This is a genomic window from Pseudobutyrivibrio ruminis, from assembly GCF_015057245.1.
In the GTDB taxonomy this organism is placed as follows: domain Bacteria; phylum Bacillota; class Clostridia; order Lachnospirales; family Lachnospiraceae; genus Pseudobutyrivibrio; species Pseudobutyrivibrio ruminis_E.
In genome coordinates, this window is record NZ_SVET01000004.1 from 173015 (window position 1) to 222874 (window position 49860).

Annotated in this window: 49 protein-coding genes (1 of these 49 running past the window's edge); 41 read left to right on the forward strand and 8 right to left on the reverse strand. The window is 38.5% G+C overall.

Going from position 1 to position 49860, the window contains the following annotated elements:
• Positions 1 to 604: the 5' portion of a patatin-like phospholipase family protein gene (locus E7274_RS05490; RefSeq protein ID WP_304174384.1), read on the reverse strand. It extends 257 nt beyond the left edge of the window; only the first 604 of its 861 coding nucleotides appear in the window; its start codon is at positions 602 to 604; its stop codon lies off the left edge, out of view.
• Positions 605 to 780: 176 nt separating this feature from the next.
• Here E7274_RS05490 and E7274_RS05495 point away from each other — a divergent pair, with 176 nt between their 5' ends.
• From E7274_RS05495 to E7274_RS05570, 16 genes are all read left to right on the forward strand, one after another.
• Complete coding sequence (locus tag E7274_RS05495) at positions 781 to 3594, forward strand: glycoside hydrolase family 3 protein (protein WP_304174385.1); 2814 nt, start codon at positions 781 to 783, stop codon at positions 3592 to 3594.
• Between the two features lie 17 nt (positions 3595 to 3611).
• On the forward strand, positions 3612 to 4694 hold the full coding sequence (locus E7274_RS05500; protein WP_304174386.1) for a PTS transporter subunit IIC: 1083 nt from the start codon (positions 3612 to 3614) through the stop codon (positions 4692 to 4694).
• A gap of 112 nt (positions 4695 to 4806) precedes the next feature.
• Positions 4807 to 5148 carry a hydrogenase maturation nickel metallochaperone HypA/HybF gene (locus E7274_RS05505; protein WP_304174387.1) on the forward strand — a complete coding sequence of 114 codons (342 nt, stop codon included), beginning with the start codon at positions 4807 to 4809 and terminating at the stop codon, positions 5146 to 5148.
• 21 nt (positions 5149 to 5169) lie between these two features.
• Positions 5170 to 6003, forward strand: a complete 834-nt coding sequence (locus E7274_RS05510; protein WP_304174388.1) for a formate/nitrite transporter family protein — start codon at positions 5170 to 5172, stop codon at positions 6001 to 6003.
• 33 nt (positions 6004 to 6036) lie between these two features.
• The gene (locus E7274_RS05515) at positions 6037 to 6732 is read left to right on the forward strand and encodes an MgtC/SapB family protein (protein WP_074788804.1); all 696 of its coding nucleotides are present in this window, start codon (positions 6037 to 6039) and stop codon (positions 6730 to 6732) included.
• A gap of 21 nt (positions 6733 to 6753) precedes the next feature.
• Positions 6754 to 8331 carry a helicase HerA-like domain-containing protein gene (locus E7274_RS05520; protein ID WP_304174389.1) on the forward strand — a complete coding sequence of 526 codons (1578 nt, stop codon included), beginning with the start codon at positions 6754 to 6756 and terminating at the stop codon, positions 8329 to 8331.
• Between the two features lie 79 nt (positions 8332 to 8410).
• Positions 8411 to 9673, forward strand: a complete 1263-nt coding sequence (locus E7274_RS05525) for a transglutaminase domain-containing protein (protein WP_304174390.1) — start codon at positions 8411 to 8413, stop codon at positions 9671 to 9673.
• A 6-nt stretch (positions 9674 to 9679) separates the two neighbouring features.
• Positions 9680 to 10399 (forward strand): aspartate/glutamate racemase family protein, encoded by a 720-nt coding sequence (locus tag E7274_RS05530; RefSeq protein ID WP_304174391.1) that lies wholly within the window; start codon positions 9680 to 9682, stop codon positions 10397 to 10399.
• Between the two features lies 1 nt (position 10400).
• The gene (locus E7274_RS05535; protein WP_304174392.1) at positions 10401 to 11912 is read left to right on the forward strand and encodes an amino acid adenylation domain-containing protein; all 1512 of its coding nucleotides are present in this window, start codon (positions 10401 to 10403) and stop codon (positions 11910 to 11912) included.
• Positions 11913 to 12064: 152 nt separating this feature from the next.
• On the forward strand, positions 12065 to 12298 hold the full coding sequence (locus E7274_RS05540) for a phosphopantetheine-binding protein (protein ID WP_304174393.1): 234 nt from the start codon (positions 12065 to 12067) through the stop codon (positions 12296 to 12298).
• Between the two features lie 3 nt (positions 12299 to 12301).
• Positions 12302 to 13894: an MBOAT family O-acyltransferase gene (locus E7274_RS05545; RefSeq protein WP_304174394.1), complete on the forward strand. Its 1593-nt coding sequence runs from the start codon at positions 12302 to 12304 to the stop codon at positions 13892 to 13894.
• 12 nt (positions 13895 to 13906) lie between these two features.
• A complete protein-coding gene (locus tag E7274_RS05550; protein WP_304174395.1) occupies positions 13907 to 14965 on the forward strand; it encodes an SGNH/GDSL hydrolase family protein in 1059 nt (352 codons plus the stop codon).
• A gap of 114 nt (positions 14966 to 15079) precedes the next feature.
• A complete protein-coding gene (locus tag E7274_RS05555) occupies positions 15080 to 15892 on the forward strand; it encodes a flagellin (RefSeq protein ID WP_304174397.1) in 813 nt (270 codons plus the stop codon).
• A gap of 156 nt (positions 15893 to 16048) precedes the next feature.
• Positions 16049 to 16921, forward strand: a complete 873-nt coding sequence (locus E7274_RS05560; RefSeq protein ID WP_044933668.1) for an NAD(P)/FAD-dependent oxidoreductase — start codon at positions 16049 to 16051, stop codon at positions 16919 to 16921.
• Positions 16922 to 16951: 30 nt separating this feature from the next.
• Complete coding sequence (gene trxA / locus E7274_RS05565) at positions 16952 to 17263, forward strand: thioredoxin (RefSeq protein WP_074788814.1); 312 nt, start codon at positions 16952 to 16954, stop codon at positions 17261 to 17263.
• Positions 17264 to 17284: 21 nt separating this feature from the next.
• Positions 17285 to 17731, forward strand: coding sequence for a MarR family winged helix-turn-helix transcriptional regulator (locus tag E7274_RS05570; RefSeq protein WP_304174398.1), 447 nt, complete (start codon positions 17285 to 17287; stop codon positions 17729 to 17731).
• Here the strand turns inward: E7274_RS05570 and E7274_RS05575 are convergent.
• Together E7274_RS05575 and E7274_RS05580 are read right to left on the reverse strand one after the other, a co-directional pair.
• The gene (locus tag E7274_RS05575) at positions 17724 to 18908 is read right to left on the reverse strand and encodes a hypothetical protein (RefSeq protein ID WP_304174400.1); all 1185 of its coding nucleotides are present in this window, start codon (positions 18906 to 18908) and stop codon (positions 17724 to 17726) included. The genes E7274_RS05570 and E7274_RS05575 overlap by 8 nt on opposite strands.
• Positions 18909 to 18917: 9 nt before the next feature.
• Positions 18918 to 19865, reverse strand: a complete 948-nt coding sequence (locus E7274_RS05580) for a tetratricopeptide repeat protein (protein ID WP_304174402.1) — start codon at positions 19863 to 19865, stop codon at positions 18918 to 18920.
• A 163-nt stretch (positions 19866 to 20028) separates the two neighbouring features.
• On the opposite strand from E7274_RS05580, the gene E7274_RS05585 reads away from it, so the two are divergent.
• Both E7274_RS05585 and E7274_RS05590 read left to right on the forward strand, forming a co-directional pair.
• Positions 20029 to 22359, forward strand: coding sequence for a hybrid sensor histidine kinase/response regulator (locus E7274_RS05585; protein WP_304174404.1), 2331 nt, complete (start codon positions 20029 to 20031; stop codon positions 22357 to 22359).
• A gap of 10 nt (positions 22360 to 22369) precedes the next feature.
• The gene (locus tag E7274_RS05590; RefSeq protein WP_044933673.1) at positions 22370 to 22612 is read left to right on the forward strand and encodes a hypothetical protein; all 243 of its coding nucleotides are present in this window, start codon (positions 22370 to 22372) and stop codon (positions 22610 to 22612) included.
• Positions 22613 to 22656: 44 nt separating this feature from the next.
• Here the strand turns inward: E7274_RS05590 and E7274_RS05595 are convergent, their stop codons facing one another.
• Positions 22657 to 23112 (reverse strand): acyl-CoA thioesterase, encoded by a 456-nt coding sequence (locus tag E7274_RS05595; RefSeq protein ID WP_304174406.1) that lies wholly within the window; start codon positions 23110 to 23112, stop codon positions 22657 to 22659.
• Between the two features lie 118 nt (positions 23113 to 23230).
• On the opposite strand from E7274_RS05595, the gene E7274_RS05600 reads away from it, so the two are divergent.
• Both E7274_RS05600 and E7274_RS05605 read left to right on the forward strand, forming a co-directional pair.
• Positions 23231 to 24571: a butyryl-CoA:acetate CoA-transferase gene (locus E7274_RS05600; RefSeq protein WP_304174408.1), complete on the forward strand. Its 1341-nt coding sequence runs from the start codon at positions 23231 to 23233 to the stop codon at positions 24569 to 24571.
• A 153-nt stretch (positions 24572 to 24724) separates the two neighbouring features.
• Positions 24725 to 26281 carry a family 43 glycosylhydrolase gene (locus E7274_RS05605; RefSeq protein ID WP_304174410.1) on the forward strand — a complete coding sequence of 519 codons (1557 nt, stop codon included), beginning with the start codon at positions 24725 to 24727 and terminating at the stop codon, positions 26279 to 26281.
• A gap of 3 nt (positions 26282 to 26284) precedes the next feature.
• Here the strand turns inward: E7274_RS05605 and E7274_RS05610 are convergent, their stop codons facing one another.
• A complete protein-coding gene (locus E7274_RS05610) occupies positions 26285 to 27073 on the reverse strand; it encodes a biotin--[acetyl-CoA-carboxylase] ligase (protein WP_304174412.1) in 789 nt (262 codons plus the stop codon).
• A gap of 196 nt (positions 27074 to 27269) precedes the next feature.
• Here E7274_RS05610 and leuB point away from each other — a divergent pair, with 196 nt between their 5' ends.
• The 7 genes from leuB to E7274_RS05645 all read left to right on the forward strand — a co-directional run bounded on the left by leuB (position 27270) and on the right by E7274_RS05645 (position 35889).
• A complete protein-coding gene (gene leuB, locus E7274_RS05615) occupies positions 27270 to 28361 on the forward strand; it encodes a 3-isopropylmalate dehydrogenase (protein ID WP_304174414.1) in 1092 nt (363 codons plus the stop codon).
• Between the two features lie 2 nt (positions 28362 to 28363).
• Positions 28364 to 30034 carry a dihydroxy-acid dehydratase gene (gene ilvD, locus E7274_RS05620; protein WP_304174416.1) on the forward strand — a complete coding sequence of 557 codons (1671 nt, stop codon included), beginning with the start codon at positions 28364 to 28366 and terminating at the stop codon, positions 30032 to 30034.
• 1 nt (position 30035) lies between these two features.
• The gene (ilvB, locus tag E7274_RS05625) at positions 30036 to 31706 is read left to right on the forward strand and encodes a biosynthetic-type acetolactate synthase large subunit (RefSeq protein WP_304174418.1); all 1671 of its coding nucleotides are present in this window, start codon (positions 30036 to 30038) and stop codon (positions 31704 to 31706) included.
• Positions 31707 to 31710: 4 nt separating this feature from the next.
• Positions 31711 to 32793: a 3-phosphoserine/phosphohydroxythreonine transaminase gene (gene serC, locus E7274_RS05630; protein ID WP_304174420.1), complete on the forward strand. Its 1083-nt coding sequence runs from the start codon at positions 31711 to 31713 to the stop codon at positions 32791 to 32793.
• Entirely contained in the window at positions 32793 to 33956 is a 1164-nt protein-coding gene (locus E7274_RS05635; protein ID WP_304174422.1) for a phosphoglycerate dehydrogenase, read from the forward strand. The genes serC and E7274_RS05635 overlap by 1 nt, the downstream gene beginning before the upstream one ends.
• A complete protein-coding gene (locus tag E7274_RS05640) occupies positions 33956 to 35191 on the forward strand; it encodes a DUF1015 domain-containing protein (protein ID WP_304174424.1) in 1236 nt (411 codons plus the stop codon). Before E7274_RS05635 ends, E7274_RS05640 begins: the two co-directional genes overlap by 1 nt.
• A gap of 206 nt (positions 35192 to 35397) precedes the next feature.
• Positions 35398 to 35889 (forward strand): hypothetical protein, encoded by a 492-nt coding sequence (locus tag E7274_RS05645; protein ID WP_304174425.1) that lies wholly within the window; start codon positions 35398 to 35400, stop codon positions 35887 to 35889.
• 38 nt (positions 35890 to 35927) lie between these two features.
• Here E7274_RS05645 and E7274_RS05650 read toward each other — a convergent pair whose 3' ends face one another.
• The gene (locus tag E7274_RS05650; RefSeq protein WP_304174427.1) at positions 35928 to 36230 is read right to left on the reverse strand and encodes a helix-turn-helix domain-containing protein; all 303 of its coding nucleotides are present in this window, start codon (positions 36228 to 36230) and stop codon (positions 35928 to 35930) included.
• A 149-nt stretch (positions 36231 to 36379) separates the two neighbouring features.
• Between E7274_RS05650 and E7274_RS05655 the strand changes: the two genes are divergently transcribed.
• From E7274_RS05655 to E7274_RS05720, 14 genes are all read left to right on the forward strand, one after another.
• Positions 36380 to 37513: a DegT/DnrJ/EryC1/StrS family aminotransferase gene (locus E7274_RS05655; RefSeq protein WP_304174429.1), complete on the forward strand. Its 1134-nt coding sequence runs from the start codon at positions 36380 to 36382 to the stop codon at positions 37511 to 37513.
• Positions 37514 to 37515: 2 nt separating this feature from the next.
• Complete coding sequence (locus E7274_RS05660) at positions 37516 to 38658, forward strand: hypothetical protein (protein ID WP_304174431.1); 1143 nt, start codon at positions 37516 to 37518, stop codon at positions 38656 to 38658.
• A gap of 3 nt (positions 38659 to 38661) precedes the next feature.
• Entirely contained in the window at positions 38662 to 39162 is a 501-nt protein-coding gene (locus E7274_RS05665) for a GNAT family N-acetyltransferase (RefSeq protein ID WP_304174433.1), read from the forward strand.
• Entirely contained in the window at positions 39159 to 39950 is a 792-nt protein-coding gene (locus tag E7274_RS05670) for an ABC transporter permease (RefSeq protein ID WP_304174434.1), read from the forward strand. The genes E7274_RS05665 and E7274_RS05670 overlap by 4 nt, the downstream gene beginning before the upstream one ends.
• Before the next feature lie 8 nt (positions 39951 to 39958).
• Positions 39959 to 40693 carry an ABC transporter ATP-binding protein gene (locus E7274_RS05675; RefSeq protein ID WP_304174436.1) on the forward strand — a complete coding sequence of 245 codons (735 nt, stop codon included), beginning with the start codon at positions 39959 to 39961 and terminating at the stop codon, positions 40691 to 40693.
• Between the two features lie 30 nt (positions 40694 to 40723).
• The gene (locus tag E7274_RS05680; protein WP_304174437.1) at positions 40724 to 43171 is read left to right on the forward strand and encodes a glycosyltransferase family 2 protein; all 2448 of its coding nucleotides are present in this window, start codon (positions 40724 to 40726) and stop codon (positions 43169 to 43171) included.
• 8 nt (positions 43172 to 43179) lie between these two features.
• Positions 43180 to 44469, forward strand: coding sequence for a class I SAM-dependent methyltransferase (locus E7274_RS05685; RefSeq protein WP_304174439.1), 1290 nt, complete (start codon positions 43180 to 43182; stop codon positions 44467 to 44469).
• 20 nt (positions 44470 to 44489) lie between these two features.
• Positions 44490 to 45008, forward strand: coding sequence for a GNAT family N-acetyltransferase (locus tag E7274_RS05690; RefSeq protein ID WP_304174441.1), 519 nt, complete (start codon positions 44490 to 44492; stop codon positions 45006 to 45008).
• A 20-nt stretch (positions 45009 to 45028) separates the two neighbouring features.
• A complete protein-coding gene (gene rfbA, locus E7274_RS05695) occupies positions 45029 to 45907 on the forward strand; it encodes a glucose-1-phosphate thymidylyltransferase RfbA (protein ID WP_304174442.1) in 879 nt (292 codons plus the stop codon).
• A 120-nt stretch (positions 45908 to 46027) separates the two neighbouring features.
• Entirely contained in the window at positions 46028 to 46606 is a 579-nt protein-coding gene (rfbC, locus tag E7274_RS05700) for a dTDP-4-dehydrorhamnose 3,5-epimerase (protein WP_304174444.1), read from the forward strand.
• A gap of 1 nt (position 46607) precedes the next feature.
• Positions 46608 to 47741 carry a hypothetical protein gene (locus tag E7274_RS05705; RefSeq protein WP_304174446.1) on the forward strand — a complete coding sequence of 378 codons (1134 nt, stop codon included), beginning with the start codon at positions 46608 to 46610 and terminating at the stop codon, positions 47739 to 47741.
• 46 nt (positions 47742 to 47787) lie between these two features.
• Positions 47788 to 48003 (forward strand): hypothetical protein, encoded by a 216-nt coding sequence (locus E7274_RS05710; RefSeq protein ID WP_304174448.1) that lies wholly within the window; start codon positions 47788 to 47790, stop codon positions 48001 to 48003.
• A gap of 634 nt (positions 48004 to 48637) precedes the next feature.
• A complete protein-coding gene (locus E7274_RS05715) occupies positions 48638 to 48817 on the forward strand; it encodes a hypothetical protein (protein WP_304174450.1) in 180 nt (59 codons plus the stop codon).
• On the forward strand, positions 48792 to 49139 hold the full coding sequence (locus E7274_RS05720) for a type II toxin-antitoxin system RelE/ParE family toxin (protein ID WP_304174452.1): 348 nt from the start codon (positions 48792 to 48794) through the stop codon (positions 49137 to 49139). The genes E7274_RS05715 and E7274_RS05720 overlap by 26 nt, the downstream gene beginning before the upstream one ends.
• 31 nt (positions 49140 to 49170) lie before the next feature.
• Here E7274_RS05720 and E7274_RS05725 read toward each other — a convergent pair whose 3' ends face one another.
• Positions 49171 to 49575, reverse strand: coding sequence for an HI0074 family nucleotidyltransferase substrate-binding subunit (locus tag E7274_RS05725; protein WP_304174454.1), 405 nt, complete (start codon positions 49573 to 49575; stop codon positions 49171 to 49173).
• Complete coding sequence (locus E7274_RS05730) at positions 49556 to 49846, reverse strand: nucleotidyltransferase family protein (protein ID WP_294216215.1); 291 nt, start codon at positions 49844 to 49846, stop codon at positions 49556 to 49558. The genes E7274_RS05725 and E7274_RS05730 overlap by 20 nt, the downstream gene beginning before the upstream one ends.
• Between the last annotated feature and the right edge of the window lie 14 nt (positions 49847 to 49860).

The following is a 49860-nucleotide window of genomic DNA, read 5'->3' on the forward strand; positions in this document are numbered from 1 at the left end:
TCATGTATTTCTGAGGCTTTTTAATATAGTCAGCAGGCTGGGTCTCGATAACAAGGATTTTGTCACAGCCTTGCTTTTCCATAAAACGAAGTGGAATGGAATCTGACATTCCACCATCTAAATACAAATCATCGTTAATAGGAACAGGCTTTGACACTGCAGGCATTGAAGCCGATGCACGTATCCAGCGAATGTCTATTCCATCTGGAGTGCCGTCATAGTTATCGCATTTATGATATACCGCATTTCCGGTAGATAATTCTGTGGCTACACAGTAGAAATCCATAGGATTCTTGTAAAAGGTATCGTAATCCCATTTATCAAGCTCGTATGGGAGAGTGCCATAGCAGAATGGCACATTATAAATGTCCCCTGTTTTAATCAGGGAGCTGAAGCTAGCATAGCGCTTGTCGTTGCAATATTTTTTATTGTAGCGAATTCCGCGTCCTATCTGTTTTGATTTAATATTAAGTCCAAATGTGGCACCAGCTGAAACACCAACAGCGCTGTCGAAATCAATATTGTTTTCCATGAGAACATCGATTACGCCGCAGGTAAACATGCCTCTCATGGCTCCACCTTCCATTACTAATCCTTTTTTCATAATAATTCCCTCAATTCTCTATAAATAAAAATCTATCATTGTGCACAATTAATTGCAAGTTTTATTGATAAAAAAGCCCAAAAATGAAGATGAATTTTGTATAAATAAATGATGCAAGCCATGAATCTGTAATGTATACTCTTGAAAGAATGTTTTGGAGAAAGGATATTGGAGGAATGTCGGGAAAGTTATTTGACGAGAATAAATTTGCAGCTGTGGCCAGACGCGCAGTTGCAGAAGGTGTGGTACTTTTGAAGAATGATGGTGATGTTTTACCACTTCAGAAAGGTACCACTATTTCATTGTTTGGCCGTAGTCAGTACAACTACTATAAAAGCGGTACAGGCTCAGGCGGTATGGTAAATACCAAGTATGTTATTGGAGTAAAAGAAGCACTTGAGGCTGATGATAGATATAATCTGAACCAGGATTTAAAAGCAATCTATGATGAATGGATAAAGGAAAATCCATTTGATGCCGGAATCGGATGGGCCAGTGAACCATGGTTCCAAAAGGAAATGGTAATCACACCAGAAATAGCAAAGGCTGCAGCAGCAAAGTCTGATGTTGCAATTGTGCTAATTGGTCGTACAGCAGGTGAGGACCAGGATAATAGTGCAACAGAAGGAAGCTATCTTTTAACAGAAGATGAGCATACAATGCTGAAAAATGTTACTGAGGCGTTTGAAAAGACAATCGTTCTTTTGAATGTGGGCAACATTATTGATATGAAGTGGGTTAAAAAGTACAACCCTAGCGCTGTGGCATACATTTGGCAGGGAGGCCAGGAAGGCGGAAATGGTGTTCTTGATGTTTTAGCAGGTGATGTAAATCCAGCAGGTCGTCTTTCTGATACTATTGCCTACGATATTGATGATTACCCATCTACGGCTAATTTTGGTAAAAAGAAGAGAAATATCCAGCAGGAAGATATCTATGTTGGATACAGATATTTTGAAACATTTGCTAAAGACAAAGTTTTATATCCATTTGGATTTGGTTTATCCTACACAAGCTTTGACATCAAGTGTAAGAGCTTAGAGTTTGATATTACAAATGGAGCGACAGTTGTGGCAACTGTTACTAACACGGGCTCACGTAAGGGCCAGCAGGTTGTTCAGCTTTACTTAGAAAAGCCACAGGGCAAGCTAGGAAATCCATCAAGAGTATTGGTTGGATTTGATAAGACTAAGGAAATCGAGCCTGGTGAAACAGTGGAATGTGAAATTCATGTGCCAGCATACTATATGTCTTGCTACGATGACTCTGGCGTTACAGGCCACAAAAGTGCCTATGTGCTAGAGCAGGGAACATATACATTCTACGTGGGCGGTGATGTGCGAGCTGAGGAATCTGCATCAGCAGATATTTCTGAAACTGTTGTGGTGGATCAGAAGTCAGAGCTTATGGCGCCTACCATTGACTTCACAAGATTTAAGCCTGAGGCAAATGCAGATGGAACATTCTCAGTTGTTTACGAAGCTGTTCCAACAGCAACAAAAACTACAGTTGAGCATCGCCTAGAGGAGCTTCCAATTGAAATTCCTCAGACTAAGGACATGGGATACAAGCTTGTGGATGTTGCCAAAGGCAGAGTATCAATGGATGATTTCATTGCTCAGCTTTCTGATGATGATTTGGTAGCCATCGTTAGAGGCGAGGGTATGAGCTCACCAAAGGTTACACCAGGAACAGGTGGCGCATTTGGTGGTGTTACAGATTCACTTTTAGGTTACGGTATTCCTGTTGCCTGCTGTACAGATGGCCCTTCTGGAATCAGAATGGACTCAGGAAAGAAAGCATTTGCTATGCCAAATGGAACACTTCTTGCAAGCACTTGGAACCTTGAGTTAATGGAAGAGCTTTATCAATGGGAAGGTTTGGAGCTTCGTAAAAACAAAGTAGATGTTTTACTTGGACCAGGTATGAATCTTCACAGAAATCCTTTGAATGGTAGAAACTTCGAGTATTTTTCAGAGGACCCATTCTTAACAGGTAAGTGCGCTGCATATCAGCTTAAGGGTATGCATAAATATAATATCACTGGAACAATAAAGCATTTTGCTTTGAATACGCAGGAGACCTCACGTCACTATGCTGAGCATGTGGCATCTGAGCGTGCAATCCGAGAGCTCTATTTAAAGGGATATGAGATTGCTGTTAAAGAAGCTGGCGCTCACGCTGTTATGACAACTTACGGCCCAGTAAACGGAAGATATACATCTTCAAACTTCGATTTGGTTACAAAAATCCTTAGGGATGAATGGGGCTTTGAAGGTATCGTAATGACGGACTGGTGGGCAAAAGGCGGAAATGCTGGAGCAGGAGACGGAGCCGATATGGCAGATATCGTAGCAGCTCAAAACGACCTTTACATGGTTACTACAAGTGCCGCTGACAACACAAACAATGACAACTCATTGGAGGGACTTGCAAATGGTACAGTAACTAGAGCTGACTATCAGCGTTGCGCTGCAAACATTTGCAGATTCATTATTTCAAAGCCAGTGTTCTTTAGACTTATAAATGAAAACAATGAGATAGATAATCAGCTTTTAGACGAGGCAGATGAGGAAGAGCTTTCATATGACAATATGATTGAATGCAACTTCAAAGAAAGTGATGTTTTTGCTGTTGATCCAGCTGAAATTAGAACTGGTCGTGACAGTGCCAATATGCTTTCCGTTGCAATCAAAGAACGCGGCGACTACAGACTTACAATGACTGTACGTGCAAAAAATCTTAGCTCACTTGCACAGATTCCTTTGACAGTTTTCAGAGATAGAGATATCGTAAAGACGATAACCCTCACCGGAGAGGACAGAGAGTGGCAGACAGTTTCCGTTGATTTCGCAGACTGTTTTGCAAGCTTCTATATTAAGCTTTACTTTGCCCAGGACGGTATGGAGATAAAGGATGTTAACGTAGAATTTGTATGCTCAAAGGAGCAGGAGATTCACGATATGTTAGCAAGACTTGGAGAAGATTAATTAAGGAGAATTGATAAATGAGAGAATTTTTGAAAAGAAAAAACATCGAGATTTCTGTTAAAAGATATCTTGTAGATGCTCTTGGGGCAATGGCTCAAGGATTGTTCTGTTCACTTCTTATTGGAACAATCATCAATACCAGTGGTACACAGTTTGGAATTGGATTTTTAACTGTGCCGGTAGCTACCGTTGCCGGTGTGGAATACACAGTTGGTGGTCTTGCCACAGCAATGAGTGGCCCTGCCATGGCAGTTGCAATTGGATATGCTCTCCAGGCACCTCCTCTTGTACTGTTTTCACTTATCACTGTAGGTTTTGCTTCAAATGCTCTTGGTGGAGCAGGTGGTCCACTTGCAGTTTTATTTGTAGCAATCATCTCAGCAGAAATTGGTAAAGCAGTTTCAAAGGAAACAAAAATCGACATATTGGTTACACCTCTTGTAACAATCGGTGTAGGTATTGCCCTTTCAGCATGGTGGGCTCCAGCACTTGGAAAGGCTGCCAGCTCAGTAGGAACACTTATTATGTGGGCAACAACAAAGCAGCCATTTATTATGGGAATCCTTGTATCAGTAATCGTAGGTATTGCACTTACACTTCCTATTTCATCTGCAGCAATTTGTGCAGCACTTTCACTTACAGGACTTGCAGGTGGTGCAGCAGTAGCAGGATGCTGTGCTCAGATGGTAGGTTTTGCATTCATGAGCTTTAAGGAAAACAAGTGGGGCGGTCTTATTTCTCAGGGCATTGGTACATCAATGCTCCAAATGGGAAATATTATCAAGAACCCTCGTATTTGGATTGCACCTATTTTGTGCTCTGCTATCACAGGACCACTTGCAACATGTCTTTTCAAGCTTGAAATGAACGGTCCTGCCGTTTCATCTGGTATGGGTACATGTGGACTTGTAGGTCAGATTGGTGTGTACACAGGATGGGTAAATGATGTGGCAGCTGGCTCAAAAGCTGCAATCACAGCATTTGACTGGATTGGTCTAATTCTTATTTGCTTTATCCTTCCAGCAGTTCTTTGCCCAGTCTTCAACAAGATTGCAATGAAGCTTGGATGGGTAAAAGAAGGGGATATGAAGCTTCAATAATATTTTGGCAGCAGATTTCTGCTGCCTTTTTTATTGTCAAAAAATATTTGTTTATAACATCAATATGAAATAAAATAATAAGAAAAGTAAGGTTTTTACATGAGAGGTTGAAATGCACGAACTAGCAGTGACACAATATGTTTTTGAATTAGTCAATAAACAGGCCGAAAAAAACAATCTTTCAAAAGTAAATAGTATTCATTTACTGATTGGGGATCAGTGTGATTATGTACCTGAGATTATTGAGGAATATCTGCAGGTCATGAGTGAGGGAACACCTCTTGATGGAGTAAAGGTGGATGCCACAGTTAAGGAATCGAAGGTTGTATGCAAGGACTGTGGAGCAGAGTTTACCAGACACGAATTCAAGGATGTTTGCTTAAAATGTGGAAGTGACAATTTAAAACTTAATCGATGCACAGATTTTATAGTGGAAAGAATCGAGGCAGAGTAAAGTTTTAGAAGGGGAGGTCATATGGACAAAGTTTTCAATTCACCAGAAGAGGTGATAGAGGCAAATATTTGTGGAGGGGAGAAGAAGATTAGCCTTCCACTTCCAAAGATGATATTGCTTGGAATTATGGCAGGAGCATTTATTGCTCTTGGAGCTGCCACCAGTTCAACAGCTGCTCATGCAGTAACAAATGTGGGGCTTTCTCGTTTTGTGGCGGGAGCTATTTTCCCAGTAGGACTTATGCTTATCACATTTATTGGTGGAGAGCTTTTCACAGGCAACTGTCTTACATCAATGGGGGCAATGGACCACAGATTTTCTTGGGGAAAGGTGGTCAGAGATCTTTGTATCATTTGGTTATCTAATTTAGTAGGAGCCTTAATCATAGTGGCTCTCACTTATTTCTCAGGAAATCTTGACTATTCAGCAGGTTTGCTAGGTGCATACTCAATAAAGGTTGCTCTTGGCAAAGCTACAATCACTCCTATAAAAGGTATTGCATCGGGAATACTTTGTAATATTCTGGTTTGTGCCGCCATCTTAATGGGAGCAGCATCAAAGGATATTTCTGGTAAGGTTTGGGCTATTTTCTTTCCTATCATGGCATTTGTGGTAGGTGGATTTGAGCACTGTGTGGCAAATATGTTTTATATTCCAATGGGCATGCTTGCCGCTACCAATGATACATACGTTGCAAAGGCAGCAGAGGCATACGGTATCACCGCAGATCAGCTTGCTAATCTTTCTGTGGCTGGATTTTTTGCAAATCAAATTCCAGTTACAATCGGAAATATCTTAGGCGGAATGATTTTTGTTGGTTTGCCATGCTATTTGGCTCACTGCAAAAAGAATTAGCATAATACAGACTAAATAATTGAGGTGTTATATATGGTAAATACGATAATAGATTACTTGCAGGGCATGGATGATTTGGCAGTAGCAATTAGATTGGTGATAGCAACAGCTTGTGGCAGTCTTATTGGCTGGGAGCGTGTAGTTAGAAGACACAGTGCAGGTATTCGTACCTTTGCACTTGTTAGCTTAGGTTCAGCAGTTGCTACAGTTTTAAATATCTATCTGGCACTCATTCCAGAGCTTAATGCCGATGTAAGCCGTATTCCAGCAGGTGTTGTAAGTGGAATTGGCTTCCTTGGTGCAGGAACTATTCTTGTTACAGGTAGAAATCAAATAAAAGGTCTTACAACAGCAGCAACACTTTGGGTTGCTTCATGTATGGGCATGGCCTTTGGTGCAGGATATTTATCAGTGGGGTTTGTATGTTTTGGTCTTGTGCTTATTGCAAATCTGCTGCTCATGCACCTTAGCACACGTGTTGAGGAAAACAGCCGTTATGTAAGCTTGTACATCGAAGTAGAAGAGACAAACGGTATTAAGAAGCTTCGTAAAAGCTTCATGGAAATGGGCTATCAAATCACTAGCATGAACAAGACAAAGGATAAGACCTTATCTGGTACTGATACAGCACTTATGATTGATTTGGACTTCAAGAAGAGACATTCACACTTAAAGCTTATAGATGATCTTAACAATCTTGATTTTGTAAGTTATGTTGAAGAGGTTTAAATAAATATTGGGAGGGCGATTATGATTAGAGAAGGTAAGATTTGGGTTGCAAATACGGAAAAGTCAGAACCGGTATATTTATTACCACAGATGTCAAATAGACATGGGCTTATCGCTGGTGCCACAGGTACAGGAAAGACCATTACGCTGAAGGTTTTGGCAGAATCATTTTCCGACATGGGAGTGCCTGTCTTTCTTGCAGATGTAAAAGGGGACATTGCAGGAATGATTAATCCAGGCCAGGATAGTGCAGATATGCAGGAGCGCATTAAAAGGTTTGGACTTGATAAGGCCGGCTTTGAGTACCATGGATATCCTGTTACTCTTTGGGATATCTACGGCAAAAATGGTATTCAGGCACGTACTACAATTACGGAAATGGGCCCACTTTTACTTTCTAGAATTCTTGGCTTAACTGATAATCAAAGTAGCATACTTTCCATCGTGTTTAAAATTGCAGATGAAAGCAATCTTGCCTTAATAGATACAAAAGATTTAAAGTCCATGCTTAACTATGTGGCTGATAATAACAAGGAATTTGAAGCTGACTATGGAACTCTTAATAAGCAAAGCATCGGTGTTATTCAGAGAGCTGTAGTTTCTCTTGAAATGGCCGGAGGAGATAAGTTCTTTGGTGAGCCTGCTCTTGATATCAGAGATTTCCTTACACTGGGGGAGCAGGGCAGAGGCATGATACATATTTTGGATAGTCAAAGCCTTGTAAACGATGGCAGATTATATTCTACATTCCTTCTTTGGCTTCTTTCAGAACTCTTTGAAACCATGCCAGAGGTAGGTGATTTGGACAAGCCAAAGATGGTATTCTTCTTTGATGAAGCTCATCTTTTATTCAACGATACACCGAAGCCACTGCTTGATAAGATTGAGCAGGTGGTAAAGCTTATTCGTTCAAAGGGAGTAGGAGTATTTTTCGTAACACAGAATCCACGTGATATTCCAGATGGAGTATTGGCTCAGCTGGGCAATAAGGTGCAGCATGCGCTTCACGCATACACTCCAGCAGAGCAAAAGGCTGTAAAGGCAGCGGCAGATTCCTTCAGAGAAAATCCTGCATTCAAGACAGCAGATGTAATCGAAGCCCTTGGAACAGGAGAGGCAGTTGTTTCATTTTTGCAGGAGGATGGCACTCCATCAATTGTAGAAAAGGTTGCTATTTTGCCACCTCAGTCCCAGATGGGTGGAATTGATGATGCTTCTAGAGATAAGGCCATAAAGTCTAGTATGCTCTATTCTAAATATGCAAATGGTGTAGATGCTGAGTCAGCCTACGAACTACTTCTTCGTATGGGTGTAGAAAAGGAACAGGCAGAAGCTCTTGCAAAAGAAGAGGAAGAAGCTGCAAAAGCCAAGGCAAAAGAGGAGGCTGCAGCAGCAAAAGCAGCAGAGCGTGAGAAGGAAAAGGAAGCCAATCGCAAGAAGCGCGCAGCAAAATCAGTAGGTACAACTGTGGCAGGCACTGTAGGACGTGAGCTTGGCAAAAAGGTCGGCAAGCAAATCGGAGGTAAGTTTGGCCAGACACTTGGTGGCAACACTGGCGCTCAGTTGTTTAGAGGTATCCTTAATACCTTAATCAAGTAAAAATCTAGCTAAATTTGACTATAATATCCATGATTGCTAAAATTATCCTTGAGTGTAAACGCTCGGGAGAATATGTATCATGGGAATGACAAAATCGTCAAAAAATAATAAGAAAAAAACTAGAAAGATATATAGGCTTTTCATACCATTAGCAGCTGTTATTGCAGTCTGCTTAGGTGTGGGAGCCTATTTTTATTATGATTACTCAAACAGGGTATATTCCAGCTGTGTTGTAGAGCTTGGTGGGGAAGTTTCTGCAGCAGATTTTCTGAAGAATCCGGATCAGACAGCGGAGTTTACAAGTGACACAGTTATCACCACTGATTTCCCTGGTACCTATGATGTAGGGATTGTATCTGGTAAATATACCTATCAGTGCACTTTGGAAGTGCAGGATACTGTTGCTCCAGAGCTTACTGTAAAGCAGTTGACTCGCACAAAGGAAGAAATTCCAGCAGCCCAGGATTTTGTTGAATCTGTAAGTGATTTATCTGGGGATGTTTCAGTATATTTTGGTGAGGCCATAAGCTTTGATAATTATGGTCAGATTCCTATCACTATTGTTGCTGAGGATGGCTCAGGCAACAAGACAGAAGCAGATACAGTTCTAAATCTCGTTCAGGAATACGATATCGAGCCGCCAGTTATTGAGGGCCAGCTTGATAAAACTGTCTACGCAGGTACATCTGTAAGCTTCAAAACGGACGTGGTTGTTACTGACAATGTGGACACCGATATTGAGGTTCAGGTGGACAGCAGCAAGGTTGATTTGGATACCCCTGGTGAGTACACCGTAGTTTATACCGCCACAGATTCCATGGGCAACATGGATTTAAAGGAAGGCACAGTCACCGTCATTCAGCAGGAATACACAGAGGAAGAAGTATTCGCTTTAGCAGATGAGGTTCTTGCAGAGATAATCACTGATGATATGTCTGCTTATGACAAGGCTCATGCTATTTATGTGTGGGTGCAGGGTAATATCGGTTACAGCGAAAGTGATGATAGCGGAGATTGGTTAAAGGGGGCCTACGATGGCCTTAAAAACAGGCATGGCGACTGCTACAATTATTTCGCAGTTAGCAAGGCTTTGCTTACAAGGGCAGGCATTCCAAATGAGGATATCGAAATCATTCCAACCGCCACAAGACATCATTATTGGAATGTAATTGATTGTGGTGAAGGCTGGCGCCATTTTGACACTACACCACGATTGGACAAAAGCTTCAAAGGCTTCTATCTGACAGACGAGGAATTAATGACATACTCAGATGCTCATTATCATTCCCACAACTACGATAGAGAAATTTACACATATTTTAACGACAGTCAGGAGCAATAAGGGAGAATGAAAAAGTTAGGGATAATAGGTGGCCTAGGACCTATGGCTACAGCATATTTTATGCGCCGCATTATAGAGATGACAGATGCAGCCACCGACCAGGATAATATTGAAATGGTGATTTATAATTCGCCATCTATTCCAGACCGCACAGGCTACATTTTGGACAATACAAAGGAAAGTCCACTGCCAAAGATTATAGATTTGGCAAATCGCCTGGAGTTGCAGGACGTTGATTACATAGCAATTCCATGTATCACTGCACACTATTTCCATCAGCAGATAGCAAAGAGTGTGGATGTGCCAGTTTCCAATGGAATTAGAGAAGCAGCAGATTATTTATCAGAGCATGGTATAAAAAAGGTTGGCATTATGGCCACCGATGGAACAGTTTCAACCAGGCTTTTTGACTCCGTATTTATGGATTATGGCATTCAGTGTGTTTACCCGGATGGGGAATATCAAAAGCTTGTAATGAGCATCATTTATGATGAGGTAAAGGCAGGCAAGCCTGTTTCCATGAAGGAGTTTGAGCTGGTTAAAAATCAGCTTTTAGCTTCCGGTGCAGAAGTAGTTATTTTAGGATGTACAGAGCTTTCTATAGCAAAAAGAGATAATCATATAGAAGGTGTTCTTGACATAATAGATGTTTTGGCAAGGGATTGCGTAATGAAGTGCGCAAAGCTTAGACCAGAATACAAAGAACTAATAAAAGAAGGAAAGTAAGATGCAAAACAATGTTTTAGACTACATAGACGAGAGTCTAGTGAGAGTCCCAGAAAAGGTGGCTTATGCCGATGATGAGGTTCAGCTTACATTTTCCGATGTTAAAAACATCATGGATTCTGTAGGAACAAACCTCCTTGAGATGGGATGCAGCAGAGAGCCAGTAATTGTATTTATGAAGAAGAGCCCAAATACAATTGCTACTTTCTTTGGAGTAATCAATGCAGGATGCTACTACGTACCAATCGATAGCGAAATGCCTGCTACACGTATTCAGCTTATTCTTGAAAACTGCAAGCCAAGGGTTATCATCTGCGATGATTCCACAGTGGATATTGCAGAAGGTTTTGAGTATAAAGCTAAGGTTTTATTGTTCAAAGATATGGTAAATACCAAGCCAGATGTGGATAAGCTTGCTTTAGTTAGAAAGAAGGCCATCGATACAGATCCAATCTATATCGTATTTACATCAGGCTCCACAGGAGTTCCAAAGGGTGTATGTGCTTGCCACCGTTCAGTAATCGATTATATCGAGCAGCTTTCAGAGACTCTTGGATTTAATGAGGATACAGTTTTTGGAAACCAGACACCACTTTATTTTGATGCCTGTCTCAAGGAGCTTTATCCAACGCTGAAGTTTGGGGCAACCACTTATCTGATTCCACATTCATACTTCATGTTCCCAATCAAGCTTGTGGAATACATTAATGAGCATAACATCAATACAGTTTGCTGGGTTGTATCAGCCCTTACAATGATTAGTGCTTTCAAGACCTTTGATACTGTCGTACCACACACATTGAAAACAATCGCTTTCGGTAGCGAGGTTTTCCCAATCAAACAATTTAGATTGTGGAGAGCAGCAGTGCCAGAAGCAAAGTTCTTCAATCTCTACGGACCAACAGAGGGGACCGGAATGTGCTGCTACTATCCAGTGGAAAGGGAGTTTGCTGACGATGAGGTTATTCCTGTAGGCTTCCCATTTAAAAACACAGAAATCATGCTTTTAAAGGAAGACAATACACTGGCTGCTGATGGAGAGCAGGGTGAAATCTGCATCAGAGGAACATCAGTAACCCTTGGATATTACAACAATCCAGAGAAGACTTCTGAGGCTTATGTTCAGAACCCATTGAACACAGCGTACCCAGAAATCATATATAGAACTGGTGACATAGGTCACATCAACGAATACGGTGAGCTTGTGTTCCATTCAAGAAAAGATTTCCAAATCAAGCACATGGGACATCGTATCGAGCTTGGGGAAATCGAAGCAAATGTAAACCTTGTGCCAGAGATAAAGCTTTCGGGCTGCATCTACGCCAAGGAACAAGGCAAAATAGTGCTTTACTATGTGGGAGACATCACAGAAGGTGACCTTATCAAAGCCCTGAAGACCAAGCTTCCACGTTACATGCTACCAAACAAAGTGAATCGCTTAGAAAACATGCCATTCACCGCCAATGGTAAAATAGACCGTGTAAGCTTAACCAAAATGTATCAAAAAGCCTAGTCCGCTGGTTACGCCTACAAGCCTGAGTATTTCTCCGCTCAACGCATGTTTCGCTTGAGAAATCTCAGAGCTTGTTATCTACCAGCTCATAGAAATAATTTATATTTGCAGCCACACAGTCTAGGCATGCACGAGAAAGGAGTACGAAAAAGATGGAAGAGTTATTAGAGATTTTGGAGGATTTACATCCTGAGGTTGATTTTGAGACAGCCACAGATTTAGTTGACGGAGGTATCCTTGATTCATTTGATATTGTTTCTTTGATTTCAGAGATCAACGAGACATTTGATGTTACTATCGGAGCTGCAGAGCTTACACCAGAAAACTTCAATTCCGCAGAAGCAATCTATGCTTTGATTAAGGAAAAGCTAGACGACGAGGACTAAAGAATGCTTTTTACTTCATATGGATTTATAGGATTTTTGCTGGCAGTATTTGTGCTGTATTATCTGATTCCTAAAAAGATGCAGTGGCCATTTTTACTTATTGCCAGCTACATTTTTTATTTTATAGCAGATCCTAGATATTTAATTTTTATTGCTATCACAACTGTTTCTACCTTTTATGGTGCAAAGGTTATTTCAGATAAAAAGGTGGCCTTTGATGGATGGTTTAAGGAGCATAAAAAGGAATATGAAAAGGAAGAACGTAAGGCACTAAAGGCAAAGGAGCATAGTGCTGAAAAGAAAATCTTTTTGGCATGCCTTCTATTTAATTTAGGTATTCTTGCAGTTACAAAATATACCAACTTTACCATTGCCAATATCAATTCATTGTTGGCAGCATTTGGTAGAGCAGACGGGATTTCTTTTGTAGATTTAATCATTCCAATGGGAATTTCTTTCTACACATTCCAGTCTATGGGCTATCTCATTGATGTTTACAATGGCAAGCATGAAGCACAGGACAACCTTTTCAAGTTTGCTTTATTCGTATCATTTTTCCCACAGTTAGTTCAGGGACCTATTAGCAGATACCATGATTTGAGCCAGACTCTTTATGAGGAGCACAGCTTTAATTGGAAGACAGTAAGCTTTGGATTAGAGCGTATTCTATGGGGCTTTTTCAAAAAGCTTGTTATCGCAGATAGAATACTTGTGGCTGTTCAGGCAATCATTGCAGACACAGATACCTACAACGGTTTCTATGCATTTGCTGGCGCAATGTTTTATGCACTTGAGCTTTATGCAGATTTCACAGGTGGAATTGATATTACCATTGGTGTGGCAGAGACTATGGGAATCAAGGTTACAGAAAACTTTATTCGCCCATACTTTTCAAAGAATATCAAGGAATACTGGAATAGATGGCATATCACCATGGGTACATGGTTTACCGATTACATTTTCTATCCAATCAGTGCCAGCCAGTTTATGATGAAGCTTTCAAAAAAGAGTAGAGCTCGCCTTGGAAACAACCTTGGTAAAAGAGTGCCAGTTTATCTTTCAAGCTTTATCGTTTGGTTTACAACCGGTATTTGGCATGGAGCAAGCTGGAACTTTATTGTATGGGGACTTGGCAACTTTGTAGTTATCATGATTTCACAGGAACTTGAGCCATTTTATCGCTGGTTCCACTCAAAGGTGCATGTGCAGGGTACATTTGGCTGGAGACTATTCCAGGTAATCAGAACAGTTCTTATTATGTCCAGCCTTCGTATGTTTGATTGCTACAGAGATGTGCCACTTACATTTAAAATGTTCGGAAGCATTTTCAGCAAGTCAAGCCTTAGCCAGCTAAATGCCCAGGCGTTCATTGGCATGGGGCTTACAGGATTTGATTATCTTGTAGTGTTTGTGGGAATGCTTATCCTTGTAACAGTCAGTCTTATTGGAAGAAGTGGATGTGTGCGTGAAAAGATTTATGGTCTGGCTGCACCATTTCGTTTCATTATTTGGTATGGACTTTTTATGGCTACTTTAGTATTTGGTGCATATGGCATCGGCTATTCAGCTAGCCAATTTATTTACAATCAGTTTTAGTCGGAGGGTATGATGAAAAAGTTTATAGCGATTATATTATCTTTAGTCATTGCTCTCACCGGCATCTTTCTTACCTCCAAGTTGCTTGAGCCTAAATATATGTCAGGCATTTTGGAAGGAGCAATGATTCAGGAATACTACGATGATCCTACAGATCACAATGTTGTATTTATAGGCGATTGTGAATTATACGAAAATATTTCTCCAGTTTACCTTTGGGAAAACTATGGTATCAATTCATATATAAGAGGAAGCGCCCAGCAGCTAATATGGCAGTCATATTATCTTGCTGAGGAGACAGTTAAGATGGAACATCCAGATGTGATTGTTTTCAACGTGCTTTCTATGAAATATAACGAGCCACAGAATGAGGCATACAACAGAATGACTTTGGATGGCATGAAATGGTCATCAAGCAAAGTTAATTCCATTAAGGCCTCAATGACAGATGAGGAAAACTTTATTGACTATGTTTTCCCTATTCTTAGATATCACTCTAGATGGAGTGATTTATCAGCAGAAGATTTTAAATATATGTTCCACAGAGATAAGGTTTCCTTCAACGGATACTACATGCGAGTGGATGTAAAGGCTGCAGAGGATGTGCCAGAGGGAAGACCTCTTGCTGATTATCAGTTTGGCGACAATTCCTACTATTATCTTGATAAGCTTACAAAGCTTTGCAAGGATAATGATGTTAAGCTTGTTCTTGTGAAGGCTCCTACACTTTATCCTTATTGGTACGATGAGTGGGATCAGCAGATTAAGGACTATGCTTCAGCTAACAATCTGGACTATATCAACTTCCTTGAGCTTCAGGACGAGCTGGGTCTTGATTGGAGCCAGGATACATATGATGGAGGTCTTCATCTAAATTTGGCAGGAGCAGAAAAGCTTTCTGATTATGTTGGAAATATGCTTACCACCGAGTACGGCATTCCAGACAGACGAGATGAGAGTGATCTTAATGCATACTGGGATAAGGTAATTGAAAGATACAATGCTGAGATAGAGAGACAAACTACCAACCTTCAGCTTTATGGCACTGTCCATGACCCAGAGGAACAGTAGTACAGAATCATCACATAAAATTCACATGACTTTATGAAAGCGCGGTGTTATAATACGGTTACAAATTGGAATTATATGTAATTATGTAACGTTTTAAGATTGAGGTGAGTTATTATGAAGATTCAATCTAATGTAAACACAGCACAGTATCAGAACACAATTAATAAAAGAAAGGAAACTGAGGAGCAGCAGAAGAAGGCTTCGAAGGAACTTTCTACAGGCAAAAAAGTAAATACAGCGGCAGATGATGCAGTTGCATTATCCATTTCACAGCAAATCATGAAGGAGGCTAAGTCTCTTACAACAGGCAGCAGTAACATTTCTTATGGAATAGATGCTGCAAATATTGCAGACGGAGCTCTTTCTAATATTACTGATACTCTTGGAGATATTGAGCAGAATACAGTTCGTGCAATGAACGGTCTTTATTCAGAAAGCGATAGAGCTATTCTTCAGGAGGCAAATGAACAGTCTGTAGCTACAATCAATCAGACTATTAATCAGGCGCAGTACAATGAAAAGAATCTACTTGATGGTTCAACAGGAGATATTAATATCTACACTGGTACATCAAGCACTACAATCCAGGAAGCAGATGCAAAAGCTGCAATTGCTGATTTAGAAAACTTTGATGTTTCTGGAAATGGAAATAATATCAGCACTGATGCTTTGGATAAAGCATATTCGTCAATTAGTGATATGCGTAGCCAGATAGGTGCCGAGACCAATGGCTTATCAGCTGCATATAATGTAAATAACAATACAGCTGAGAACCTTACAAGTGCACAGGCTCAGAAAGAAGATGCTGATTTTTACAAGTCAGTTACTAAAATGAAGTCAAGTGGAGTGGTTGGAGCTGCTCAGAATATGGCTTTGAAGAACCAGATGGAAAGCCAGGAAAATCTTGTATCAAAGATGTTCCAGTAAACTATGTATTTTAATTGCCCTAGACAATAAAATGTCTAGGGTATTATTTTAAAAAAAATGAGTTGACAAATGCAATTCAATTGAGTACAATTTAATTAACTTAAAAGATTGCACGCAACTATTATAGTTTTAAAAGAGCTACGGAGGTTTTAAAACATGGAAAGATATGATATTGCAGTTATAGGTACAGGCCCTGCTGGATTAGAGGCTGCTATTACAGCAAAGGTTAGAAATAAATCAGTACTTCTTATTGGTGGTAAAGGTTCTTCTGATAAGGTTTCAAAGGCACACACTATTCAGAATTATTTAGGTTTACCTGATGTAGCTGGTGCAGATATGGCAAAGGCATTTCTTGATCATGCAACAGGAATGGGCATTGAAATCACAGAAGATAAAGTAAATGCCGTATATTCAATGGGTCAGTATTTTGCAATTCAGTGCCACAATGGTGATTACGAAGCAAGCTCAGTAATCATTGCAGCTGGTATGACTACAATGAAGCCATTCCCTGGTGAGATGGAAAATCTTGGAAGAGGCGTAAGCTACTGTGCAACATGTGATGCAGCTTTATATAAAGGAAAGACAGCGATCATCCTTGCATACAGCGAAGAGGATGAGCCAGAGGCTGAATTCTTAGCAGAAAGAGCTGACACAGTTTATTATTTGCCACAATACGAGTATAATGGAAATCTAAGTGGTAATATTAAAGTAACTTGCGATGTAAAGCCAGGCACAATCGAGATGAAAGATGGTGCAGCTGTTCTTACAACAGACGGCGATACATTCTCAGCAGATGGAATCTTTATTTTAAGACAGCAGATTGCTCCATCACAGCTTGTCCCAGGATTAAAGATGGATGGAAATCACGTTGAAGTAGACCGTCAGATGAATACAAACATCAAAGGTTTATTTGCATGTGGCGATATTACTGGTACACCATATCAGTACATTAAGGCCGCTGGTGAAGGAAATGTAGCAGCACTTTCAGCTGTTTCATATTTAAATGAATTAAAAAAAGCGCAAAATTAGTTATTGATTTAGAACGAAAGGAGATATACTATGGTAAAGAAAATTAATCAGGATGAATTTAAGTCAATGGACAAGTCAGGTGTTTCTGTTTTAGACTTCAATGCTACATGGTGTGGTCCATGTAAGATGCTTGCTCCAGTTTTGGAGGAGGTTTCTGAAGAGCTTTCTGGTAAGGCTAACTTCTACAGTGTCGATACTGATGAAAATCCAGATTTAGCAAGAGAATATGGTATTATGAATATTCCTGCAATCGTTGTCTTAAAGGATGGCGAAAAGGTAGACATGAACGTTGGTTTCGTTCCAAAGGAAGCACTTTCTGATTTTGTGTCTAAGAACTTATAATTAATAAGAGGTGAGTATTAAATGAGTGATAAATTTGATTGCTTGAAAATTTCAAATCAGCTTTGTTTTCCGCTGTATGCTTGTTCGAAGGAGATTGTAAAGAGATATAAGCCATATCTTGATCCAATCGATCTTACATACACACAGTACATTACAATGATGGTAGTTTGGGAAGAAAAGGAGATTACAGTTAAGGCTCTTGGAGACAAATTGTTCCTTGATTCTGGCACACTTACTCCAGTTCTCAAGAAGCTTGAGCAGAAGGGTTATGTTAAGAGAAGCCGTTCAAAGGATGATGAAAGAAATCTTATCATTACACTTACTGACGAAGGATTGGAATTAAAAAAGCAGGCATGTCAAATACCTGCTAAGATGGGCAAATGTGTAAGTTTATCACAAGAAGAATGTTCACAGCTTTACAGTTTGCTATACAAGATTCTTGGATCTTTCCAAGAAGAAGCTAATTAAAAAGATTAAATAGATCCACATTTTCACGAGCTTTAGAAATGACATCGTCTACGAAAGAGGCGGTGTCATTTTTTATTGTATCCCAGTCGATTACTTCAACATTGGATAAATCAGCGCCAGCATTATCAAAGACATCTCCCATATTTTCTACAGTTTGGAGAGTGCCTTTCATGTATCCTTCTCCTAATACTTCCTCATTTTTTGCGACCTCGATATTGGTAACTTCTGTTTTCATACCAGAATCAATAAAGTTTAATAAAACTCCACAATCGATGGTATATACATCTCCGTTTGATGCATAGTATGTGAGATTATCTGTAAATGAGTTTGTGTATGTAGTGCTTCCGTCTCGTTTGATGGTGACAACAGCAAGCTCATCATCTGGAAGAGGAGCATAAAACTCCATGGTGCTAAGGTTCTTACCATAGATAGCAAGATACTCACCATCGTTCTTATAAGATAAATCAAACACGATTTTCCTAGTGTGATTCCACTTATCTAAATAAAGAGAACATGTTATATCATGGTCAGGAGTTTTCATTCCAAGCAAATCCCAAATGAAATCACCCTCACCGGCAGGAATAATGATTTTGAACTCAGAGGCTTCTGTACCATCTTCATCAGTGTACACCTCACCGGTTTTTTCTATTTCAATGCTGTGAACAAAGTTCCAGATATTTCGTTTATTGTTGTGGAACCATTCACGGGAAATATCGTTGTTTAGATTTGGAGCTTTAAGGAATAAATCTTCTCCGGTATCAAATCCGTAGGAGATGTCTCCTAAAAGAGGTGCAACAAGATAAACGGTATCATCCTGGGCATAGATATCCAATTCACCTACGTTTAAAACTAATACATTAAGATTAGAGTTGCAGGAAAATTTCTTTTGCTCATATGAGCGCTCACCCTTTATGCTACCGCTAATTGAATAAGGAAAACCCTTTACTTTTTTGATGTAGGCATTACCTGAATAGCGAATGTCGGAATTTGTGTAATTTCTGAATAAATCCTTCAGGTCGATATTGTAGGCCAAGTAATCTGGACTGTTGAGTGTTGATTCTGAAAAATTAATAACTGAAGCTAACACTCTTACAGTAGGATTAAAGTCCAATTCTGCCTTAATTAATATAGCTATTGCAAATACGATAATAAATGTTATTCCAATTTTTTTCTTCATAATAAGAAATTATAAAAGTTCTATTGGAGTATCTGCAATAGACAAAGCGATGGCTGTGTCCATCTCAAGTAGATGTTGTGTGGCTTCTGTATTTTCTACTTCAATTGTATCTTCTGCAAAGCGCACACATGCATCATGATATTTTTCAGTGTTGCCACTGTTTTTATAAACAATCATGTAAAGCTTTGATGCCTCCAGCTTCATGTGTATGTTATTGGCGATAGTGGCAGAGGAATCTAAGCTAAGTGCAACTGCTTCAGCACGGTCAAATTCATTCATTCCACAGAAAGTTTCTATAAGAAGCTTTAGGTCCTCAATATAGTCTTGAATAGTGATTTTCGAATTTTTTATAAAGGTTACTAATTCATCGATATGGTCATAGACGTATTGATTATCTCCCATGCGATGATGAAGGTTTGCTTCCAATACTGACAGGCTAAGGTCATGATGATGCATGTCATTTTTGGAGGCAATCTCAGAACCACGTTTTAAAAAGGTTTCAGCCTCAGCATATCTGTGAATATGCAAATAGCAGTAGGCAAGGTTGAGACATGCTACTAAATATGAATGAGGCTCATTTGGAAAATCATCCCCGTGGTCTTCCAAATCCTGAAGAGCCATTTTTCCATAGTTAACAGCACTATCGTAATCGCCTAGTATCATGTAACGATTACAAATAGTTGTATAGAAAAAGTGCTTTGCACCAAGTATATGATGCTTATCAATAATATCAAGAGCGTTTAGACACTTATGAAGCATCTTACTATCATAGCCCATAATTCCATAAGCAATAGCAAGACCTCTGAGAGTAAGAATGTATTGCTTATAATCTTGTAATTCTTCATAGATGCTTGCAGCCATATTTAGATTGTCGATGCCTGGCTCCAAGTTGTTGGAATGAACCAAATACATACCCTTGTCATAATACTCTTTTGCAATTTGTTCTGAACTGGCCATAGTAACCTCCTATGCAAGACCCACAAATACATCAACTTTAGTATATCATTTAATAATAGTACTAATATTTAAAATTCTGTGACGTTTTTCGTAATTTGTTGTTTTGAAAGAAATTAAATATTACAATTACTGTAGTGTTTGAAAGAATTACGGGGATTGAATTATGAAAAGGACTAGTCTATTTATCTATGAAATTGTGCTCGTAGCCGGAGTACTAATATATTTATTTATCATTGGCCTTTTGGTTTGGGGCGAAAATGCTTTAAAAGAGGAGCGAACCTACACCTCATTTGAGCTTGAAAGCTATAATGAGGGATGGTATAGAATCTACTCTGATGGCACCAAAGAAGCCATAGAAATTCCAGGACAATATCAACCTGAATCTTCACATGAGTTTGTAATTGAAAAAGAAATCAATGTAGATGAGCCTTTGTTTGTCAGCTTTGATTCTGCAAAGCAGGATATTAACGCCTTCGTGAATGGTGAATTGAGATACAGCTATTCAACCAAGGATTCACGATTATTTGGTGACAACAGTCCAGGTGCATTAATGTTTATTCCTGTTTATCCAGAGGATAATGGTCAAAACTTGCAAATAGTTTTTATAGGTGACAATAACTATTCGGGAGTTATTGGCGATATTTGCATAGGAACTCAGCTTGGTATTACTAAGAATCTTTTTACTCAAGAGAAGTATGCTCTGATATTGACTTTGATGCTATTAATACTTGGCTTTATTGCTTTTGTAATAGGACTTGTGGTACGGGCTACCTACGGACGAACCATGCCTTTGTTCTACGCAGGCTGGGTAGTTATGTGCGCGGGAATGTGGTCACTTGCCGAGTCTAACATAAGACAGTTCATAGCGCCGAACTTTTCACTTTTATCCTATATGACATACCTAAGTCTTATGATGCTTCCATTTGCCATGGCATTTTATTTTGACAGGCTTCAGGAGGGACGTTATCGCATTTTCTATTTGATTGTTTCTGTGCTGGATGTTTTCTGTGGTTACATAGCAATAATGCTGCAGTTCTTTAATAACACTGATTTAATAAATGTGTTGATATACGCTTTCGTTGCAATAGTTCTTTCGATGTTGATATTCATTATCTCCATGGTGATAGATTTTATCCAAGGTCGTTTAAAAAACAATTGGACAGAATTGGTTGGCGTAGCCGGCGCATTGATAGCTGGATTTGCACAGATTCTTTCCTATAACAGTAGACCAACTACTGTGGATAGAGGAATACTTTTATCCGGTTTACTGTTTTTGATCGTCATGTCGTATATTCGTGCTCTGACAGATGTGCGAACTATGGAAAGAGACATGTATGCAGCAGTTAAGGCTCAGGATGCCAGCACGGCATTCTTAACAAGAATGAGCCATGAAATGCGAACACCTATCAACGCAATCCTTGGAATGAATAAAATGATTCTTAGGGAAAGCAGAGAAGACAATATTTTGGATTACGCCCGTGATGTAAACAGCGCTGGCAACTATCTTCTTGGCATTGTAAATGAGGTTCTAGATCTTGCAAAGGTTAATGCAGGCAAGATTGTGATAGAAGAAGAAGAGTACGAATTAATGGATATGGTCCGCGAATGCTACGCGCTTGTTCGGCCTAGAGCAAAGGCAAGCAGATTATCCTTTGAAGTGGATATGAGCGATGTGCTTCCAGAAAAGCTAAAGGGCGACAAGGAGCATATCATACAGGTCGTAACAAATCTTCTTACTAATGCAGTAAAATATACACCGGAGGGAAGAATAACACTTTCTGTGCAAGGAAAGATATCAGAAGGGAAACTGCTTTTGATAATTACGGTAAGTGACACGGGAATTGGTGTGGCAGAAGAGAGCATTCCATATTTGTTTGATTCATTCAAGCGAGTAGGAGAGTTTGCGCAAAGCAAAATTGAGGGAACCGGTCTTGGTCTTACAATTACTAAGCAGCTTGTAGATTTGATGCATGGACAGATAGCTGTAGAATCAGAATTAGGTAAGGGCACGTCATTTACAGTTGTAATCCCACAGGAGATATGCTCAGTGGAACCATGTGGCACATTCTCTATGGGACCTAATGGCGACAGACGTGTGGCTGACAGACATGAAGTATTTGATGTGATTGGCGCAATACTTGTAGTTGATGATGTGGCTATAAATCTTAGGGTATTCACCATGCTTTTGAACGATACTGATGTCACTGTGGATACAGCAATCAGTGGAGCAGAAGCAATAGAGAAGATAAAAAGAACAAAATATGATATTATATTCATTGATCATTTGATGCCTGGCATGGATGGCCTCCAGCTAAAGGAAATCATGGATACCATAGAGAACAATCCAAACAAGGATACACCTCTTATCATGCAGACAGCAAATGCAGTTGTAGGCGCTAGAGAAGAATACGAAAGCTTTGGCTTCAGCGACTACATCGAAAAACCAATCAAAGAAGAGGAGCTAAAAAAGCTTCTCAGAAAATACATGATATAAGGAGAGTACCATGGCATTTAATCCAGCAGATTTATTTAGAGTTAGAAGTGCAGCAGCCACTTTCAATGCAAATCATCCAAAGCTTCTTCCATTTTTCGGAGCAGCTAAAAACAAAGCAATGACACCAGGTTCAGTTATTGAAATTGCAATCACTGATCCAGCTGGTGAAAAAATCGAAACAAACCTTAGAGTTCAGGAATCAGACATTGAGCTTATCAATCTTTTAATGGAAATTGGTTCTAAGGGAATGTAAAAAATAAACCTTCCTGCATTTGCAGGAAGGTTTTTCATTATCTGTTATTTGAATTCAAAGAACTTTGTATCTAGTTCAGGATAAGCCCTCTTCATGGAAATAGGGATTCCTGATTTATTCATAAAGCAGTGTCTAGTCTTTGCTACGGCACGGTCTTCTCCAGTAGCCTTATCGTAAATACGATAAGCCACTTCCATTTCATGGCCATCGTAGGAAACCAACTTAGTATCTACAACGATTGTTTCATCAAACTTTACCTGACTTCTATATTCAATAGAATGAGAGATTACAGGGGAGGTGATTTCCATATCAAGCATCTGCTTAAAAGAAAGTCCCATCTGCTCCATTAGATTCATTCTGGCATCCTCAATCCAATTCAGATAATTAGATGTATGGATGATTCCCTGCTGATCTGTCTCATGATATTTTGTGTGATGCTCAAAAGGGGTAATCTTTATCTGCCTTTTAGCACCAGCAACTTCAATTTCTTGTTTTGCCATAGTGTTACCTCCTGATGAAATTCTTAACTCAATTATATCACAAAAATTAGATTGATTGTGTAGGATGATAGTGGTAAAATGACCTTAATTGATAAAAATTTAACGAGCGGAGGTTATTATGGATTTTCAGGCTGAGTATAAGAAGAAGCTGACTACAGCAGCTGAGGCTGTAAAGGTAGTAAAAAGTGGGGATTGGGTTGATTATGGCTGGTGTACTGGCACACCAGATGCTTTGGATAAAGCTCTTGCTGCACGTACTGATGAGCTTAGAGATGTAAAGGTACGTGGTGGTATTCTGATGAAGTTGCCTGCAATTTTTGAGCGCGAGGATGCAGGAGAACATTTCTGCTGGAACTCATGGCATATGGGTGGTATCGAGAGAAAGCTTATTGCAAGAGGTTGCTCTTACTATGCACCAATCAGATACTCTGAGCTTCCTAGATACTACAGAGAGCATATTGAGCCAAATGATGTTCTTATGATTCAGACTACTACAATGGATAACCATGGCTATTTCAATTTTGGTCCTAATGCATCACATCTTATGGCTGCAGTTGAAAAGTCAAAGCACATCATCGTAGAGGTTAACAAGAACATGCCACGTTGCCTTGGTGGATTTGAAGAGGGAGTTCATATTTCAAAGGTAGACGCTATCGTAGAGGGAGATAATCCAGCTATCCTTGAAATGGGTGGCGGCGCTGCTCCTACAGATGTAGATAAGGCTGTTGCTAAGCTTATCGTTGAGGAAATTCCAAACGGTGCATGCTTACAGCTTGGCATTGGCGGTATGCCAAATACAGTAGGTGCCATGATTGCTGATTCAGACTTGAAAGACTTGGGTGTTCATACTGAAATGTATGTTGATGCATTTGTTGATATTGCAAAGGCTGGAAAGATTAACGGTTCAAAGAAGAATATTGATAGATTCCGTCAGACTTATGCATTCGGTGCAGGTACAAAGAAGATGTACGATTACATGGATGAGAATCCAGAGCTTATGAGTGCTCCTGTTGATTATACAAATGATATTCGCCAGATTTCAGCACTTGATAACTTCATCTCTATCAACAATGCTGTTGATGTAGATTTATTTGGTCAGATCAATGCTGAGTCAGCTGGAACAAAGCACATTTCAGGTGCGGGCGGACAGCTTGATTTTGTACTTGGTGCTTATCTTTCAAATGGTGGAAAGAGCTTTGTATGTCTTTCATCTACATTTACAACAAAGGATGGTACAGTAAAGAGCCGTATTCGTCCTACACTTGCTGAAGGCTCAATTGTTACAGATACTCGTGCAAACACACACTATCTTGTTACAGAGTATGGCAAGGTTTGCTTGAAGGGACTTTCAGCCTGGGAGCGTGCAGAAAAGATTATCGGCATCGCACATCCTGATTTCAGAGATGAGCTTATTGCTGAGGCTGAGAAGATGCACATCTGGAGACGTTCAAATAAATAATCTCAGATTTTCAGGGACTTCGCTAATTGCGGAGTCCTTTTTTTGTTGAATATTTCACATCTATTCCTATTGAAAGTGGTTTACATTAATGTTATACATAATTATAAAATAGTTTAACGAAAACTAAACGAAAATAACTAGGGGGATAATTACATGAAGAAAAAAGCGATGGCTGCAGTACTAATTGCAGCGACAGCTGTGGGTTTGGTAGCCTGTGGCTCACCCAAGGAAATTGTGCTTGAGAAAGAGGATGGGGGCAATCCTTTAGTATCTTCTAATGAGGATTATGTATACGGCGGTGACCCTTCGGTGCTTGTTGATGGGGATACTGTGTATCTTTACACAGGCCATGATGCTTCTACAGATGAAGAAGTCGGAAAATCTATTTACAATATTCCGGAGTACCTGTGCTATTCATCCACAGATATGGTGAATTGGACCAGCGAAGGAGTTGTAATGTCCATGGAAGATGTTAGCTGGACTAGCAATGACACTTCTGCCTGGGCATCTCAGGTAATGAAGCATACAGACCCTGCAGATGGAAAAGACAAATATTACCTATACTATTGCAGCTGGGACAAGACAGGAAAGCAGTGTATTGGCGTTGCAGTTTCAGATTCGCCAACTGGTACCTTTGTTGATATAGGTGCGCCACTTGTGAAGAGCACTGTTACAAAGCCAAACACTAGCACCTTCAATGATATCGACCCAACAGCTTGGATTGAGACAGATGAGGATGGTGTAGAGCATCGCTATCTTGCATGGGGAAATGGCATGTTTTTTGTGTGCGAGCTTAACGAGGATATGACTTCTGTGACGGATGTAAATGGTGATGGAAAGATTACTAGCGGCAAGGTAGCAGGAGAGGATGATGTGGTAATTCGCACTGATGGCTTGGAGAGCTACACAGAAGCACCTTGGATTTATCGAAGATCTGATGAAAATGGCAACTACTATGGCGATTACTATCTGTTCTTTGCACATCAGTGGAGAGAGTGCATGGCCTACGCAACCACTGATGATTTGCTAAGCGGTGAGTGGAGCGAGACTAAGAAAATTATGAATCCTACTGCTACTTCTAACACAAATCACATGGCGGTATTTGACTTTAAGGGCAAGACTTACTTTGTTTATCACAATGGTTCACTTCCAGCAGGAAGCGGCTTCAGAAGAACTGCCTGTGTTGTGGAGCTTCAGTTTAATGACGATGGAAGTATAGATTTGTTTGAGGAAAGCGCAGCAGGTATTTCAGGTAAAACATCAACCATTTCTACTATGGATGGAGTTTTGATTGCTCATAATCCATTTGTTTGCTCTTCAGCAGATAGCGATTATCCATACAAGGATGTTGCCATTGGAATTAATCTTGTAGAAGGAGACTCTAAGGATTTTGATTGGGTGATTAGAAGTGGAAAAGCAGATTTTACCAATGAATCATATGTTTCAATCGAATCTGAAAATAAGCCAGGTCTTTACATTACAGCAAATTCTGATGGAACTGTAACACTATGTCAGGATACTAAAGCATCAGAGGGTTCAGCAGCTAATCAGACTTTCAAAACAGTTGAAGGACTTGCAGATAAAAATGGAGTAAGTCTGGAGAGTGTGGCACAGCCAGGAAAGTATATAACATTAGTAGATGACGTACTAACACTTACTGATGGTTCAGATAAAGAAAGTGCAACTTTCATGATAGAAGTTGCACAGTAAATGTTATTTAAGTATTCGATTTAATATTTCGGCTACTAGCTGATTTCTTGTGATGGTAATGTTGCTATCAGAGAATAGGCTAGTAGCTTTGTTTTTGATGTCCTCTGGGAAGGCGTTGATATCGGAATTAAAATTGATGCCTATTCCAATAACAATCCACTGGAGAAGGCCTGTTTCAAATTCTGTTCCAGCCTCAGTCAGAATTCCGCAGATTTTTTTATCCCCTACAAAAAGATCATTGATTGGCTTAAGTGTAGGTTTTGTATCGGTGAGAGATGAGATAGCGTCGCAAACAGCATTTCCAATGAAAGCGGTGATTTCATCTGAATCAGTACTTGGCAAATGATCTGGAGTCATTACTACACTCATGTACAAGCCGCCTTTTGGGGAATAAAAGCTGTGGTCTGCTCGACCTCGTCCCTCGCTTTGTTCGTTTGCAATGACAAGTGTGCCATATTTTAAATCGGTGATGGCAAGTTCCTTAGCCTTTCGATTGGTGGATGGAATGGAGTCGTAGATGTGGATCAGACTGTCATTTCCTTTGTAAATGTCAGCTACAACTTCCTTAAGGTATGAGCTAATGCCGGCCGCTGATAAAATATCATTTTGACCGGCAAGGCGATATCCCTTGTTGCTTACAGCTTCTATTTCATATCCATTTTTTCTAAGGTCATTGATGGCTTTCCATATGGCATTTCTTGAAATACCAAGGGATGAAGCCATAGCTTCTCCTGAAAGAAATGTTGATTTATTGGCCTCTAGCAAGGCTAGAATTTTATCTTTTGAACTCATAAAAATCTCCTAAAAGAATTTTATAGTAGAATGTCGTGCTTTAAAGTGGTAAAGTTTACTAAACACTTCATATGTATTTTAGAAGTATTTGGGCTATTTTGTCAAAGATATCAAAATGAGGTTTAATTTAATTGAATTTCACACTTTAGTGTACTAAAATGTAACTATTAATTAGAATGGTAATTAGGAGAAAGCTATGAAATGTAACATTGGCGTTATTAGGGGAGACGGAATTGGTCCAGAGATAGTAACCGAGGCAATAAAGGTTCTTGATGCTATCGGTGCTAAATATGGACACACATTTAACTACACTGAAATCCTCATGGGAGGCTGCTCAATCGATGCAACAGGAGAGCCACTTACAGATGAGGCAGTAGAAAAAGCTCTTGCAAGTGATGCAGTGTTAATGGGTTCAATAGGTGGCAACACATCTACCAGTCCTTGGTACAAGCTACCTGCCGACAAACGTCCAGAGGCCGGCCTTTTAAAGCTTCGTAAAAGTCTTAATCTTTTTGCAAATCTTAGACCAGCATATTTATATGATGAATTGAAAGAGGCATGCCCACTTAGAGACGATATCATCGGCGATGGTTTTGACATGATGATTATGCGTGAGCTTACAGGTGGTCTTTACTTTGGCAAGCGCGAAACAAAGGAAGAAAACGGTCAGCTTGTTGCCAGAGATTCTCTTACTTATTCGGAAAATGAAATTCGCAGAATTGCAAAGCGTGGATTTGATATAGCAATGAAGCGTAGAAAGAAAGTTACATCAGTTGATAAGGCTAATGTACTTGATAGCTCCAGATTATGGAGAAAGATAGTAGAAGAGGTTGCAGCAGATTATCCTGAGGTTTCATACGAGCATATGCTTGTAGATAATTGCGCAATGCAGCTTGTGAAAGACCCAGGTCAGTTTGATGTAATCCTTACAGAGAATATGTTTGGGGATATTCTTTCGGATGAGGCATCCATGGTTACCGGTTCAATTGGAATGCTTTCATCTGCTTCCCTTAACGATACAAAATTTGGATTGTACGAGCCTTCCGGCGGAAGTGCACCTGATATTGCAGGCCAGGGTATCGCAAATCCGATAGCCACAATCCTTTCGGCAGCAATGATGCTTCGCTACAGCTTCGACTTAGATGCAGAGGCAGATGCAATCGAAGCCGCCGTAAAGAAGGTGCTTAAGGCTGGTTACCGAACAATCGACATTATGCCTCGCGACGGCAGCGCCGTAACTCGCGTCGGCACAGTGGAGATGGGTGATTTAATTGTAAAGGAGTTATAAATATGAGAAGTGATAACGCAAGAGCTGGTATGCAGCAGGCGCCAGCCAGATCATTATTTAATGCATTGGGATTTACTCCAGAAGAAATGAAAAAGCCAATGGTTGGTATCGTATCTTCGTATAATGAAATTGTGCCAGGCCATATGAATATCGATAAGATTGTGGACGCCGTAAAGCTCGGAGTTGCTGAGGCAGGCGGTGTTCCAGTTGTTTTCCCTGCTATCGCAGTATGCGATGGTATCGCAATGGGACATATAGGAATGAAATATTCCCTTGTAACTCGTGATTTGATTGCCGACTCAACAGAGTGTATGGCACTTGCTCATCAGTTTGATGCACTTGTTATGGTGCCAAACTGTGATAAAAACGTTCCTGGACTTTTGATGGCAGCAGCTCGTCTTGATTTACCAACTGTATTTGTATCAGGTGGTCCAATGCTTGCAGGACATGTGGGTGGTCAGAAGCGTTCCCTTTCTTCTATGTTTGAGGCAGTTGGCGCACATGCCGCTGGCAACATGACAGAGGAAGAGGTTGAAAACTTCGTTGAGAATGTTTGCCCAACATGCGGAAGCTGCTCTGGTATGTACACAGCCAATTCCATGAACTGCCTTACTGAGGCACTTGGAATGGGACTTAGAGGAAACGGTACAATCCCAGCAGTATATTCAGAGAGAATTCGTCTTGCAAAGCATGCTGGTTACGCTGTTATGGATATGTATAACAAGGGCATTACAGCTCGTCAGATTATGACAAAGGATGCAATCCTTAATGCCCTTACAGTCGATATGGCGCTTGGATGCTCTACAAACTCTATGCTTCATTTGCCAGCAATCGCTCATGAAATCGGATTTGATTTTGATATTGAGTTTGCAAATCCTATTTCTGAAAAGACTCCAAACCTTTGTCACCTTGCACCAGCAGGTCCTACATACATGGAAGACCTTAACGAAGCTGGTGGCGTATGGGCAGTCATGAAGGAGCTTGCAGACATAGGACTTCTCAATACAGATTGCATGACTGTTACAGGAAAGACAGTTGGTGAGAATATCGCAAATGCGGTAAACAGAAATCCAGAGGTTATCAGACCTGTAGACAATCCATATACAAAGACTGGTGGTCTGGCAGTCCTCAAGGGCAATCTTGCACCAGACGGTTCAGTTGTAAAACGAAGTGCAGTAGTGCCAGAGATGCTTGTGCATGAAGGACCAGCCAGAGTATTTGATTCAGAGGAAGATGCTATCGCAGCTATCAAGGGTGGCAAAATCGTAGAGGGAGATGTTGTAGTCATTCGCTACGAAGGACCTAAGGGTGGCCCTGGTATGAGAGAAATGCTTAATCCTACATCAGCTATTGCAGGTATGGGACTTGGCTCATCAGTTGCTCTCATTACAGATGGACGTTTTTCAGGTGCCAGCCGTGGTGCTTCCATCGGACATGTTTCACCAGAGGCAGCTGTTGGCGGACCAATTGCACTTGTAGAAGAAGGCGATATCATCGCCATCGATATACCAAACTACACTATGACTTTAAAGGTTAGCGACGAGGAGCTTGCAGCTCGTAAAGCTAAGTGGCAGCCACGTGAGCCTAAGGTTACTACAGGTTATTTGAGAAGATATGCTGCGCAGGTAACTAGCGGAAATAGAGGGGCAATTTTAAAAACACCGGAGGTTTAAGATGTTATTAAATGGTTCAGAGATTATAATTGAATGTTTGAAAGAGCAGGGAGTTGATACTGTTTTCGGCTATCCGGGCGGAGCAATTCTTAACTTATATGATGAGCTTTATAAGCATAGTGATGAGATTCATCATGTGCTTACAAGCCATGAGCAGGGGGCTGCTCACGCTGCAGATGGCTACGCTCGTTCTACTGGAAAGGTTGGTGTGTGCTTTGCAACAAGCGGTCCTGGAGCAACAAATCTTGTGACAGGTATTGCAACAGCTCATATGGATTCGGTTCCTATTGTTGCAATCACATGTAATGTAAATGTATCTTTGCTTGGTAAAGATTCTTTCCAGGAGATTGATATCACTGGTATCACAATGCCTATCACAAAGCACAATTTCATCGTTAAGGATATCAAGGATTTGGCAGAGACAATCCGCCGTGCATTTACTATTGCAAAGAGCGGTCGCCCAGGTCCAGTTCTTATTGATGTGCCAAAGGATGTTACAGCTCCAAATAATAAATATGAATACATGCCAATGAAACCAATTCCAGTTGGTCGTGTTAAAAAGAGCATCACTGAGGATGCCATCAAAGAGGCTGTAAAGCTTATCAAAAAGTCTAAAAAGCCAGTTATCTTTGTTGGTGGTGGAGCAGTTCTTGCAAATGCTTCAAAGGAATTAAAGAAGTTTGTAGAGCTTGTTGATGCGCCAGTTTGCGATACTCTAATGGGTAAGGGCGCATTCGATGGCAGAGACGAAAGATACACAGGAATGCTTGGTATGCATGGCTGCAAGGCATCAAACCTTAGCGTATCAGAGTGTGACTTACTTATTGCAATTGGTACTAGATTCTCTGATAGAGTTCTTGGTAATCCAGATAAATTTGCTAGCAATGCAAAGATTCTACAGTTTGATGTAGATCCTGCTGAAATTAATAAAAATATTCTTACTGACCATGCTGTTGTTGGAGATGTGAAGGAAATTTTATCTAGATTAAATAAAGTTCTTGAGCAGTTAAGCCATGAAGCTTGGATGAAACATGTAAAAGAGCTATCTGAAAAATATCCTCTTACAATTCCTACAGAAGGCTTGTCAGGTCAGTATATTGTTGCTGAAACTTACAGACAGACAAAGGGCGATGCAATTATCGCTACAGAGGTTGGTCAGCATCAGATGTGGGCTGCACAGTTCTACAAGTTCAAGAAGCCTCATCAGTTGTTGACATCAGGTGGCCTTGGAACAATGGGTTATGGTCTTGGTGCTGCAATCGGTGCAAAGACAGGTAATCCTGATAAAAAGGTTATCAATATTGCCGGCGATGGTTGTTTCCGCATGAACATGAACGAGGTTGCAACAGCTGTAAGAGAAAAGCTTCCAATCATCGAAATTGTTATCAACAATCACGTTCTTGGAATGGTTAGACAGTGGCAGACAATTTTCTATGAGAAGCGCTATTCAGCAACAGTCCTTGATGACGTAGTAGATTACGTTAAGTTAGCTGAGGCAATGGGTGCAACAGGCTACAGAGTTACTTCTCAAGAAGAGTTCCAAAGTGCCTTGAAGGAGGCTCTTGTCTCCGAGAAGCCTGTGCTTATTGACTGTATCCTCGATTCAGATGACAAGGTATGGCCAATGGTAGCACCAGGAGCACCTATTAACGAGTTTTTCAAGGAGGATTAGTGTAATGAGTAGAGTTTACAATTTTAGTGCTGGACCAGCTGTTTTACCAGAGGAGGTTTTGAGAGAAGCCGCTGATGAAATGCTTGATTATAAGGGATGTGGAATGTCTGTTATGGAGATGAGTCATCGTTCAAAGGTATTCGATGATATCATCAAAGAGGCAGAGGCTGATATCCGAACACTTATGAATATACCAGATAACTATAAGGTTCTTTTCCTTCAGGGTGGTGCAAGCCAGCAGTTTGCAGCAATCCCTATGAACCTTATGAAGAACAAAAAGGCTGGATATATCATCACAGGTCAGTGGGCTAAGAAAGCTTATCAGGAAGCTAAGATTTACGGTGAAGCAGTAGAGCTTGCTAGCTCAGCAGATAAGACATTTAGCTACATTCCAGATTGCTCGGATTTACCAATCACAGATGATATGGATTACGTATACATCTGCGAAAACAATACAATCTATGGCACAAAATTTAAGACTCTTCCAAATACAAAGGGGAAGGATTTGGTAGCAGACGTAAGTTCTTGCTTCCTTTCAGAGCCAGTAGATGTTAGCAAGTACGCTATTATCTACGGCGGTGTTCAGAAAAACGTTGGACCTGCAGGTATGGTCATTGTTATCATCCGTGAGGATTTAATCCGTGACGACGTTCTTCCTGGCACACCAACAATGCTTAAGTACAAAACACAGGCAGACAACGACAGCCTTTACAATACACCACCTTGCTACGATATCTACATCTGCGGAAAGGTGTTCAAGTGGCTTCTTAAGAATGGTGGCCTTTCAGCTATGAAGGAGCTCAACGAAAAGAAGGCAAAGATTCTTTATGATTACCTTGACTCTTCAAAGCTTTTCAAGGGAACTGTTAGAAAGGAAGATCGTTCACTTATGAATGTACCTTTCGTTACAGGAAACGAGGAGCTTGATGCGAAGTTTGTAAAGGAAGCAACAGCAGCAGGATTTGTAAACCTTAAGGGCCACAGAACTGTTGGTGGTATGCGCGCTTCTATCTACAACGCTATGCCAATCGAAGGTGTAGAAAAGCTTGTAGAGTTTATGAAGAAGTTTGAGGAGGAGAATGCCTAATGTTTACTTATAATTGTTTAAATCCAATTTCTGATAAGGGGTTAGTTAACTTCTCAACTGACTACAAGAAGGTTGAAAATATTTCTGAGGCTGACGCAGCTTTGGTTCGTTCAGCAGCAATGCATGATTTGGAGCTTGGGGATAAGCTTAAGTGCATCGCTAGAGCAGGAGCAGGTGTAAACAACATTCCTCTTGATAAATGTGCAGAGGAAGGAATCGTTGTTTTTAACACACCAGGTGCAAATGCAAATGGTGTAAAGGAGCTTGTTTTCGCAGGAATGCTTTTAGCTTCACGTGATATCGTAGGCGGTATCGATTGGGTTCTTGAAAACAAGGACGACGAGAATATTGGAAAGACAGCAGAGAAGGCAAAGAAGGCTTTTGCAGGAACTGAGATTGCAGGAAAGAAGCTTGGTGTTATCGGACTTGGCGCTATCGGTGTAAAGGTTGCCAATGACGCTAATCGCCTTGGAATGGAAGTTTTGGGATATGACCCATACATCTCTGTAAACGCTGCATGGAATCTTTCTAGAAATGTAAAGCATGTGACAAACGTAGAGGATATTTATAAGGAATGTGATTTCATCACAGTTCACGTGCCTCTTCTTGATTCTACAAAGGGCATGATTAACAAGGAAGCAGTCCAGATGATGAAGAAGGGAGTTGTTATTCTCAACTTCGCTAGAGACCTTCTTGTTGATGAGAATGCAGTATTAAATGGCATTGAATCAGGTAAGGTTCGTCACTATGTTACAGACTTTGCAAATCCAACTGTTGCTGGAAAAAAGGGTGTTATTTGCACTCCTCATCTTGGAGCTTCAACAGAGGAGGCAGAGGACAACTGTGCAGTTATGGCAGTTAAAGAAGTAATGGACTATATGGAGAATGGTAACATTACTCATTCTGTAAACTATCCAGACTGCGACATGGGAGTTTGTACAGCAGAAAGCCGCGTGGCTATTCTTCACAAGAACAAAGCTGGTCTTATCGCTTCATTTACAACAATCCTTAGTAAGGACAATGTCAATGTAGAGGATATGACAAACAAGAGCCGTGGGGATTTCGCTTACACATTGCTTGATCTTGGCAGCAAGCTTACAGATCAGGTTATTTCAGAAATAGAGAAGGTTGATGGTGTTATAAAAGTTAGGGTGGTAAAATAATGGCGCTAATTGTACCTTTTAAGGCAATCAGACCAAGTAAAGAGGAGGCTGCTACAATAGCAGCCCTTCCTTATGATGTATACAATAGAAGTGAGGCATACCAAAAAGTAAAGGAGCAGCCCGGTTCGTTTTTGGCAATCGATAGGCCAGAAACTCAGTTTGAGCCAGATGTGGACATGTATTCCCACAAGGTTTATAACAAGGCTGCAGAAATGCTTAATGAGTGGATAGCAAAGGGCAGATTCATTCAGGATGATATGCCTTTTTATTATGTCTACGAGCTTACAATGGATGGACGTTCTCAGACAGGAATAGTGGCTTGCGCATCAATAGATGACTATGCAAATGGCATCATTAAAAAGCATGAGAATACTAGGGCAGAAAAGGAGCAGGATAGAATTCGCCATGTGGACACCTGCAGCGCACAGACAGGTCCTATTTTCCTTGCATACAGGGCAGACGCTACGATTGCCAGCATTGTTGCAAAGGCAAAAAGCCGCAAGCCTGTATATGATTTCGTGGCAGATGATGGCATATCACATCGCTGTTGGGTAATTGATGATATGATGACTTGTGCGCTGATAGCTACCACATTCGATAAAATGGATTCAATTTACATTGCAGATGGCCACCACAGAGCTGCATCTGCTGTAAAGGTGGGATTCAAACGCCGTGAGGAGAATCCGGATTATACAGGAAAGGAAGATTTCAATTTCTTCCTGTCAGTTCTATTCCCAGACGATGAGCTGAAAATCTATGATTACAATAGAGTAGTTAAGGATTTGAATGGCATGGCGCCAGAAGAGTTTCTGGAGGAACTGGATAATGTGGCTGATTTGCTATCTACATCAGAAAAAGCCATCAGACCCGAAAAGAAGAGCCAGTGGAGCATGTACTTGGATGGCGTCTGGTATTTGTACCAGGTTAGAGAGGAGCTTTTATCTGACGACCCGGTAGAGGGCCTTGATGTTTCATTGCTACAGAATTTAGTGCTAGAACCATTACTTGGAATCGATGATCCTAAGACTAGCGATAGAATTGATTTCGTAGGAGGCATCAGAGGTTTAGGTGAATTGGAGCGCAGATGTGCTACAGATTGCAGAGTGGCATTTGCCATGTACCCAACCAGTATCTCAGAGCTTTTTGATGTGGCAGACGCAGGACTTTTAATGCCACCAAAATCCACTTGGTTTGAGCCAAAGCTAAGAAGTGGGTTGTTTATACATAGAATATAATCGAACAAATAATAGAACAAAAAACGATTGTTTGTTTGGGTTGGCAGTGATATAATTTAAGTTGTATTAAATAGGAAGAGAGCAGGGGACTGCTCTCTTTAATTGTGTGATACTAGAAGGGGAATACTTAAATGAATAATACGGATGGTTTAATAGCAGCCCAATTGGCTACCGTAAGGATGCTCCAATCTGAAAAGAAGACCGTCATGAGTGGAGGTTCCAGTAGGATTAATATTGATGAATGGGCTAAGTGGCATGATTTAGATGTTGAAGATGTAGTGCAACTTCAGGATTACTGTTATGATCTTGAAGAACATGAACTTATTCTTAAGACTGTAGATAGTGTGGAGCTCAACGTTACATATCGTAAATGCGTATTGAAATACCTTAATCTTTACGGTTCAGTTCTGTGTAAAATCGCTTCTGAGGGAGATTTGAATAAACTCAAAACATTTCTGGGATATTCTTCAGAGGCCTATATCAATAGGTATATGCAGAGTGAACATATAGAATTAAATGCATCCGATATAATAGATATTATACAAAACACTTCGATGAAGTATTTATCGTTGATTGCCGATGAGGTTAATCAATTGTTAAAAACAGGTTATGTATGGGATATTGTTCCAGAAATATGTGCATTCTTTAATAACATCAATCAGTACAAATCTTTTAGAAGTATTGCTTGTGTAGCATAAAAATGGCAGTGGATTTTCCACTGCCATTTTTGTATTTATTATTCTTTTGGTTGATTTCTAAAGTTTTGAATAGTCATTTTGACTATGGTGATTTGCTCTTCTGTAAGACCCGAAAGGGAAATTGTATTTTCATCTTTTGATTCGCAGCCTAGCAAGTAATCTGTAGTCACATTTAGAGTCGTTGCCAGTCTTGTAAGGGCATATAGTGAAGGTTGTCTTGCACCTGATTCATACATGCCAATTGCTGCTTCGGATACACCTATTAAGTCGGCAACTTCTTTTCTACTGAGTCCAGCATTTATACGTGAGTTCTTAAGTCGTTTTGCTAATCCTGAAATCATACAATAGTCTCCTTTTGTTTTATTGTAAATTTCAATACTCTACCTATAAACATGAATACAACTGATAGTTGCAAAACATAACTTAGAGATGTAAAATTTAACTTAGCGTTGCATAGAAATCATTAAAGTTTTTTTGAGGTGAATGAGATATGGATATTCAATTGTTTAAAGCTAAGTACGAAGTGGATGAATGCTTGAATGAAATTCGAGAGTGTCTTGAAGTTGGCTGGACAGGAATGGGCTTTAAGACTGTAAAATTTGAGGAAGCGTGGAAAAAGTATACAGGACTTCCATATGCGCATTATTTGAATTCTTCAACTATGGGCTTATATATGGCCGTAGATATTTTGAAGGAAGAGTATGGATGGGAAGATGGAGATGAGATTATTACTACTCCTATTACATTTATATCTACAAATCATGCTATTGCTAAGTCAAATATGAAAGCAGTATTTGCTGATATCGATGAGACAATGTGTCTCAATCCTAAGTCTGTAAGAGAGCATATTACTAATAAGACTAAAGCTATTATGTATGTAGGTTTAGGCGGTAATGTTGGAAACTATTCTGAAATCGTTGAGATATGCAAAGAGCATAATCTTAAGTTTATTTTGGATGCAGCTCATATGACTGGTACAAGATATAATGGAAAAATTCCTGGTAAGGAAGCTGATGTTGTAGTCTATTCATTCCAGGCGGTAAAGAATCTTCCAACTGCTGATAGTGGAATGATTTGCTTTAAAGAAGGCAAGTTAGATGAAATTGTTCGTAAGAAGGCATGGTTAGGAATTAACAAAGATACTTATGCCCGTACTCAGAACATGGGAAATTATAAATGGAGATATGATGTTGAATATTTGGGAGAAAAAGGACATGGCAATTCTGTAATGGCATCTATTGGTCTTGTTCAGCTCAAGTATGTTGATAGAGATAATTCATATAGAAGAACTATTTGTAATTGGTATCGCGAGAGATTAGAACCATATGCAGATAAGATTAAGTTTGTAAGAATCGAAGACGGCTGTGAAAGCTCTTGTCATTTATTCCAAATATTAGTAGATGATAGAGATGCTTTAATAGTTGCGTTAAACCAGGCAGGTATTTCTCCTGGAGTACATTACATTGCTAATACAAATTACAAGATGTACGACTATGCAAAGGGAACATGTCCTTATGCAGAGTACGTAAGTGAACACACATTATCATTACCTTTAAATTTGTATTTAAGTAGAAGTGATGTTGACTATATTTGCGATGAAGTAATTAAGTTCATAGAGAATTAGATATGAAAAAAATACTAATTGTCTTTTCTGAAAGGATTCCTTCTGTAGAAATAATATGTAATTTGTTACAGAATTTTAAGAAGGACGTTGCAATAGATATAAAAGAGCGGCTTATTGTTGAATGTACAAAAGCTGATATTGAATGGTCTGATACTATTTTGGTCATCAGGCCATTTGATATAAGTATGGTTGGAATATTGAGGGCTGCTAAGAAATCTAATAGAGAGATAATCGTATATCTAGACGACGATTTATTACATTTACCACAGATTTTTTCAAGTGGACTTCGTAAACTCTGCTCAACTGTATTATACAGAATGAATAGATATGCTTTAAAAGAAGCTCTTGAGATTTGTGATGTATTTTGGGGCTCCAGCGAGTATATGGTCAATAAATATAGAGATTATGTTGCAACCACGAGATGTATCTGCACAGATGCATGTGTAAGCATGGTTAACATGAAGCAATATAACGAAACGATGGATGATGAGATAAATATACTATATGCAGCATCCTCGGATCATTTTATAGAAGTGAATAAATATATTATTCCAGCATTGAATAACTTGGGGCCTAAGTATAAAAATTTAAAATTTACTTGTATCGGAATACGAAAAGAAAAAATTTCAGAATGTGCTGTAAATATAGAGGTCTATCCATGGTTTGAGGATTATAACGAGTATTATAAGTTTATTTTACAAAAGAACTTTGATATAGGCTTGGCACCAGTTCAGCAAACGGAATTTTACAGATGCAAGTATTATAACAAATATTTTGAGTATGTATTACAAGGAATAGTAGGTATATATACAAACGATTATCCGTTTAAAGCTGTTGTTGAGGATGGAGTTAATGGGTTATTGAGTGACAATACTGTGGAGGGATGGACTAGTAAGATTGAGTATGCAATTTTGCATAAGGCTCATAATCGACAAATGGTGGAACGAGCTCAAAATGATTGTCGAGAAAAGTTCAATATTCGTAGTATATGCAAGGATTTAAAAGAGAAATTACCAGAACTATATGTTGTAGATAGAAGTGAATATTTAGCTGTGAAATTTAGACCGAATGTTGTTTTTAATAACATACGTAAATATGCGGTATGGCTTGTTGAATCTTATGAGCATGTAAAACGCAAGGAGTAGAAAGTGAATCATAATTTTATCTTAGAATCTAAACGAATAATATTGTCTTCGCTAGAAAGAGAAGATAGTGAAAAATATAGATTATTGCGAAATAGAAGTGACAACTGTAAATATTTCTTTTCAAACAAAGAAATATCGGCAGAGGATCAGGATAAATGGTATCAAAAATATTTAAATGATGAAAGCCAGATTATGTTTGCTATTTGTGAAAAAGCAAATGGTGATTTTGTAGGTGGAATATGTATTTACGATATAGATGGCTCGAAGGCAGAAGTTGGACGAATCATTATTGATCGACAGAAAGCTGGCGGAAAAGGGTATGGTGCAGAAGCTATAAAGTTAATTAACGCATTTGCGAAGGCTGAGTTGGGTTTAAAAATGACATATGCAAATATTTATGCTACGAATATCGCAAGTATAAGGTCTTTTGAAAATGCGGGATATACATTAGTTTCAGAAGAAAATGGAATCAAAAAAATGGAATTAAATTTGGGTGAGAAATGAATTATTTAAAACAGTATTTTAAAGGAATATGGAAGGACAGATATGTTCTAATAAGTCTTGTTAAGCAAGATTTACAAATGAAATATAACAGATCAGTATTAGGAGTAGCGTGGCAAATAATTACTCCATTAGGTTTATCTGTGATTATTGGTTTGATTTACTCAATTATATATGGAGTCAGTCCAGTGGAATTTATACCAGTTTTGTTTTCGGGTTTAAATCCGTGGGTATTTATAAGTGGAAGTGCGGATGGTGGAACAGTTGCGTATATAACTGCTGAAGGATATTTAAAACAGACTCAAGTAAGTCCACAAATTTTTCCAATAAGAACAGCATTAGTAGCCTTTGTAAATTTATTATATAGTATGGCTGCCTTTTTTATAGTTTATTTAATACTTAGACCAGAAATGTTTGGACTAAAAATGCTAGCAATTATTCCAGGGCTAATAATTATATTAATTGCAGGAATGGCATTGGCAAATATTTCTAGCGCAATCACAATTAATTTAAGAGATTGGCAACCTCTTCAAAGTTTGTTATTACAAGGATTATTTTACGCTACTCCAATTATTTACATGACTTCAATGTTGGATGAGAAAGGATATTCAATAGTGTATAAGATTAATCCTTTCTTCTACTTCGTAGATGTAGTAAGAGCGCCAGCATTAGGTGAGAACGTAGGGTCAGCAGTATATTATATGGTCGTTTTAATTTGCGTGAGTATGTTCTTTTTGATTAGTGCAATTGTGACAATGAAAAATAATCACGGGATTGCGATGAAATTGTAGGTGAGTGTATGAGTAGTATAGAGATTAAGAATGCTGACTTGGTTTTCAATGTATGGCATCAAAAGCGCATAAAAGACGTGCTTATACCAGGAAGTAATAAATTTAGTGATTATACAGATGGTAAGGTTCACGCCATAGATAATCTAAGCCTTTCCCTAAAAGATGGAGATCGATTGGCTATTATAGGGCATAACGGGGCTGGTAAAAGTACGTTATTAAAAATGATATCTGGAATCTATCCGCCAACAAGCGGAAGTATAAATGTAGATGGTAACATTTCAAGCATGTTTGAATTATCCACAGGTTTTGAAATGGAACAAAGTGGCTGGAACAACATATATCTGAGAGGGCTTATGTTAGGGTTGACTCCAGAAGAGATAAAAGAAAAAATGAATGAAATTGCTGAGTTCTCAGAGTTGGGAAATTACTTAAATATGCCTGTAAAATACTATTCTTCTGGTATGTTTGTTAGACTTGCATTTTCTATATCAACATCAATAGAGCCAGACATTTTGTTACTAGACGAAATAATAGCAGCAGGCGATGCGGGATTCTTAGAAAAGGCAAATGAACGTTTGCAAAGTATGATAAGTACATCAAAGATTATGGTTTTTGTAACTCACAGTATGGAGTCTGCTGTAAAGATGTGTAATAAATGCATATGGATGCAACAGGGGAAGATTTTGATGAGCGGAACACCTAGTGATGTTACTAAAAGTTATATTGATCAATGTTTATCGTAAGTTAAAAATGAATGAGGAGAAGTTTATGTTATGAAAGTAAATGATATACTTGAGATTTGTGAGCCAGTTTGGATAGATAACGATGTCTGCCTGGAATTCAAACCTAAATTTTCAGTATTATTGCCAACATTTCGCCGTGCAAAATCAGGATTATTTGAAAGATGCATTACATCTGTATTAGGACAGACTTTTAAAGACTTTGAACTAATAATAATAGACGATGCTTCTACTGATGGAACATCTGACATTATAAAAAAGTATATGAAAATAGATAGACGTGTGAAATGTATTCATCATACATACAATGTTGGATTACCGGCAATTAGCGAATATGAAGCTTATCTAAAGGCGAAGGGCGAGCTTATAGCATTTATATTCGATGATTGTGTATGGGAAAAAGATTTCTTGCAACAAATCAACACATTATTTCGGGAAAAAACAATAAGTTGTTGCTATAGTATTGTTAAATCATACTATGGGAAAAACAGGGAGGACTACGTTGTTTTAGGACAGTCAAGCAATTTGGTGGGGACAAATTCTTTATCCATTTTAAACTACATTCCAAATAGTGGTGTAATTTTAACAAGAGAGGTCATAGAAGATTCAAGGTGTGGGCTATATGACCCACATTTGGCGCAAACTAGATTATGTGACTGGTCTTTGTGGAAAAGAATTAATAAATATTATACGTTCTATGAAACGGGCATCTTATGTGGGTGTGAATATGGTGTATCTACTAATGATTCATTAGGAAATACATACGAGATGCATCTAGGGGCAGCTTTGGAAAGAGAAATTGATGCTAAAACTATAGATTTTTCGCCACAAAACTTTGGAGAAATTGATATTGAATATACTAGCAAATTGTCTACTGACTTATATAAAAATGCTGTAAAAACTTTGATGGAGGGGTTTTCTCTAAAAAAGTGGTATGTAGCTAATGTTAGTGATATTACAAGTCGAAAAGTCATATGCATTATTGGCGCAATAGATGCTTCACTTCAAATTAGCTTTGAAGCATATTCTAAAAATAATAGACTAGATGATTTGTTTTTTCGATTTATTGGTGTTCCAAGTAATATTTCAGATGTTATACAAGCGGATGCTGTTGTATGTGTAAGAAATCAAATTCAAGGTGAAATTGATTGGTTAGATGTTTGTAATAGTTATGGTATACCATGCTTTTATTTTACAGATGATAATTTTGAAGTACTGTCGGAAGAGCATGATATCCCATATATTAAAGAAGAAGCAAATTTATGGAAAAAGGAACGTTTCAATCAGTATACAGGATTAATTGTAGCATCTGAAAATTTAAGGAAGTTTTTCATTGAAAAAAAGGATATAGAATCAGAAAGGATTTACTATTTGCCATGTATGCCAGCAGAGAGGATAGTAGAATTAAATGCTGATTCTTCTGATAAAACAATAACATTTGCATATATTGGTGGCATGTGGAGAAACAAATGTTTTATAGATGTTTTTTTGCCACAATTGAGAGAACTTTCAAAGTTAAAAAAAATAAGATTGATTATTTGTGATGATGATAGTTTAGAGTTTGATCAAGAAGGAAAAATAGATGTTGTAAGAGTGGCTAGAAGGTTAAATCTTCCGGAACTATTACGAGATGTACGTCAGTATCATCCTAATTTTTTGATTCATTGTGGATACCAACAACCAAATGATAACTACAAAAATATCAATGCACTCTTTAATGCTCTTAGTATAGGCGCGGTTTTGATAACAAACGACATAATGCCATACAATAGTTCAGAACTAAATAAGGCACTATTACTTCTAAAAGATGCTTCGGATCTTGTTCCCATCATATCAAATAATTCGATTGGAGCAGATTATTGGAAAACGATGTATGGAAATGCTTTGAAGATATGTGATGAGAAATATGACTATGAAGCTAATAAATGTATTTTAGAAGATATATTTAAGGATGTTGTAAATTGCTCAAAATATTCGTTGAGTAGGAGAATTGAAAAATACATAGCCTCAGACTCAAAAGGAGCGTTACAAAAAAATATAGAGGCTCAAATATATCATCGTCCTACTGTATCTCCTGATAAGTTACGTTTATCTAAAACTTTCTATAAGAGTAAAAAATATTCCATTTGTTGTGATAGAGAAAGTATTAAAAGTTTGTCATTTATTTTTACAAGTTTTGATTCATATAATACTGAGGGTTTCATACGACTAAACCTTAGATATAAGGGGAAAATAATCAGATCTGTTTCTAGAAATATTGCGGAAATAACAAATAATAATTGGGTAGACTTTGAGTTTCAGGAGATAAATAATTGTTCAGGTCTAGTTTTCCAAATACAATTTGACTTGATTTTTTCTGGAGAAAAGAAGAAATATGGTATTTATGAATTGACGCCTAATACCACATTTTTATGGAGAATTCTTAACTATTTTAATATTGCTACAAAGGACAACAATGTATTGTTGTTTTGTGCTCAATAGGGGGATTTATGATTAGAATAGAGTTAGGTTGTGGATGTACTAAAACAGAGGGGTACATTGGTGTCGATAGATTTGATTTGCAAGGCGTCGATATCATAGCTGATTTAGATACCAGTTTTCCATTTGAAAATGATTCTGTAGATGAAATATGGGCGTCTCATTCTCTTGAGCACTTGGAAAATATTGAACATGTATTCAAGGAAATATATAGGGTATGCAAGCATGGCGCAATTGTTCAAATATTAGCACCTTATTATTTTACAACACTTAATATTTCCAATTTTTATCACAAATCTGTATGGACAGAAGATACTCCACGACTATTTGATATATATCCAACAGAAATGATAAAAGCTGAAGAGTACAGCATGCCGCATGGCAAAAGTTGGGGTGTTGGATGTAGTGACAACAGTAATATGAATACTGTTTTCCAAGTTGTTAAGGAAGAGTTTTTCTATTTTCCAGAGTACTGTCATTTATCATCGGAGCTAAAGCGTCAAGCTAGAAGATCAATGATAAATGTTTGCGATCAAGTGTTTTATGTGCTGGTGGTAAATAAGAGCGGAATACCCTTTTCTAAGAATGAGTTAATAAGTTATGCGGAAAAAGCGAAGGGCTTAGAGCCTCCAAGAATCGGTGAGATTCGCAAAAGAGACGAAATTAGTGCACAAAAAAAATTACAGTCTATTTTTGATAGGGTTAATAAAATTGAATGTGATTATTTAAAGGCAGAGAAATGCTTAGATGAATTGCACGAAGATGTAAATGGGTTGATTGGGCAAGAAAAAATCTTGTTTGATAGCGTAAACAAAAGAATTGATGCATTCCAAGATAGCAATGACAAACTCAAAAATGATATCGTTCAGAAGATGTATTTTTTGAGTAGTTACAAAGATGTTCCTAAGGAGATTATAAAAAAATGGAACATTACCTTTTATGATGGACTTTTGCTAAATGATGACTATAGAAAAGTTGAAAAATGTTATTTTTCAGAGAATATTCAACTGGAAAAATATTTTGAATATAGTGTTCCAGCTGGATTCTCAAAACTAAGTATTTGCATGTTTACATTAACACCAACATCTATTTTTTTTGAATTAGTTAATGATGGAAAAATAGCTAAACAGATGGTTGAAAATGTAAATGGTATGCAGCTAATAGAGATTTTAAATGATACCATATCTGAAACTTCATATTTACGAATAAGATTATTAGAGCACGGCTTTAATGCGATAGCGAAGGTACTATTAATAAAAGATGGTAAGAAGGAAAAACTTGCCTATTCAGTTAAATATTAAAACAGAAGGGGGAATGTGCGGTGAAAATATTTTTGAGACCAATTACAAAAGATGACAGCGATTTAATTGTTAAATGGCGTAATTCGCCAAACGTATCAAAGCACTGTTTCAATAGAAATGTTATAACAAATGAATCTCATTTAAAGTTTTACCACGATTATGTGGAAGCAGGATTATATAAACAATATATTGTAGAGCGAATCGAAGAAAATATAGGTTTGATAACATATCCAATTGCAACGGTATATCTAAAGGATATTGATGAAGCAAACAAACGCTGTCAGTTATGTATTTTTACAAGTGATGATGAAGAGTGGAATACTGAGAGTCAGGCTATTGCAGTAAAACAGTTATTGGAGATTGCATTTAAAGAGTTGAAAATGCACAAGGTTTATTCATACGTATTTACAAAGTATCCTGAAGAAAAAGAGTTGCTGGAAGCAGCTGGATTTGAAGTAGAGACAAGATTAAATAATGAGATTATAGGAGAACAGGGAGTATTTGAAGATACTTATAGAATGGTTAAATACAATCAGTAAATAAGTGAGGAGAATTAGCAGTGAAAGGAATAATACTTGCAGGTGGATCGGGAACTAGATTGTATCCACTGACCAAATCAATTTCAAAGCAGATTATGCCAATTTATGATAAGCCAATGATTTACTATCCATTGTCTACACTTATGCTTGCAGGCATCCGCGAGGTTCTTATCATCTCTACACCAAGAGATCTTCCTGTATTCAAGGAGCTTCTCGGTGATGGTAGCCAGCTTGGCATGGATATTCAGTATGCCGTTCAGGAGCAGCCAAATGGACTCGCTGAGGCATTTATCATCGGCGCAGATTTCATCGGCAAAGACGCTGTAGCACTTGTACTTGGCGATAACATCTTCTATGGCCAGTCATTCTCAAAGGTGCTTCAGACAGCAGCACATCGTACAGAGACAGAGCCAGGCGCTACAATCTTTGGTTACTATGTTCGTGACCCAAGAGAGTACGGTGTTGTTGAGTTCGATGAGAACGGCGTAGCTATTTCTATCGAGGAAAAGCCAGCTCAGCCAAAGAGCAACTACGCAGTTCCAGGTCTTTACTTCTACGACAACTCAGTTGTAGAAATCGCAAAGACAATCAAGCCATCAGCACGTGGTGAGCTTGAAATTACAGCTGTTAACAACGAATACTTAAACCGTGGAAACCTTCACGTTGAGACACTTGGCCGTGGATTTGCATGGCTTGATACAGGAAACCACGACATGCTTCTTGCAGCTGCTGAGTTCGTCAGCACATTCCAGAAGCGCCAGGGTATGTATGTATCATGCATCGAGGAAATCGCATTCAAGCGTGGCTTCATCAACAAGGAGCAGCTCCTCAAGCTTGCCGAGCCACTTATGAAGACAGAGTATGGTAAGTATTTAGTAGACGTTAGTAACGGTTTATAAAAAAGTAAGCTTGTAGCTATCAAGCTCTAAGTGTTACTGAATGAGACATGTAGTCGAATGAAGTAATACTTAGGCTTGAGAGCGTAACAAGCGTAGAACTTAGAAAGTGTAGAGTAAAAAATGGCAATTACAGTTGAAAAGAACGTAAATGGTATTGAGGGTCTTTGTGTAATAACTCCAAAAGTCTTCGGCGACCAAAGAGGCTATTTCATGGAGACATACAACGAAAATGATATGAAGGCAGAAGGACTTGATTATGTCTTTGTACAGGATAATCAGTCTGCAAGCAAGAAGGGTGTACTTCGTGGCCTTCACTTCCAGAAGAACTTCCCACAGGACAAGCTTGTTCGTGTAATCAAAGGTGAAGTTTATGATGTAGCAGTTGACCTCCGCCAGGGATCAGCTACATTTGGACAGCACTATGGAATTCTTCTTTCAGAGGAGAATAAAAAGCAGTTCATGATTCCAAAGGGATTCGCTCATGGATTCTTAGTAGTCAGCGATTATGCAGAGTTCTGCTACAAGGTTACTGATTTCTATCATCCAAACGATGAGGGCGGTCTTATGTACAACGATCCAGATATCGCTGTTCAGTGGCCAATCCCAGAGGGTATGACTGAGGCAGATTTAATCCTTTCAGACAAAGATAAGGTAAACTCATCTTTCAAGGAGTATTGTGAGGCTTTAGTTGAGAAGTAAAATGACAAATGATTCTATGTCAAATGCAAATATACTGATAGTATTTGCTGGGAAAACTACGACTGCTGATATTATGGTTAGACTAATGACTGAATACAGTAAGGCAAGGCCAGTTAATGTTAGAGCCAAAGAAGTATTAGAACTAACTGGGGATGATATTGGATGGTCTGATACGGTAATTATAGTTAGAGGAGCTGACTATTTTTTATCGAGAATAATATTAAAGGCAAAGAATGCTGGTAAAAAATGCATATTTTACATTGATGATGATTTACTGTCTATATACAAAGACAATATTGAGTTTTATGAATACTTAAAAATATGTCTCAAAGCAGCGGATATTTTATGGACTTCAAATCATAATATTTTAGATAAGTATTCTAGATATGTAGCTGAAGATGTTAAGTGTATCAATACTATTGTAATGGATCCGTGGAATTCTCTTCAGAAATATCAAGAGACTGAAGGTAAAGTAAAAATAGTGTTTGCAGGCTCACCTTCTCACGAAAAAATAATAAGAAAATACATATCTCCAGCAATAAGCGAAGTATATCAAATTTATTCTGATATAGAGATGCTGCTGGTGGGGTACAAAGGAACTTCATTCGATGGTCAAGAACCATATATTAGAACTACAGGATGGTTTAACAATACAGAGGACTATAGGGAGTTCTTAATAAAAGAAAAGGCGCAAATAGGAATAGCAGTAATAGAGGATTCTGAGTTTGGACGATGTAAATTTTATAATAAGTTTTTGGAGTATACAAAACTGGGAATTATGGGCCTCTATTCTAATTGTGAACCATATACATTGATTGTTGAGGATGGTGTTAATGGAATTCTTGTAAATAATACAGTTGAAGATTGGAAAAAGGCTTTAATTACGGCCATTAATTCCCAGAAATTGAGAGAGCAATGTGTCAATAATGCGCAAATACTTTTGAATTCTAAGTATAGTACACAAGCTGTTATTGATGGAATACATTCGTCCATGCCAGAGTTAGAAAGTTTTAAATCTACTAGAAAAGATGTTAATTACAATATTGGGATCTTGTTATTTAAATATAGAATAAGAAGATACTGTAGATGTATTAGGCATCCTTTTATGACAGTCAAAGCTATTCTTAATATTTAAATAGTGTTTCCTTGATGTGTAATTGTTGGACAAAGGTCTTGAAGTGATGGAAGAATTAACAGTATTATTAAATAATGTACCAGATTCATATTTTGACTTTGTATCGGCTATGGTTCATTATGCTCAGAAAAAACAGTCTCGATTAGATGCACTGCTAAACTTTTTAAATTCTAATCCAGATGTTTCGTCTTCAGATATAGTAAAGTTTGTTTCTGAACAGGCAGATTTCTTTGAGGACGCAGCATATATGTCGGCAAGTTAATAATGATTATGATGTAGGGCGGTAGCGTTAGCTACCGCCTTTTATAGTGCGCTATTTTAAGGAGTTTTCATAGTTTCTGCAAATAAAAACGAAAAATCTGTTTTTAATTTTCAAAAATGATGTTATAAGCCGCGAATTTGCGTGAGATTAAAAAATAAAAGCGGGAAATCCGTTTTTATTTTTTATATTTAGAAAGATAGATAGGTGCGCTGTCGATGTGGACCTGTATTTTATTCAAAATAATATGTAACTTGAAAACTAAATAGTGCACTACATCAACAGTTATTTTAAATTGTTTAATAATAAAAAACTTATCTTTACATAACTATGAGGACATGATATAGTATCTTCTGCAAATCAAATATGCAGATTATATCTAGTCGTTTCGACATTATTTCCAGGTTTTATTTGTAGAGTTAGTTTGGATATGGTATTAGTTTTTTGGTTATTGGAAATTTTCTTTAGGCTTTTTGTTCTCTAATGTGCATGTTTGAAATATGCTAAGAAGGGAGTGAGAGTTATAAGAAAAGGTGGATAAATCTTCTTGCGGACAAATAATCTAGAATTTATAATGAAGTTAGATATTATGTTCGCTAGTTATTGTACATTGATAACTAGGAAGGAGGGATGCCGTATGTTAGGAAATATTGCATTGGACAAATCTCAGTATTCTGAAGATGAAAAAGAACTTTTTGATTTGTTGGATAAAGGTATTGATGATATGGAAGCCGGTAGACTAACTCCACACAAGGAGTCTATGAGAATCCTAAAGGAACGGCTAAATAGTTATGCGATACAAAATCCAAGAAACTGATGAGATTCTTGAAGACATTACACAAATAGCAATTAGTCGTTATGATTATACTGGGGATATTGAATCAGCAGAATCTTTTATTGATGAATACTCAAGTACGATTCAAACGTTGGAATACTTTCCAAACGGATACCGTGGGATCAGTATAGAGCACAGAGGATATGAAATTAAACTGATGCCATGGAATGATTACAATATTTTCTTTATAATTCGTGAAATAAAGAAGGAAATCGTTATCCTTAGGCTATTAAATCAAAAGCAGGATTGGGCAACTATTCTTCGATTTAACGATTTTTATCATTTAAATAACAAAGAATTATGATGTAGGGCGGTAGCGAAAGCTACCGCCTTTATCATGCTGTATAATATTTTTCAATTCCACGAACCATAGTTTCGAATAAAATATAGTAATCGCCAATAATATCGTCATAATATCTAAGTGCTACCTGGCCATCATAATCATGGGCTAAGGTATTACGTACTTTCAACATATCCATCCATTTATCGTCGTCAATTAATCCGACAGAAAAGGCCGCTTTTAAACATTCTCTAGGAGAGCCGGAAGCGAAATCGGTCATTCCAAATTCTTGAGTAACAAGTTCTTTTAAAACTTTCCATGATAAATCAAAAGTTAGGTTGAAATTCTGCACAGTAGCAGGTAGTACAAAAGGAGCATCTATGTCGGCCCCTCTAGAGAGTTGAAGATTAGCTAAGCTTTTACATAGACTTTGGTATCTATTAAAATATTTGCTTTCCATATTTGTCCATATCCTCCCGGAGTAAATCACTACATACTTCATCGTAGTTAAAAATGTCAATTCTGCGTAGGGTAGGGATTTCATCAATTTCTTCAATGAATGAATTGAAGTCTTCGCATCCACGTATAATGAAGTCAATATCGCTTCGTTCAGAAGCATTTCCATATGCAAATGAGCCAAATAAATCCAATCGCTTTACATTATACTTTCGAGCGATAGCTGTGACTCTATCAATTATTTCTGATATTGGCATAGTTTTGTGTTGAATCATTACAAATCCCTCCA

What these genes read in the sequence shown, in the direction of transcription:
- E7274_RS05495 (WP_304174385.1), top strand. Translation starts at nt 781, where the DNA reads ATGTCGGGAAAGTTATTTGACGAGAATAAATTTGCAGCTGTGGCCAGA.
- E7274_RS05500 (WP_304174386.1), top strand. Translation starts at nt 3,612, where the DNA reads ATGAGAGAATTTTTGAAAAGAAAAAACATCGAGATTTCTGTTAAAAGA.
- E7274_RS05505 (WP_304174387.1), top strand. Translation starts at nt 4,807, where the DNA reads ATGCACGAACTAGCAGTGACACAATATGTTTTTGAATTAGTCAATAAA.
- E7274_RS05510 (WP_304174388.1), top strand. Translation starts at nt 5,170, where the DNA reads ATGGACAAAGTTTTCAATTCACCAGAAGAGGTGATAGAGGCAAATATT.
- E7274_RS05515 (WP_074788804.1), top strand. Translation starts at nt 6,037, where the DNA reads ATGGTAAATACGATAATAGATTACTTGCAGGGCATGGATGATTTGGCA.
- E7274_RS05520 (WP_304174389.1), top strand. Translation starts at nt 6,754, where the DNA reads ATGATTAGAGAAGGTAAGATTTGGGTTGCAAATACGGAAAAGTCAGAA.
- E7274_RS05525 (WP_304174390.1), top strand. Translation starts at nt 8,411, where the DNA reads ATGGGAATGACAAAATCGTCAAAAAATAATAAGAAAAAAACTAGAAAG.
- E7274_RS05530 (WP_304174391.1), top strand. Translation starts at nt 9,680, where the DNA reads ATGAAAAAGTTAGGGATAATAGGTGGCCTAGGACCTATGGCTACAGCA.
- E7274_RS05535 (WP_304174392.1), top strand. Translation starts at nt 10,401, where the DNA reads ATGCAAAACAATGTTTTAGACTACATAGACGAGAGTCTAGTGAGAGTC.
- E7274_RS05540 (WP_304174393.1), top strand. Translation starts at nt 12,065, where the DNA reads ATGGAAGAGTTATTAGAGATTTTGGAGGATTTACATCCTGAGGTTGAT.
- E7274_RS05545 (WP_304174394.1), top strand. Translation starts at nt 12,302, where the DNA reads ATGCTTTTTACTTCATATGGATTTATAGGATTTTTGCTGGCAGTATTT.
- E7274_RS05550 (WP_304174395.1), top strand. Translation starts at nt 13,907, where the DNA reads ATGAAAAAGTTTATAGCGATTATATTATCTTTAGTCATTGCTCTCACC.
- E7274_RS05555 (WP_304174397.1), top strand. Translation starts at nt 15,080, where the DNA reads ATGAAGATTCAATCTAATGTAAACACAGCACAGTATCAGAACACAATT.
- E7274_RS05560 (WP_044933668.1), top strand. Translation starts at nt 16,049, where the DNA reads ATGGAAAGATATGATATTGCAGTTATAGGTACAGGCCCTGCTGGATTA.
- trxA (WP_074788814.1), top strand. Translation starts at nt 16,952, where the DNA reads ATGGTAAAGAAAATTAATCAGGATGAATTTAAGTCAATGGACAAGTCA.
- E7274_RS05570 (WP_304174398.1), top strand. Translation starts at nt 17,285, where the DNA reads ATGAGTGATAAATTTGATTGCTTGAAAATTTCAAATCAGCTTTGTTTT.
- E7274_RS05575 (WP_304174400.1), bottom strand. Translation starts at nt 18,908, where the DNA reads ATGAAGAAAAAAATTGGAATAACATTTATTATCGTATTTGCAATAGCT.
- E7274_RS05580 (WP_304174402.1), bottom strand. Translation starts at nt 19,865, where the DNA reads ATGGCCAGTTCAGAACAAATTGCAAAAGAGTATTATGACAAGGGTATG.
- E7274_RS05585 (WP_304174404.1), top strand. Translation starts at nt 20,029, where the DNA reads ATGAAAAGGACTAGTCTATTTATCTATGAAATTGTGCTCGTAGCCGGA.
- E7274_RS05590 (WP_044933673.1), top strand. Translation starts at nt 22,370, where the DNA reads ATGGCATTTAATCCAGCAGATTTATTTAGAGTTAGAAGTGCAGCAGCC.
- E7274_RS05595 (WP_304174406.1), bottom strand. Translation starts at nt 23,112, where the DNA reads ATGGCAAAACAAGAAATTGAAGTTGCTGGTGCTAAAAGGCAGATAAAG.
- E7274_RS05600 (WP_304174408.1), top strand. Translation starts at nt 23,231, where the DNA reads ATGGATTTTCAGGCTGAGTATAAGAAGAAGCTGACTACAGCAGCTGAG.
- E7274_RS05605 (WP_304174410.1), top strand. Translation starts at nt 24,725, where the DNA reads ATGAAGAAAAAAGCGATGGCTGCAGTACTAATTGCAGCGACAGCTGTG.
- E7274_RS05610 (WP_304174412.1), bottom strand. Translation starts at nt 27,073, where the DNA reads ATGAGTTCAAAAGATAAAATTCTAGCCTTGCTAGAGGCCAATAAATCA.
- leuB (WP_304174414.1), top strand. Translation starts at nt 27,270, where the DNA reads ATGAAATGTAACATTGGCGTTATTAGGGGAGACGGAATTGGTCCAGAG.
- ilvD (WP_304174416.1), top strand. Translation starts at nt 28,364, where the DNA reads ATGAGAAGTGATAACGCAAGAGCTGGTATGCAGCAGGCGCCAGCCAGA.
- ilvB (WP_304174418.1), top strand. Translation starts at nt 30,036, where the DNA reads ATGTTATTAAATGGTTCAGAGATTATAATTGAATGTTTGAAAGAGCAG.
- serC (WP_304174420.1), top strand. Translation starts at nt 31,711, where the DNA reads ATGAGTAGAGTTTACAATTTTAGTGCTGGACCAGCTGTTTTACCAGAG.
- E7274_RS05635 (WP_304174422.1), top strand. Translation starts at nt 32,793, where the DNA reads ATGTTTACTTATAATTGTTTAAATCCAATTTCTGATAAGGGGTTAGTT.
- E7274_RS05640 (WP_304174424.1), top strand. Translation starts at nt 33,956, where the DNA reads ATGGCGCTAATTGTACCTTTTAAGGCAATCAGACCAAGTAAAGAGGAG.
- E7274_RS05645 (WP_304174425.1), top strand. Translation starts at nt 35,398, where the DNA reads ATGAGTGGAGGTTCCAGTAGGATTAATATTGATGAATGGGCTAAGTGG.
- E7274_RS05650 (WP_304174427.1), bottom strand. Translation starts at nt 36,230, where the DNA reads ATGATTTCAGGATTAGCAAAACGACTTAAGAACTCACGTATAAATGCT.
- E7274_RS05655 (WP_304174429.1), top strand. Translation starts at nt 36,380, where the DNA reads ATGGATATTCAATTGTTTAAAGCTAAGTACGAAGTGGATGAATGCTTG.
- E7274_RS05660 (WP_304174431.1), top strand. Translation starts at nt 37,516, where the DNA reads ATGAAAAAAATACTAATTGTCTTTTCTGAAAGGATTCCTTCTGTAGAA.
- E7274_RS05670 (WP_304174434.1), top strand. Translation starts at nt 39,159, where the DNA reads ATGAATTATTTAAAACAGTATTTTAAAGGAATATGGAAGGACAGATAT.
- E7274_RS05675 (WP_304174436.1), top strand. Translation starts at nt 39,959, where the DNA reads ATGAGTAGTATAGAGATTAAGAATGCTGACTTGGTTTTCAATGTATGG.
- E7274_RS05680 (WP_304174437.1), top strand. Translation starts at nt 40,724, where the DNA reads ATGAAAGTAAATGATATACTTGAGATTTGTGAGCCAGTTTGGATAGAT.
- E7274_RS05685 (WP_304174439.1), top strand. Translation starts at nt 43,180, where the DNA reads ATGATTAGAATAGAGTTAGGTTGTGGATGTACTAAAACAGAGGGGTAC.
- rfbC (WP_304174444.1), top strand. Translation starts at nt 46,028, where the DNA reads ATGGCAATTACAGTTGAAAAGAACGTAAATGGTATTGAGGGTCTTTGT.
- E7274_RS05705 (WP_304174446.1), top strand. Translation starts at nt 46,608, where the DNA reads ATGACAAATGATTCTATGTCAAATGCAAATATACTGATAGTATTTGCT.
- E7274_RS05710 (WP_304174448.1), top strand. Translation starts at nt 47,788, where the DNA reads ATGGAAGAATTAACAGTATTATTAAATAATGTACCAGATTCATATTTT.
- E7274_RS05715 (WP_304174450.1), top strand. Translation starts at nt 48,638, where the DNA reads ATGTTAGGAAATATTGCATTGGACAAATCTCAGTATTCTGAAGATGAA.
- E7274_RS05720 (WP_304174452.1), top strand. Translation starts at nt 48,792, where the DNA reads ATGCGATACAAAATCCAAGAAACTGATGAGATTCTTGAAGACATTACA.
- E7274_RS05725 (WP_304174454.1), bottom strand. Translation starts at nt 49,575, where the DNA reads ATGGAAAGCAAATATTTTAATAGATACCAAAGTCTATGTAAAAGCTTA.
- E7274_RS05730 (WP_294216215.1), bottom strand. Translation starts at nt 49,846, where the DNA reads ATGATTCAACACAAAACTATGCCAATATCAGAAATAATTGATAGAGTC.